Source organism: Vibrio sp. Isolate34 (genome assembly GCF_022397915.1).
Lineage (GTDB): Bacteria > Pseudomonadota > Gammaproteobacteria > Enterobacterales > Vibrionaceae > Vibrio.
Map to the genome: position 1 here is coordinate 173,015 of NZ_JAKEUO010000003.1, position 57,671 is coordinate 230,685.

Below are 57,671 nucleotides of genomic sequence, written 5' to 3' on the forward strand. Positions count from 1 at the left end.
CAGCCAATGCCATTAGCGTTTGGTTAATGATTCCTGAGTTAGGAGAGTACATATTGAAGAAAATCAGCGACGCAGCGACCGTTGATGTGATGAACGGTAGAAAGTACGCCGATGTTAGCCAGTGACGCATACGGTCACCCATTGAAACCAACATATAAGCCACTGGAATTGCAACTAAATGCTGAGCCACACCCGATGTGATTGCTAGCCACAATGTATTCTTTAATGAACGCCATAGCCACGGGTCAGTCAAGGCAATGTGATAGTTCTCAAAACCAACGAACTGCATTGCGTCCATGCCCTGTACTGGGTTCCATTCGTGGAACGACAGGTAAACAGAGAACAACAGCGGGAAGATCCCAAATACAGAAAAAATGATCAGAAACGGCAGAAGAAATCCATACGGTGTAAGCGCTTTCAAATTTAGACGAGAAAAAAAGCTTGGCTCCGAAGGTTCTATCGTTGTGCTCGCTGTATGATTCATAGTAACGACCTCTTAAAAAAGGAAGCGCGTTATCCACGCTTCCTCACTTACTCAAAGTAATAACAAATTAAAGATTACGCGTACGACGCTTGATTAGGCGCTCTGCCTCTTTAAGTGCTGTCTCGATGTCCTTGCCTTCATCAAGCACTTCCATCAATGCGTTCTCTAAGATGATAGAACGTGCAACGTGGTCGCCTTGAGCTGGAGATACTGGTTTGATGTTCTGTGCCACTTCAGCAAATAGTAGACGTGCTTTCTGTCCTCCTAGGAATTCCATCTCTTCTTGGAACAACTCATCGTCATACGTGGTTACGTTCGCAGGGAAAGCAGCAATCGTTTCGAAGTGCTTAAGTTGAACGTCACGGTCTGTCGTCATGTATTCAATCAGCGCCCAAGCTTCATCTGGGTTGTCTGATTGAGTTGGAATCGATAGGAATGAACCACCCCAGCTGCCGTAGATACCATCAGGTAGGTTTTCTACCGCCCACTTACCTTTGGTTTCAGGAGCGATCCAGTTGTTTAGGTGACCAAGTAGCCAAGCGCCAGAAAGTTGAGTTGCAAATGTGCCGTTGCGGAAGCCTTCGTACCATTCGTTAGACCAAGCCAAAATGCGGCCGTCTAAGCCTTTGTCGCGAATCTCTTTTGCTACTTCAAAAGCGTGAACAAAACGCTCAGATGTCACAACTGGGTTGCCATCTTTATCGAAGTAAAGACCTTCGCCTTCAGGAACTGTGGTGAAGATGATCGCTTGTGCAACGTCCGCTGCTGAAGCGATAAGTTGTACGTTTTGCTCTTTCAGTTTTTCACCCGCAGCGATGTATGAATCCCAATCTTTGATTGCGTCTTCTACATTGATGCCGGCTTTTTCAAACACGTCGGTACGGTAGTACATAACACCTGGACCAAGGTCGACAGGAATACCGTACATGTCGCCGTCAGCGCCTTTGCCTTGTGCCCATGCGTAAGGTGCGAATCGTTCTTCGTATTTATCTGCACCGTAGTTTTCAGACAGGTTAACTAGGCCGCCAGAGCCAACGAATGGACCGATTTTCTCTACGTCCACAACAATCACATCACCTGCACCAGAGCCCGTTGCTAGGTTAGTGGTTAATTTCGTGTGGTGGTCACCGTGGTTGTTCATAAGGTAATCAACTTTGATCCCTGTTTCCTTTTCGAAATCAGGCAGTAATACCTTCAGGCTGCTATCGAAATCAGGGAAACCGTCGAAACGAATCTCTTTGTCAGCCGCGTTCACCGCTGTTGTTCCTAATCCTAAAGCAACCGCGCATGAAAGCGCCAAGGTCTTAAATTTCATGTTCTATCCTTAATATTTTTATAGGGTAACGAGTAAATCCGATACCGAGTTTCTAGTGACCAACGTCGGCAGCAATTTAAAGTTCACGTCATGTTTGATTTTTTTTAGCTTTTGTAGAGTGAGCTGCACTGCTTCGATGCTCATCTCTTCAATGGGGAAATTAATGGTGGTCAAACTAGGGGTCAGATAGCGCGCGAAGATGGTGTTATCGAAGCCAACAAGAGAAACGTCTCTCGGAACAGACAATCCCTCTTTATGCAGAACTTCGAACGCGCCAAATGCCATGTGATCGTTTGAAGCGAATACCGCCGTAAAGTGGCATTTTCTGTTGATCAACTTCTTCATGGCGCTGATGCCAGTCTCTTCAGTAAATCCCGCCTCAGAGACTAAGGCTTCATCGTATGGCACACCGGCTTCTTCCAGTGCCTTGCGATACCCCTGCAAACGCCCCCTAGCGTCCGCTTTATCTAAAGGCCCGGTAATACACGCGATATCTGTATGTCCCTTTTGCAAAAGATATTGAGTAGCGAGTAGCCCCCCGACTTCGTTATCAATATCAATGCAACTCATCGCCATTTCTGGGATGAAGCGGTTAATCAAAACCACAGGGGTCCCCTGTTCTTCCAATTCAATTAAATAGTCATCACTGAGCAGTTGAGTATGAAGAATCAAAGCATCGACACGACGCCCCAACAGAAACTCCACAGACTCGCGCTGCCCTTGTTCGGTGTTCGAACCCGCTGTAACCACAGCGTGGTAACCGAAGCGGCGTAGGTTTTCCTCTATGCAATGCAAGATGCCTGAATAGAAAGATCCGCCCAGTTCTGGAACAACAACACCCACACTTCCGGTACGACTGGAAGCCAAAGCCTGAGCGATAGAGTTCGGACGATAACCCAATTCTTTGATCGCTTTTTCAACCTTTAACTTCTTGTCGTGACTCACTCTACTGGTGCCATTGATAACCCTAGACACCGTCGCTTGAGACACACCTGCATGTTCTGATACGTGTTTAATTGTTGCCACTCGAACCTCGATACTTCATTAGCTTGTAACCGCTTACAAAACGATTATTAAGGAATTAAGTCTCAGTAGGCGTGAGTAACATCACACTAAACTTGGAGGTAAAAAGGCCAGTTCTGGAAATCATGAAAGCGCTTACAGATTCACTTCACGCCATGAAACTGTTTCATGGAATTCTTGCTCACCTTATCAAAACGGCGCTCGGTTACTTGCTCCCAGAGAGCTAATAAGCGTGCTCAAGTTCCGTTTATCAAAAAGCACAATTCGGTGATGAACCCGCAGCAGACGGTAATATACGGGGCTAAATTGACCCTATTATTTCAGTGGCTATGCGAAATTGTATGGGAACATTTCAATCAATCCTAAGGTCCGATGAACCTCTTCTCAGCATAAAAGCAGTATAGATATAACACTTTCAATGACGCCCACATTCACAACCGCTTCCTGAAGCCTGGCGATTACAACAATGATGAAATGAGTAGAGTAAGTCGCTTTCAAGCAAAGCTATCTACTTTCACTTGATCTATAAAGACGGGGTAACAGTGTGTTGCAAATAAGAGCTAACTGTAGCTGGGAGAGCAGAGTTTTAAGATGAAACTGAGATCTAGTGGCGAAAAAAAGGGCACAAAATGTGCCCAAGAATGGAGTTAATTGAAACGTGCCCTAATCAATCTGCCTTTAGGGCTAAAATGGACAGTATTTACGTACTATTGAAAAGCATGGATATTCGAAAGCATGGCTCTTTGAAAATATGCCAAATTCAAAGAGCCGCTCTTTCTATATCGGTGATTACCACCAAGCTTCAAACATTGCGCCGAACGACAATGTGTCAACATTCGTTGTCTTCACTGTGTTGCCTTTGGTTTCTACATCACCCACGGTTGTGTAGAAACGAAGCATTGGACGGCTCCAAGGTAAGCCACCTAGAGAAACGTTTTGAGAAAGCGTTACTTTCCATGCGTTCTCTTCACCGTCGTCATCGTAATCAACCATGCCGTAGCCAGCTTCTAACCATGTAGAGTGAACATCATCCCATTGGTATTGTGGACGAACGATACCCGCGTATTCCGTGTTCTCGCGGTCTAGATCTGAGCCTGAATTGTCTTTGTACGACACTAAGTAATCGATGATGAAGTTGTCTGTTGCTGCGTAGCTACCTTCAACACTTGCGTACAAAGTTTGGTAGTCACCTTTTAGGTCATATACTGATGAATCCGCGCCGTCACCATATTTAACAACCAACTTGTTAGAGTCGCCTAGCCCAAGAGTCGCACCCACAAGGTATGCCGTTTCATCACTGACTTTTTGTCCTTGAGTCACGACAGGCTGCATTGAATCTGTCACTGGATCGTATACGTATTCAGTCGTCGTAGACGTATCCGCTTCGCTCGATGCAAAACCGTAGTTCGCGTAAAAATCCAGATTACCAATACCTGCGTCAATACTGTGTAGCTTCGCTGTCACGGCGTATCGGCCATTGTCATTTACGAGGCCGCCTTTCACTTGGCCAACAAAGCCCATATCTAGCTTAGCGCCACCAAAATCTAAGTTGTTAAAGCCCGCGCCTTGACCATCGTGTGTCATCCAAAAGTAATCGTTCAAACCTTGTTGCGGACGTTGATGGAAGTCGCGACCAGCCCACATGTAAAGTTCTGGTTGGCTTTCAAATACATTAGTTACACCTGCGTACATTTTCTTCATGCTCAGGCCGCCGTCGTCAGCCCAAGCATCGGCTTCCCAGTGGTCAGCCATGAATACGATGTCCCAGATAGCGCCGTTGTCAGCTTCGAAAAGCTTCGCTAGCTGAACCTCACCACCATTGGCTTCGTTACCTAAACGACCGACAGAGCGACCTGTTGTACCAATGTCTACATAACGCTCATCACCACTCTTGTAGTGAGCGCCGTAACGAGCATAACCAGAGAAGACGATGCCATCTGGCACCTTAGTTTCTGCAGTTAAAACCGCGGGTTGTTGATCGTTAACATAATCAATGTCAACAACCTTAGACTCTAGCTCTTGGATTCGTTTTTCTAATGCTTCGATATTAGTATCAGCAGCAAAAGAAGAAAGTGAAGCAAGCGAAGCCGCCACTGCGACTGTTATTGGCAAAAGCTTAAATTTTTGCATTGTAATTCCCTATTATTTTTTTGAGTTTTCATCGAACAGGGAAATATTAAGCAATGAAAGCGTTGAAAAGTTAGTCGCTGTTCACACTGATAAATTAGCTTAAAACCCATGAAACTTTTAGAAAGTTCACAGCTAAAATTATCAATTAAATATCAATCACCTACACTAAACACTTCGTAAAATATCAGCTTGAAATCGCTTTCATTTCATCAATAATGGTGGGGTCTATCACGGAAAAGCGTGTGTGAAAATGAAGGAAATATGGTGCAGTTTTGATTGATTTTCATATATATGAAAAGCCTCAAAATCCAAGGTCGATTTTGAGGCTTTTTGCTCTGAGTCAAACACCCAATTATCTAGAATCAAGCATTATCTAAAACGAATCTAGAGATTCAACGCCCGTATTAAATAGCGTAAATGCATAGATATCTGCAGTGAGATCGATCGCTTTACTCAACGGCATTCCTGCACCATGACCCGCATTAACATCAATACGAATCATCACAGGAGCACTACCTTCATGCTTGTCTTGCAGCTCTGCAATGAACTTATAAGAGTGCGCTGGCACCACGCGGTCGTCATGATCAGCGGTTGTAACCAAAGTTGCTGGGTAATCGACACCACGAACCACATTATGAACCGGAGAATAACCAAGCAAGTATTCGAACATATCTTTGTTTTGCGCGGAGGTACCGTAGTCGTACGCCCAGCCCTCGCCAGACGTGAAGGTGTGGTAGCGCAGCATATCTAACACCCCAACAGCAGGCAGAGCCACTTGGAACAGCTCAGGCCTCTGTGTCATACAAGCACCCACCAACAAACCACCGTTAGAACCGCCACGAATCGCTAACTTGTCGCTACTGGTGTAGTTTTCTTCGATTAAGAACTCGGCTGCGGCAATGAAGTCATCAAATACGTTTTGCTTCTGTTGTTGTGTACCCGCTTTGTGCCACGCTTTGCCATACTCGCCACCGCCACGTAAATTAGGCACCGCATATACACCACCGAGTTCCAACCAACTGCCCACTGTGCCTGAGAAAGAAGGTGTTAGGCTGACGTTGAAGCCGCCATAGGCATACAACATGGTGGGGTTATTACCATCCAGCTTTAGTCCCTTCTTATAAGAGATAAGCATCGGAACTTGTGTACCATCTTTCGAGGTATAGAAAACCTGTTTAGACTCAAACTTGTCCGATTCAAACGGAGACTCAGAGCGCTGATAAATTTCTGAGCGGCCAGATTCAACATCAAAAGAAAAAATAGTGGGCGGCGTAACATAGTTGGTGAAGGTGTAATAAAGCTGAGTTTGCTCTTTTTTACCACCTAATCCACTGGCCGTTCCCAGACCGGGTAAATGGATCTCACGAACTCGGTTACCTTGGTAATCCAGCTGCTCAATTTTCGACACCACATCCACCATATAGTGAGCAAACAAATAGCCACCACCAGTGCTGATGTCTAATGGCTGTAGCTTTTCTGAGATGATATCTCGCCACTGCTGAGTGCCAATATCAAAGCTCACAACCTTGCCGTTCGGTGCATCCAGATTGGTGTATAGAATAAAGGTCTCATCTTGGTTATCGATGAGATACGTATCGCTATCCACATGATCAACCAACGTATTCAGCGATTGTTCTGATGAGTTTAAGTCGATATAAAACAGTCTGTTACCCGACGTCGATTCTTTCCCAAGAATAATTAGGTAACGATCGTCTTCGGTGGTGTAGCCTGATACATAGCGGTGCTGCTCGGCGTTGTTCGCACCAAAGATCACCTTGTCGCTCGCTTGCTCTGTGCCTAATTCATGGAAGTACAGCTTATGTTGTTCTGTACGAGCAGAAAGCTCACTGCCATCTGGTTTGTCGTAGCTGGAATAATAGAAGCCGCGATTACCTAACCAAGAGATGCCGGTAAATTTAGCGTCTGTGATTTCGGCTTCAAGCTGCTTTTTAGTTTCGGTATCAATCACAAAGATCTTGCGCCAGTCGCTACCGCCTTCAGAAATGCTGTACGCCACCAAGCTGTAGTCTTTTGAGAACGAAACAGAGCCCAGTGATGTGGTGCCATCTTCCGAGAAGGTATTCGGATCTAGGAAGACTTCAACATGCTGCCCCTCTTTCTGACGATAGAGAATGCTGTGATTCTGTAGGCCATCATTCTTATAGAAATAGGTGTAATCGCCTCTTACGAACGGCTGTGAGCTCTTTTTGTAGTCTTGCGCTTTTGCCAGTCTTTCTCGCAGTTCTGCGCGATACGGGATTTGAGCAAGGTAATCGAACGTGACTTCATTTTGGCTCTCCACCCATTGGGCGGTTTCATCACTTCTGTCGTCTTCTAACCAACGATATGGGTCTTCGATTATCTGACCAAAATAGTCATCGCTGACGATCTGTTTATTGGTGGTTGGATATTGATACTCTTTTAAATAGCTCATCGTGATCCTTATTAAAAATAATGTGAAATCGTCAGGTAACGTGTTCTGATGTGTTCAATCAATAACTTAATCTTGTTCGGTGGCTGGCGCGTAAAGGGGTACACCGCATAGATACCGAGCTTCTTGCCGACTAAATCTGGAAAGATATCCACCAACTGCCCATTTCTAATATCGTGATACACCAGACAACGCGGCACGTACGCAACACCATGACCGCCCAACGCGGCTTTACGCAGTGCTGTCGCGTTATCGGTAGAAAAAGAGCCTGAAACACGCACTATGTATTTGTCCTTATCAGTAAAGCCATCTTTACTGTGCAGAAATTGCCACTCACTAGCGCCCGTTGTTTGATAAGCGTATTGCAGGCAGTTGTGATCCACCAAATCTTTGGGCTGCATCGGCTTACCGTTTTTGGCGATATAAGATGGAGAAGCACACACCACCCATTGCGAATCAAGGATATGACGAGCAATTAAACTGGAATCTTCCAAATAACCGGTTCGAATGACCAAGTCGAGACCATCCTCAACCAAGTCGACAAAGCGATTGTTCAGAGACATATCGACCGTTAAACCTGGGTGCATATTACAAAACTCGGCCACAGCGTCTGCGAGAATCAAATCTCCGGAGATAGTAGGCACTGACATTTTGATATGACCACTGACATTTTCACCAAAGCCTGAAACTGCATCCATAGCCTCTTGAGCTGCCTGCTTCACATTTTTGGCCCCGTGTAACATTGCCTTGCCCGCCTCAGTCAGGGTCAATTTACGCGTGGTTCGATATAATAATTGCACACCAATCTCTTCCTCTAAACGCGCAATTCTTTTACTAACTACCGAATTTGTAAGGTTATTTTGCTCTGCCACCTTACTAAAACTGCCCAGTTCTACCACCTGTGAAAACAGGATCAAATCGTCTGCTCGCATCTGATTATGCCAATTTTGGAATTAATTATTTTCATTATTTCCCTATATCAATAAAAAATAAAGGGGTAAATTCACGCCAAATTAACAAAACAATTACAAAAACAGTCATTCCAATTACAAGAGTCGCCCAACGAAGGTTCCCGTTTAGAGGCCAAAGCGATTCAAATAATGACAAACCATAACGTGATCTTTACTTCAAACATGAACGTTTGAAAACAGTACGAGGAAGTACCCATGAGTGAAACTCTACTAGCCCTATTGGCATTTTCACCAATAGTTGTTGCAGCGATTCTGCTGGTTGGCCTTAACTGGCCTGCAAAAAAAGCGATGCCTGTGGCATTTGCCTTAACCGTTGCTATCGCCCTACTTGCTTGGGACATGTCTGGCACTCGCGTGCTGGCTTCTGTATTCCAAGGCTTCGGCATTACCGTGTCGGTTCTCTGGATTGTGTTCGGCGCCATCTTCTTATTAAACACTTTGAAACACACCGGAGCCATCACCACTATCCGCAACGGATTCACTGATATATCCGCTGACCGTCGTGTTCAGGCAATCATCATTGCTTGGTGTTTCGGTTCATTCATTGAGGGTGCATCTGGCTTCGGCACACCTGCTGCCATCGCTGCACCACTGCTGGTTGCTATCGGCTTCCCTGCGCTTGCTGCGGTACTGATGGGCATGATGATCCAATCTACGCCAGTATCATTCGGCGCGGTTGGTACACCTATCATCGTTGGTGTGAACAAAGGTTTGGACACACACAACATCGGTGAAAGCCTGATTGCTCATGGCTCAACATGGGATGCTTACCTACAACAAATCACGTCAAGCGTTGCGCTGATTCACGCTTCTGTTGGTGTAATGATGCCTGTATTGATGGCAATGATGCTCACTCGCTTCTTCGGTAAGAACAAAAGCTGGACTGAAGGTTTAGATATTCTACCGTTCGCACTTTTCGCAGGTGCTGCTTTCACTATTCCTTACGCACTAACAGGTGTTTTCCTAGGCGCTGAATTCCCATCACTGATTGGTGGTTTGGTTGGCCTTGCGATTGTCGTAACAGCAGCAAAACGCGGCTTCCTCGTACCTAAATCAAAATGGGATTTCGAGAGCGAAGACAAGTGGCCAGCAGAATGGCTAGGTTCTCTGAAAATCGATCTTGATGACACTAAGCAAGGTCACAAGAAAATGAGCATGGCAATGGCATGGGCACCTTACGTACTGCTTGCTGTCACTCTAGTTGCTAGCCGTGTTAGCCCTGAGTTCAAAGGCCTACTTAAGAGCGTGAGCTTATCGTTCAGCAACATCCTGGGCGAGACTGGCGTAAGCACTGCGATTCAACCTCTGTATCTACCTGGCGGTATCTTGGTCTTCGTCGCGCTGGTTGCGGTTCTAATGCAATCTCGCAGCGCAGCACCACTGGCTAAAGCCTTTGGTGAATCAAGTAAGACACTGATTGGCGCTGGCTTTGTGTTGGTGTTCACCATCCCAATGGTACGTATCTTCATTAACTCTGGTGTGAACGGCGCTGATTTGGCAAGCATGCCAGTAACCACAGCGAACTTTGCCGCAGACCTAGTTGGCGGCGCATTCCCAGCATTGAGTGCAACGGTGGGTGCATTAGGTGCCTTCATTGCAGGTTCGAATACAGTTTCAAACATGATGTTCAGCCAATTCCAGTTCGAGGTAGCACAAACTCTGACTATCTCTAGTGCGGTGGTTGTCGCCCTGCAAGCCGTTGGTGCAGCAGCAGGTAACATGATTGCGATTCACAACGTAGTAGCGGCATCGGCAACGGTAGGTTTACTAGGGCGTGAAGGTGCAACGCTACGTAAGACAATCATCCCAACGTTCTACTACTTGGTGATGACAGGCATCATCGGCCTAGTGGTTATCTACGGCTTCAAAATGACAGACGCACTTATGTAAACCATAAGTCGTTACACAAGCACTTGGCGTTAATACTCAATTCCCCGACTGCAACACCGTCTAATAAGACAGTTGATGAGTTTCGGAATGGATACTGAAACACATCAACACCCTCGGGTATTAACGCCATTTTCCCGTTTTATCGTTTATAGCTTCAAAGATTAAGCAAGACCGAACACTTACTTTCAAGAATTAAAGCAGCCCAAACCAAGCTCTCATAGAAGAGTAACATCCCAAGAATTTAGGACTGAAATTATGATCATATCCGCATCGACTGATTACCGCGCCGCAGCAAAATCGAAATTGCCACCGTTTCTTTTCCACTACATTGACGGCGGTTCTTACGGAGAACATACCCTACGCCGCAACACGGCCGATCTTGCAGAGATCGCGCTCAAGCAACGTGTGCTTAATGACATGTCGGACCTAAATTTGGAAACCGAGTTGTTTGGCGAAAAGCTCGCAATGCCAATCGCACTGGCTCCGGTTGGCCTAACAGGCATGTACGCGCGACGTGGTGAAGTACAAGCAGCCAAAGCCGCCGACAACAAAGGCATCCCTTTTACCATGTCGACCGTGTCAGTGTGCCCAATTGAAGAAGTGGCACCTAAGATTGAACGCCCAATGTGGTTTCAGCTGTACGTGTTAAAAGATCGCGGCTTCATGAAGAACGTTCTTGAACGCGCCAAAGCTGCTGGCGTCACAACGCTGGTCTTCACCGTGGATATGCCAGTACCCGGCGCTCGCTACCGTGACATGCACTCCGGAATGAGTGGCCCGAATGCAGCAATGCGTCGTGTATTCCAATCGATGCGTCATCCTAGCTGGGCAGTTGATGTTGGCCTACTCGGCAAACCTCACGATCTTGGCAATATCTCTACTTACCGCGGCTCTCCAACAAAACTGGAAGATTACATCGGTTGGTTGGGTGACAACTTCGACCCGTCGATTTCATGGAAAGATCTAGAGTGGATCCGTGATTTCTGGGACGGCCCTATGGTCATTAAAGGCATTCTTGATGAAGAAGATGCAAAAGACGCCGTGAGATTTGGCGCAGACGGTATCGTAGTTTCAAACCACGGCGGTCGTCAGCTTGATGGTGTTCTATCAAGTGCCAAAGCACTGCCTGCAATTGCAGATGCAGTAAAAGGCGACACCAAGATTCTGGTCGACTCTGGCATTCGTACTGGCTTAGATGTAGTGCGCATGATGGCGATGGGCGCAGATTGCACCTTACTTGGCCGCTCATTCGTCTACGCGTTAGCAGCACAAGGACAAGCAGGTGTTGAAAACCTACTCGACCTTTACGACAAAGAGATGCGCGTTGCGATGACATTGACAGGCGCGAAGACAATCAAAGACTTAACCCGTGAATCTTTGGTGGGGCTAGATTAAGCGGCCACGACTCAGGTTCATGTTCGGATTCATGCTTTGGTCTACTTAGACTGAAGTTCAATCGGTGTCACAGCAATTCCACTGACGTTGTGACACCGTTTAAGCACTGGAAAATAAAATAAAAACAAATCAGTGCCAAATAAGAAGCACAAGGAAGCAAAGATGGAGACAAACATATCCCATGAGCGAGTAGTAGACGCACAAGCTTATCAGCAGCTTGAAGCGATACTGGCTCAAAAAATAGAAACAGAACGCATTGTCACTCAAGAGGCAAAGCGCTTGGCTTACGGCACCGATGCGAGTTTTTATCGCTTGGTGCCGAAAATGGTTCTAAGGCTTAAAAACTTAGACGAAGTGATATTCACCATTCAAAGCTGTCGCGAACTGGGTATTCATTTTACCTTTCGTGCCGCTGGCACCAGCCTTTCAGGGCAAGCCGTTTCAGACTCGGTACTCATCACTCTAACCGACGACTGGCGCGGCCATGAAATCGTCGATAACGGCAATCAAATCATCCTGCAACCCGGTGTAATTGGCGCTGATGCCAATAAATACCTCGCCCCTTTCCAACGTAAAATCGGCCCAGACCCAGCCTCTATCAACACCTGTAAAATCGGTGGTATAGCGGCGAATAACGCCAGCGGCATGTGTTGTGGTACTGCGCAAAACTCTTATCGCACCGTCGAGAGCATGAAAATCGTATTAAGTGATGGTTCCCTGCTTGATACCGCAGATAACGCCAGCGTTGAGGCTTTCAAGCAATCGCACAAAGCGCTGTTTGAAGGCATTATTGATTTACACAGACAGACCAGTTCGAATCAAGAACTCGCAGACAGAATCCGCCATAAGTACCGCCTCAAAAATACCACCGGCTATGCTCTGAATGCCTTGGTCGATTACCACGACCCAATTGAGATCATCAAACACTTGATGATTGGTTCAGAAGGCACGCTAGGCTTCATCGCAGAGATTACCTACAACACGGTTATCGAACACCCGAACAAAGCCTCGGCGCTGTTGGTGTTTGCCGACATCGAACAAGCCAGTAAAGCCGTGACTACGCTATCAAAAACGCCGGTTGCTGCGGTTGAATTGATGGATGGCAGAGCGCTACGTTCAGTGGCCGACAAACCGGGTATGCCTGCATTTATGCCAAGCTTGGATTTAGAAGCCGCGGCGATTTTGGTGGAATCACACGCCAGCTCCCAGCCGGACTTAGATTTACAATGTAAATCAATTTTGGATGCATTGGCTGATTACACGATTGTTGAGTCGGTCCCTTTTACGTCCGATCCAAAGACTGTTGCAACCCTGTGGGGCATCCGAAAAGGCATGTTCCCAGCAGTTGGCGCAGTGCGTGAAGTCGGCACGACGGTTATCATCGAAGACGTGGCTTTCCCTGTTGAAAACCTCGCTAACGGTATTCGAGAGTTGCAAGAGTTGTTCGATAAATACGACTACAACGAAGCGATCATTTTCGGCCATGCACTCGAAGGCAACCTTCACTTTGTGTTTACCCAAGGCTTCGACAGCCAAGAAGAGATCGACCGTTACGGCGGTTTCATGGATGACGTTGCCGAACTAGTTGCGGTGAAATATCAAGGTTCACTGAAAGCGGAACACGGCACGGGCCGAAACATGGCACCTTATGTGGAATTGGAATGGGGCAAAGATGGCTATGCCTTGATGCAACAGATCAAAGCACTGTTCGACCCAGAAAGGCTGCTCAACCCCGGCGTTATCATCAACGACAATCCAAACTCCCACATCACAGACCTGAAGCCGATGCCTGCTGCCGATGATCTAGTCGACCGCTGTATTGAGTGTGGCTTCTGTGAACCTGTTTGCCCTTCTCGCACGCTGACTTTATCACCTCGCCAACGTATTGTTTTATATCGCGAGCTACAACGCCGCCGTGCGGCAGGAGAAGAGATAGAAGCAAGCGAGCTAGAGAAGACGTTTGAATACCAAGGCATTGATACCTGCGCTGCAACAGGCCTATGTGCGGAGCGTTGCCCAGTGGGCATCAACACTGGCGATTTAGTGAAGAAGCTTCGTATCGCCAAATATGAGAAGTTCACACCAATTGCTAAGTGGACAGCGGAGCACTTCTCGACCACCACCAAGCTGACTAAGGCTGGCCTCAAAACTAATCAAGTAGCGAGTAAGGTTCTAGGTGCGAATACAGTCGGCAAGCTAACCAATGGCTTGCGCTCAATGACTAAAGGCGCGACACCGGTTTGGATGCCTGAGATGCCGCAATCCAATAGTCACTCGCTAACCTCATCACCAGTGACGGCAGAATCTTCAAGCAATCATAAGAAGGTGGTCTACCTCCCTTCTTGTGCTAGTCGAACCATGGGACAACAAAGCGATGCGGGCGACCAACGCCCTCTTACTGAAGTGACCATGTCTTTGCTCAACAAAGCGGGATTCGAGGTAATTCTGCCGAAGAAGCTAGACGACCAATGTTGCGGGATGCCTTACGACAGCAAAGGTATGACCGACTTAGCCCAATCTAAAGCGCAACAACTGGAAGAAGTGTTATGGCAAGCCAGTTGTCAGGGTGAATACCCTGTACTAATGGACACCAGCCCTTGTGCCAAGCGCAGTATTGAGCAGTTCACTAAACCATTAGAAGTGCTAGAACCGACAGGGTTTGTGAACCAATACCTGCTAGAGCACCTGACACTTGAGCCGCTGCAAGAAACCGTAATGCTGCATGTCACCTGTAGCTCTCGTCGAATGGGTTTAGAAGGTGCGATGTTAAACCTTGCTAAAGCCTGCACCGAAGAGGTGATTGTTCCAGAGCATATTCAATGTTGTGGTTGGGCAGGTGATAAAGGCTTCACTACACCAGAGCTGAATGAGGCGGCGGTACACCCACTCAAGGAGCAAGTGCCGAGCAACTGCACTCGTGGCTTCAGTAACAGCCGAACTTGTGAGATCGGTTTATCGCACCACAGTGGCATTCCGTATCAATCAATCTTGTACTTGGTGGACGAAGTCGCGCAATAGTCCCATTCATATTGTGAGCGACGTACTCTAGCTTAAAACGAAAAATGGCAGCCCAATCAGGCTGCCATTTGTTTATTCGATTTAAAACGTATTACCGAGCGAGATATTGCTGAGCTAGCGGCTACTGAGCCAAGCGCACCAACTCTTCTGGCGAGTAGTGTTCAGCCTCTGCGCCTTTGGCGATTAAGTCGATCACTTGGAACTCGTTCATGTCACCAAACTCTTTGGTTAAGTAATCACGGAACGCTTTCTCGTTCGGCCATTTGCCTCGCACGATATAGCCATCTTCCTTATCGAAATCTTCCGTCTCAAAGAAAGAAAAGTCGGTCATACCAATATTGTGACAATACAAAACGAGATACATGTTGAATCCTTTACACTTAACTAGGGCCTGTTTAACTTTCGAGCCGATCAAAAAGCGTCTCTAAAAAGCAGGGCTAAGGTTACAACATAAATGCTAAATCGAATACCCAATCGAATCGTCAATTTAGAAACCTCAGCGACCGGCTCTTTTCGTTAGTCATCAAACATCATGTTAATGGCTACACCCAACAAGATCAGCCCAACAATTGGACCCATGACTGCTAATGGCGCGCGCTCAATGTAGGGCAGGTTCTCTGCGATCATCAAACCCCATTCAGGTGTCGGTGGCTTAGCCCCTAACCCGATGAAACTCAGCGATGTCAGGCTCAGAGTGATGACCGGTAGCCTCAACATCGCGTGTCTTAACAACGGTGGCAACACATACGGAAGTAAGTAGAAACGGAAGATTCTAAGCTTACTGGTGCCCCATAGTGGCGCGAGGTGCGTATAAGGTTGCGCCTTGGCTTCTACGATCAAGCTTGAGCAGTGCGCGGCTAGCGGCGCCCACGACACCAATACAATCGCGATTAATGCGCTGTTCGGATTCATCCCCGTTAAACCTGCAACAAGCAAGCCTGCAATGATGTATGGGATACCCTTAGTGATCTCGATAAGGCCTTGGCTAAAGCGGGTGTTGAAACCCATGATGATGCCCGTCACCAAGCTCAAGAACGTTGCCAATATGCCGGCTTGGAAGGTCGCAACCATACCAGAACCAATTCTCGCCAGTAGGTCTCGGCCAATGCCATCTGCGCCCAAAGGTGCTTGCCAGCTCGGCGATGCCAAGCGTGCAAACTGGCTAGTGTATGGGTCACGAAATGCAGCCCATACAACGATAGCAATTAGGAAAGAGAAGATCGCAAAAGCAGTGACACGTTTAGCTCGATTCTGGGTAAAACGAAACGAAGAGTGGCTACTAATGAGCTTGCCGCTTTTCAGGCTGTGGCCAAGAATCAATTGCTGAACAAACAAACTCATGCTGCTCACGGCAATTGAAAATAGCAGCAACACCAATAAGCCGCCTTGCAGCGTTGGTAAGTCTTGCGCCTTGGCTGCACCAAGAATCATGCGCCCGATACCAGGGATCGAAAAGATAAGCTCAACCGCGACTGCGCCACCAGTTAAGCCAATCACGATCATCGCGATTTGCGGGATCAGACTGCTCAGCGCTCTTTTCAGCGCAAAGCGAATAATTTGATTGGAATGAACGTTGGCACTGAGCCAAGTGATCACCCAACGTTCATTGAGAACGCGTTGTAAACTGTCTCTGAGTAGGCGACTAAACAAGCCACTTGCAGGCAGTGCGAGCGCTAAACTCGGTAGCCATATGTCTTGCCAACCTTGCCAACCATACGGTGGTAGCCAACCTAACCAGATAGAGAACACCAATATTAATACCGAGGCCACCACATACTCTGGCAACGATATTAATACGGTGCTTAAACTGCTGTAACTCTGCCCTAGTTTGCCCTTCTTCCAACTGCGTAAGGTAGCCAGTAAGCCTGCACCACACAGTACGAAAGTCATCACAAGTGCGCTAGACATCAAGAACAGAGACGTAGATGCTGTTTTTTGAATGCTTAATGCAACCGAGGAACCATCAATCCATGATTCACCTAGATCACCTGAAAAAGCACTTCCTACCCAGTCGAGCAGGCGCTCAATGGCTGAACGGTCAAGCTGAAGATCAGCGCGTACCGCCGCTAAAGCTTCAGGCGTAAGCAGGTGTTGTTGCCCCGCCCTAGCCCGCAGAATAGATTGGCTTGGATCGATGCCTGCGATGTCAGGCATCAAACCAACAAGAATCACCACCACAATCAGTGAGGCGATTCTTGATAGCCAAGGCGTCAAGATAAATAGAGTTCGACGCAGAGTCTCAGCAGATAACATTTATTTAGTTAGCCTGTGTTGCCGGGTTAACTTGTGTCGTTTGATCAACCAAGCGACGTTCACTTGGGTCACGAACGACATTGCTTACACGCTCACTTTCACCTTGAATCACACGTTCGTGAAGCAGCGGGATAGCCGCGAAATCGTTAAGGATTTTTTGTTCAGCTTCGATGATCGCTTGGTGACGCAGCGCACCTAGCGGTTGTAGGTCAGCGTGATTCAGTGCTTTATCTACCTCTTGAGAACAGAACTGGCCAAGGTTGAATGAACCCTTACAACCAAAGTCGCTCATCATGTAAGCCACTGGGTCACCCGAATCTAGAACCGTTGCACGAGAAAGGATAAACGCGTCGAACTTACCAGATAGCGCATCGTTCTCGATCTGAGCGTATTCACGAATATCCAGCTCAACCTTGAAACCAGCCGCTTCAAGTTGTTGCTTCAGTAGCGCTGCCACTTCTGGAAGCTCTGCACGGTCGGTAAAGGTACCGATAACAATGCTTTCGCCGTTCGCTTTTAGCGTTTTGTCGACTGCCGGACCTTCAGGTCGAATTGGTTCAGCCCAAGCAAGTGCAGGACCTAATAGACCTTGCGCGATATCCGCGTGGTTTTCATAAACAGTATTCACGATCTGCTCACGGTCTACTGCAGCTGCCGCTACCTTACGCAGTTCAATATCGCTAAATACGCCTGACTTGTTGTTCAGGTAAAGCGTATTAGTGCGAGGCATTGCCACTTCGTAAAGTAGGTTCGGATCAATGGTCGCGATTTGTGAAACGGGTACCGCTTCAACGACGTCAGCCGTGCCGGTTCTCAACGCTGCAGCGCGAGCAAAACCATTAGGAACGTATTCTGCAATTACAGATTCTACTTGCGCTTTTTCGCCCCAGTAGCCGTCAAAACGTTTCAGTTTCGCGCTTGTTGTACCGTTAATTTCCGTCAACTCAAACGGGCCAGTGCCTGCGCCAATTGGACTCACACGACCATCTTCTTGATAAGCACTTGCTGCAAGAATCGCTAATTGAGGGCTTGATAAACGGCTTGGTAAAAGAGGGTCATCAAAGCTGGTTTTAATCTCTATACGGTAGTTGTCCATCGCTTTCACTTCTAGCTCTACGCCATCTAAGATGCGCGGCTTAGGTGCTGCTTCAAGCGCTTTTTGCAGAGAGTTCACTACAGAGTTTGCCGTTAATGTCGAACCATCATGGAATTTAACGCCTTGGCGAATCGTGAACTGCCAAGTCAGAGGATCAAGATGTTTCCAATCCGTTGCCAACATAGGTTGTGCTTCTGAGGTTGGGCTCAGGTTAACCAGAGTTTCTGCTGTGCTCCAACGAGATAACTTAAAAGCGTCATCAGAAAGTGGCGATAAACCCGTTCTTGGTGGTTGCATCATCGCAACTCGAATTTCAGATTTTACTGCGGCATCGCTAGACCCTGGTTGAGAGTCAAAACAGCCCGTCAAAGGCAGAGCCAACGCAAGCGCGCAAGCCAGTTTGATTGAATTAAAACGCATAGTTATTTTCTCTTAGCTGTATTTTTTAATAAGTAAGGTTGTGTTAACAAGTAGATTTCGAAAGAGGCTGAGACTCGATCAGCATCTGAGTCGCAGGGTGAGCAGGTTTATTCATCACTTGATCGGTCGGTCCGTGCTCGACCATTTCACCATGGTCGAGTACCAGTATTTCTTCACAAAGGGCTTTTGCGGCACCTAAATCGTGCGTAACCAAAATAAGGCGCATATCGCGCTTCTTTTTTAATGAATTAACCAAGTCCAACAACCTTTGACGATTCACAGGGTCAAGGCTGGCAGTAGGTTCATCGGCCACCAGCACTGCGGGTCTAACGACAAGAGCCCGAGCAATAGCCACACGTTGAGCTTGGCCTGTAGAAAGCTGATTAGGTTTCAGTAAGAGCAGACTGGCAGGCAATCCAACGTCTGAAAGCGACTCTTCAATGATGGCTTCATGATTACCCGAAACATCTAAGTTGCTTAGCGGTTCGGCTAAGATCTGTCGAACGGTATAGTAAGGGTTGAGGCTAGTGTGGGGCTCTTGTGGCACCAATTGAATCAGCCGACACACCGTTGCTTGCGCTTTGCTATCGCGAATTGGGAGCGAATAACCGAACAAGTTTATTTGACCAACGGTTGGCGCTTTAAGGCCAAATAGCAGTTCAATTAACGTTGATTTACCGGCACCAGAACGCCCAACAATAGCTAAGCTTTTGTCTTCAACCTTAAGGTCAATGTTCTGTAGCGCTTTAAACGCCTTCCCCCCCAACCAACTTGGTACGGAATAGTAGTGAACACTCACATTGTCGAACTTAATCTCTGTCGATGTTTGTGTTTCTGAATCAGTCACTGACATTAATGGCGAGGCTTCTGAGTTTAGTGGTAAGGTCGAGCTCATTCGATTAAGTCTCTCAATGAACAGCAGAAAGCGTGAGAGCTCGATTCAAGTGCATGTTTCGGAGCACCATAAGCCACCACACCGCCATCATCGATCACCAACAACTTGTCACACGCCAACGCGCTATGCAGGTCATGGGTGATGAGTAAACCACCAATTTGACGTTGTTTAACATTGTGTCGAATCAGCTTGAGTATCTCTTGCTCTGTCACCGGATCTAACGCACTGGTTGGTTCATCGGCGATGATAATATCGGAGTTACTCAGCAAGCCAATCGCAATACACACACGTTGTCGTTGGCCGCCCGAAATTTGGCTCGGGTACAACCGCAAGATGGTTTCTGGATTAGGAAAACCAAGTTGAATCAGCAACTCGGTAATTTTGATTTTGTCTTTTGATTTAAGCTTGGTGCGAGTTCCCGTCAAGGCAAGGCAGAGTTGGCCTTCTATTGAAACCAGAGGGTTTAACGCTTGAAGCGCATCTTGGAAGATAACTGCGGGGCGCTGTGCTGCAGTTCTTTGCAACATAGGTAAACCACACACCGCTTCACCAGATAGAGAAATATGACCTTCAACTTCAACCGTCTCTGGCAGAAACCCCGCAATAGCGCGAGAAAGCATCGACTTACCAATGCCTGAAGGACCCATGATCGCCAACAGCTCACCTCGATAAACATCGAAGTGGATATCTTGGAAAAGGGTTCTCGAAGAGGTTTTGATCGTTAGGTGGTCAACAGACAAAAGTGGGGCGTTCACGCAGATACTCATATATAGATGTTATAACATAACAACTCTATCATTTAGCCGACATGATGAAAAGCGGACATTGAACTGTATCGCATTTTATTTGCTGTTTGATTGACCAATTTTTATTAGGGCGTGTTGACCTTTCGAGGTAATTTTTACATATACAAAAAAGCGCTCTCTAAACTTATCGTGTAAAAATAGTAAAGCGCTTTCATAAAGTATTATAGGTGGTGATTAGGTTACTTAGTTAATGGCACCCTGAGCGGCATCTTCGACTGGGTAACACTTCTGCTTAACTTGTGCGATGAACGGATACAAGAATGCAATACGTCCAAGATAAAACAAGGTGAACGCCAACCACAGACCATGATTGCCCCAAATATCGATGGTGAATGCCTGTACCGCTAAAAATACCAACAAAGTCGCGATGCTTGAGTCTCTAACCGGACGTGTGGTTCCCGTTCCGGTAAAAATGCCATAAACCGTTAAGCCAAAGCCAGCCACTAGCGGGAACACAATTAACCACGGAGCCATCTCTTGGTACAGCATGACTAGCGCTGGAATATCGGTAAACAAGAAAACAATGCTGTCTTTAAATACCAAGGTCAACAGCGTCAGTGCGGCAATGAAACCTGCCGTCCATTGGAAGTTAAGCCTTAATACACGCTCCAACATTGAAGGGTTTTTCTGACCTACTGCTTTACCAGCAAACACACTCGATGCGTTGGCAATGCCGTCAAACATATAGCTGACTATGAAGGTCACCTGCATCAAGATCGCGTTAGCCGCTAGAACATCCGTACCCAGTTTAGAGCCAGTACGCGCCATCATGTTGAAGAAAACTAAAATACAGATGGTACGAAGTAAGAGATCGGTATTTGAAGAGATGATTGTCGATAGGTCTTTCTTGGTCATCTTCGAGCCTTGCAGGAACTCAGAGACCGAGATATTGCTGGTCTTCATCACCAAGGTCACGCCAATCGCAAAGGTGGTGACTTGTGCAATCAAACTTGCGTAAGCCACACCTGCAACACCCAAATCGAAATAAAGTACAAACACCGCATCCAAGACAATGTTCAACACGTTACCAAACACTTGTGTATAAAGAACTTCTTTGGCTTTCGCTTGCCCCATTAACCAACCAATAATGGTGTAGTTGAGCAACACAAAAGGCGCGCCATAAATCAAAATACTGAAGTAGATATGCGCGTGCTCGGCCACATTGGCTTCAGGCTCAATCACCCACATTGCGCCTTGCCAGATGAGTGGTTGTATCAAGATAAAGATCAAACCCACCAAACCAGACAGCACAAACGGACGCATCAAACTACCCGTCAAATCAGAGCGATTTCCCTTGCCCAGTGCCATCGCACTTTGCCCCGTGGTACTGACACGGAAAAAGCCAAACAACCAATACATGGTGTTCATAATGATGGTGCCGATCGCCACGCCACCAATCAGTTCAGCAATACCAAGTTGGCCGATAACAGCGGTATCCACCGCACCTAGTAGAGGCTGTGTCACCGTTGAGATGATGAAAGGGAAGGCAATTTTCAGATAATCTTTGTGGGTAATGGTCATATATTCTAGCGAGTGATATTAAGAACTATTTGTAATTAGAGCGGGATGCTATCGTTTAATCCGTACGTTGTCATCATTTACTGGGGTAAATTATCAACAAAGTACCTTTATCTTAGCCCACCGGCATAGAATAGTTGGCAGCTATTGGTCGTGCTAATTTGTCTCAACAAAAGAGCAAAGTCTGGTTCAAGAAAACAGCACAACCATCGATTAGTAAAAACTCACGGGAAGGTAGAAGTCGAGCTCGAACACTTCATCGGTGTTGAGAAAGTGATTCTGATGATAGTGCACATAAGCCGGAGTGGAACGCTGCTTGAAGCCAGACGTAGGTAGCCACTTTTCTAATACCATGCTGATCTGTGGGAGCAGTTCTCCATAACGGCCATTGAGTCGAAACACCGCATGTAAACCGCCCGGAATCACCATCTGATTTACCACGCTGCGATACTTAATCGGTTCATTGATAGCGATACACGCCACATAGCGACACTGATCCATCTCAACCCAAGCAGGATTCGAGTGATGCAAGCCAAATTGGCTCGAGAAATCGCGTTGTTCGGAGTTCGCCCACGCTTTCAATATCAACCACGCATTACGAATAGAGCGGTTATAACCCGTATGTCGAACGTAGGCCGCCATGCGTTCAGGCACTTCAACGATCTTGGGTTCAGGTAGCACTCGCTGCGCCACATTCAAATAACCCGCCGCCACTTCGGGATCTTTCAAGTAGGGTTTTTCTGCTACTTGTAAATCGTGTTTACGCCACTCTCCAGGCGACATATTGAAGGTCGCTTTAAATGCTCGACTAAACGAAGACACAGAACTAAAGCCACATTTATGGGCGATCTCAACCACAGACGAACTGGTATCGAACATCAATTGGTTGGCCGCATACTCCATTCGAGTGCGTCGGATATATTGATGCAACGACTCCCCGACCACGCTTTTAAAGGTGCGATGAAAGTGCTGCTCTGAATAGGCCGCTATCTCAGATAACTCTTTGGCAGACAAAGGCTGACTGATGTCTTGGTGAATATGGAACAAGACATCATTGATTCGCGATATGTGTTGACGTGACATCGTTTAAATAGCATAAATGGACATGTTTAAGAGCATAAACGGACACGCTAGTTTTTACAATTGCCGTGTAATATCAAGCGATAGAATAAAAACGATAAACAACGAGACACAACACATGGAAATCGCACAGTCATTACAACAGATTCAATCTTCATACATTCGAGAGATCCTCGCAGCCGCAAGTGATCCAAATGTCATCTCATTGGCCGGTGGTTTACCGGACGAGAAAACATTCCCAATCGATTTAATGAAGCCAACGCTAGAAAACCTAGCGAACATGCCTGAAGTTTTCCAATACGGCTCTACTGCCGGTTACGGCCCGTTGCTTGACCACCTAACACAAAGCTACCAATTGCCAGAAACTCACACAGCAATGATCTGTACTGGTTCTCAGCAAGGTTTGGATTTGATTGCGCGTGCGTATGTTGACCCGGGTGATGTGGTTGTGATGGAAGCGCCAAGCTACTTAGGTGCGATGCAGGTGTTTGGCCTAGTTCAAGCAAACATTGCGCCCGTGTCTCAAACTGAATTTGGCCCGAACCTAGATGAACTGGAAACGTGCTTTGCACAGCAATCACCGAAGATGTTCTATGCCGTGCCTGATTTCCACAACCCAACCGGCGTGTGTTGGGCAACAGAAACTCGTCAAAAAGTGGCTGAGCTGTGTATCAAATACAACGTGGCATTCATTGAAGATGCGCCATACCGTGAGCTACGTTTCACAGGTACAGAACTGCCGTTGGTTTCTTCGTTCTGCCCTGATAACTCTATCGTTCTTCGTTCATTCTCTAAGATTGCATCGCCAGGTTTACGTATTGGCGCAGTAACAGGAAAACGCAGCTACCTTGAACCACTGATCAAAGTGAAGCAAGGCGCTGACTTACACTCAAGTGTACCAATGCAAGCACTGCTTGTTGGTCTTCTAAAACATGAAGACTTTGGCGTACACATGGAAAACATTCGCACCCTGTACAAGTCTCGTTATGAAGTACTGTTCTCAGAATTAGAGAAACAACTGCCTGCAGATTGCGTCTTAAAAGCCGTAGATGGCGGGATGTTCATTTGGGTTGAAATCCCAGAGTGCGACACCTTCGAACTGGCGAAAACCTTGCTATCGAATGGCGTGGCAGTAGTACCAAGCCCAGTATTCTATCCAAAGGCCGATGAAGCCAAAGCCGCACTGCGCTTAAACTTCACCAACGCCAACCCAGAAGAATTGACGGAAGCGGTAAAACGCTTAGCAGAAGTACTTAACCAAGCGTAATCGCTGATTGAGTCAGACAGATTAACACCAAGGCCCTGCTGTATTTTTACAGCAGGGCCTTTTTGTTCCTCAAACTATAAAGTCCACAATAAAACAGGTGATAAATAGCCCTACATTTGGTTGGTTTTTGTCCTACATCGCCTTGGTTATACTGCGGCGGATTTTAATAAGCCATCATGACAAGCTAAGTTGAATTACCCCGCTATGATCAGAATAGGCAACCGCTCTGGATTTACGTTCCAGCTCGCAGAAAGGAAAAACCATGTCTCAATATGTTGTATGTGCTCTGTATAAATTCGTAGCACTTGATGATTACCAAGAAATTCGCCAACCACTCACAGAATTGCTAGAAGCCAACCAAATCCGCGGTACTTTGTTACTTGCGAGTGAAGGCATCAACGGCACTGTTGCTGGTAAGCGCGAATCTATCGACGCCCTTCTTCAATGGTTCAAGCAGGACTCTCGCTTGGCTGATGTCGTTTACAAAGAGTCATTCAACGAGGAACAACCATTCAACCGCACTAAGGTTAAGCTTAAGAAAGAGATCGTAACCATGGGCGTTGAAGGCATCGACCCTCGCCACGTTGTCGGTACGTACGTTAAGCCAAACGAATGGAACGACCTGATCTCAGATCCAGATGTGATCTTGGTGGATACTCGTAACGATTACGAAGTCGATATCGGCACATTCAAAAATGCCGTAAACCCAAACACGGAAACCTTCCGTGAATTCCCTCAGTACGTTGAAGAGAACCTCGACCCTAAGAAACACAAGAAAGTCGCAATGTTCTGTACTGGCGGTATTCGTTGCGAAAAATCAACAGCCTACATGAAAGAGCAAGGCTTTGATGAGGTCTACCACCTTGAAGGCGGCATTCTAAAGTACTTAGAAGAAGTCCCAGAAGAGGAGAGCATGTGGGAAGGCGACTGCTACGTATTTGATGGACGTGTTGCGGTTAACCACCAGCTAGAAAAGAGCGGTTACGATGTGTGTAACGCTTGCCGCCTGCCAATCACTGATGAAGACAAAGCGTCTGAACATTTCGAGAAAGGCGTAAGCTGCCCTAAGTGCATTGATAAGCACAGCGACGAACAGAAAGCGCGTTTCCGCGAGCGTGAAAAGCAAGTTCAACTGTCAAATGCTCGTGGCGAAACCCACGTCGGTGGCGAAGCTGCTCACCTTATCGAGCAACGTAAGAAAGAGAAGCTAGCACACAAAGAGCAACAGCGCTCTGGTAAAAAAGGGAAGTAAGCTTTCTGCTTTAGACCTATGGTTATAAACGGGTAACTTATAGCTATAAACATAAAAAGGGCACAAGTTCGAAGACGATTCTTCGAGTTTGCGCCCTTTTTTGATCGCTTTACTGCTTTGTGTTTTGAACCACATTTCTTTCGATAAATTGCTTCTATACTGTCAGTAATTCGACTAGAGAGGAAGTGCCAATGCTCAATGAAAACCATGCCTTTATCTTAGATTTCCCAGATCTTAAATTAGACATTGTTCAGCTCAACCACGACGACGAAAAATTCAAAGCAGACATGCAGAAATACCACCAACTCGACTACGACATCCGCCAATTAGAAATCTCTGGCAGCCCTATCGATGACGACAGCATGCACAACCTAAAAGTAGAACGCATGGAGCTAAAAGACTCACTACACAAACAGCTCACTCGACATCACGCGCTTAAGCTCGTTTAAACGAGTTCTACAAATATGACTTTTAGAGCCACGCACACCGCGTGGCTTTTTCGTTTAATCCGTCTATCAATCGATTATGGTATTGTTTGCTTATAAAAAGCTCAGAATAAGGAAGTGGAAAGAGTGACAGTCAAGGAAGACAAACTACAATTCCAACTCGTTTCAAACTCAGAATTTGAAGAGCTGTTTGCTTGCGTCAAACAAGGTATTTTCGAACACGTCGACAATGTGTTTGGTTGGGATGACGAGTTCCAACGTAACCGCCTGTTAAACGACTACCAACCTCCTTGGTTTCATTGTATATATCGCGAAAAGGAAAGAATCGGACTCGTCTGCTTTAAACCTTACGACAATGCATACCATATCCACCTTCTGATCATTTACCCTCAATACCAAGGTAAGATGCTCGGTAAAGAAGTCATGTCACTCATCCAAAACAAAGCCCATCAAGAGCAGCGAAACCAAGCCACCCTCTCTAGCTTTAGAAGTAACGCTCGCGCCATCAGCTTTTATCAGGCGCTTAGCTATCAGGTTGTTGATGAGTGTGATGAGGATTTCGTGGGGATGGCAGTCTATCTAGACAACAGCCTACTTCCTTAATTAAAAGCTCTAGCCACTCGCCCTGCACTGCTCAATTCGTAATGACCAATATAGGCTGGAATAAATACAGACTGCCCTTTCGAGAGGGTCACATGCTCGCCTTTCTGACTCATTAGCGTTAAATCATCATCTATTGCCATCAAGATTTCAGCACCGCTTGTGGTGACTTTTTCTTGCTTTGGGCTATGAAAAATATTGAAATTAAAATCACTGACCGGGATATCATAACTATCACATTGACCCAGTTTTGAGGGCGCTAACAACAAACGGTTAAACGGAATTGGAATGAACTCTGTACAAGCTACCAACTCAGCAACATCAATGTGTTTTGGCGTTAAACCGGCTCTTAGCACGTTGTCTGAATTTGCCATGATCTCGAGTCCGGTTCCCTTAACATAAGCATGCGGAGTGTTCGCATTCAAATACATCGCTTCACCTGGCTTCAGTGTGATCAAGTTAAGAAGCAGAACACAAAACAGACCGATATCGTTCGGGTACTGATGGCTAAGCTCAATGATCAATGCAAATTCTGTTTGATCTTGGTGAGCCGCTGCGTAAGTCAGAAGTTGATCTAATGCTTGCTGCTTACGTTGGTTATTTAGCGTTAATAAATCGCGGAAAAACGTCTCTAAACCTAGAGAGTTAAGGTTGTTACCAAACTCTTCAACCAAACCAGCAAGCTCGCTAGAATTCAATTGTCTGAATAGACCTAATATTTCATCGAACTCTCGAAAGCCATTCATCGCTTGATATTCAGTGATCGCGTAAACCAATTCAGGCTTGTGGTTCGAGTCTTTGTAATTACGGTGACCTGCAGTCAGAGGGATCTTTGCTTGCTCTTCTCTCGCAAAGCCTAACTCAGCTTGTCGCTTGTTTGGGTGAACTTGAACAGACAGCGCTTTTTCTGCCGCTAATATCTTAAACAAGAATGGCAGTTCACCAAACGACTGCGCAATATCGCTTGATAGATAAGCGGGTTTATTCTTGTTAATCAGCTCAGATAGAGGCACTAAATGTTGGTCAAGCTTCACCATTGAACAACCTTTCGGATGCACTCCCATCCAAACTTCCGCTTGCGGTTCTTGTGACTCATTTTTGAAGCCAAACAGTTCACGTATCGAAGAGATACTTCCCCATGCATAGTTTTGGATGGTGTTTTCCATTGGAAAAAATGAGTGTTCTGATGAGTGGCTGAGTGACATGGCTTTTTCCGTAGTGAGCCCTTTGAAGACAGTTCAAGAGAGCCGATTCTAATAACGTAAATAATTAGAAAGACTACAGAGAGCGGTTAGAACCCACATGAGATGGGGTCTTAGACGCAATAGGAAAAATTCTTAGAAACGGATGAGACAGATGAAAAACGTGAAAAGAGTCACATTTGAATACGACATATAAAAACGCTGAAGATAAGATAGCTGCACAATAACCAGAAGACCATTAACAGCTATCTTATTGACGCAGAAACCCCTTACAAGCCAGAGCGAGCCTCTGCACTTTTCTGAGGTGATTGAGCTTGTAAGAAAGGCAGTAGAAGTAGCCCGATAACGGCCGCACAGGTCGAGATGGTAATGAAGAACCCACTCCAACCGTAAGTTTCTAGAACGAGCGCTAATGGATAACCAGAAAGTGCCGCCCCCATGTAGGCAAATAAGCCGACAAAACCTGTAGCCGCCCCGGCAGAATCTTTATGCGAACATTCTGCGGCAGCCATACCGATAAGCATTTGAGGACCAAAAACAAAAAAGCCAACGCAAAATAGCCCAGCAGCTTGAAACACAAAGTTGGTTAACGGCATAAGCCATAAAGCGGATACCGAAAGGAAGATGCCGATGGCAAACAGAATGTTCATAGGGCCACGGTTACCACCAAATAGCCTATCCGATCCCCACCCAGCAACAAGTGAACCAACGAAACCGCCAATCTCGAACAGAGACAATGCAGCGTTGGCGTTGATCAGACTGTAATCGTGCTCTTCGGTTAAGTATAAATTGCCCCAATCATTAACCGCGGTTCTTACGATATAGACCAACACATAACTAAAGGCGAGCAACCAAATGTACTTATTACTGAACACGTAAGTTTTCAAGATCTCTCGATAACTTAACCCTTGCCCATGGCTTTCTTGCGCCAACTCTAGATGATCGTTGCGCCACTTCCCTACCGTCGGAAGCCCCATTGTGGTGGGTTTATCACGCAAACGCCAACAAACGATAAGACCAATAAAAACGCCAATCACACCCGGCCAAATAAACCCCGCTCGCCAACTGAATTGAAGAGTTAGGTAGCCCACAAGAATAGGAATTAGTGCCCCACCAACGTTGTGTGCTGTATTCCAGATAGCCCAGCGAAAACCTCTTTCAGAACGAGAATACCAAGTCGTCAATAGCTTGGAACACGATGGCCATCCCCAACCTTGGAACCATGCATTAAGCACCCAAAGAGATATAAACGCAGCCAACGAGCTAGAAAAACCAAACGCGATATTGATCAAACCTGTCGCGATTAGGCCAAGCCCCATGAAATAACGAGGATTTGAACGGTCGGAGATCGTGCCTGATATAAATTTCGATAAACCATAAGAAAGGTAGAAGAGTGTGCCAATTAAACCGATATCGCCTTTGTCCAATCCAAGATCAGTGATCATTGCTGGCGCGGCATAATTAAAGGTTTTACGAGTGAAGTAAAAACCTGCATAGCCAACATACATTCCTATCATGATGTGGAGACGCCAATAACGATAATTCTGATTGACCTCATCATCGCTTAGAGTATGACTTTTTGACGTTGTTGAGCGCAGAAATCCAAACATATTCGTTCTCACACTTTAGGTAATATAACGCTGATATCGGAACCCGAAGATGATCCATTAGCGTTGATTGTCATCTTGCCGCCGAGCGCCTGAATGCGCTCTTGCATACCACGAACACCCATTCCTTTAAGAAGATCCTGCGCTGTAAAACCAACACCATTGTCTGTAATTCGAAGATAAGCTTGATCGTCTAAAATCAGTTCTATTCTAATTTCACTTGCTTCAGCATATTTGTGGGCATTGTTTAAAGACTCTTGGCACAGTCGGAAGAGAGTAACCTTGAGCGTGTCACTCAAACATGAGTAATCACCTTGCCAATTTAACTGAATATCAACACCGTGATCCGAGAACTCCATTTCACGTATGAGCTGTTCAACGGAGTCCTTCAGGTCAAGGTCGTCCAACATTTTTGGTCTTAGCTTCGTTAGCAAACGCTTGGTGGTGTCATAAACATTCAACGACAATGATTCAATCGTACCAGCACAGCGAACGCTCATTTCAGCCGCATCGACACGTTTAATAATGCTTGCTTGAGTCCGAATTGCCGTGATGTTCTGGCCTATCTCATCATGTAATTCACGGGCAATATCACGGCGAACCGATTCTTCAGCGGTGACTAACTGACGAGAAAGGTTTTGATTCCTAGAGAGCTCACTTCGTAATTTCGCGTTGAGATCTTTTTGTTTTTGAACCGCTAAACCAAGCAAGATACCTGTGATGGTCTGAGCGGAAAGAGACAAGAGTAAATCAGTAATTTCGAGTTTGGATGTGCCACTGTGGGCTGCAATCAACGCGACGCTATTTAGCAGGGTAGCGAGCAAGGCGCCTTGCCATCCATAACGAACGGCGAGCAAGATAATAGGGATAGCCATACAGAACGGGGCGAAGCGCCTTAGTTCATCTGGCAAGCTGGTTTGTATCAAAATACTGGCGACCAACAAGACGCTGTATAAAGCGATGTGACGGATTTTGAACTCAATGACATTGTTGATTAAGTAAGAGCTCAGTGGCGCCCACTTGTTTTGGAATAGGTAGTTCCAGACTAGATAACACATCGGCACCAACATCAAACCACCTGTGATACTCACCAACCACACCATGTAAACGGCTGGGACATGAGAACCCACCACGGCTACATTAATCAGTGAGGTGACCATGATTAAGCTCGCCATCACTAATAGGTGACGGTTTTGGTCACCGTAATAATACCGTTTGGCAAATAGAGTGGCTGGAATGCTTAATCCGCTGGCGATTAAAATGGTTAACCATTGAGGTTCATCCAGTAATAGAGCCAAGGCGATCGCGAGCCCCCACTCTGCAACATAAATGGCAGGCCAATAGTGAGTACGAGTGTGCAGCGTCATACCCAATCTTAACGAGAATGGGAACAGCAGAATGGCCAACTCTGGATCGTTAATAAAATAGAAGGCAATAACCCATAAGCAAAACCATGCACAGCCAGCCATGAAGACGCCACATATGGAAGTGGCCAGATAGGAGCGCATTAGTATTGTTCTTGCGTGAACAGTTTCGCTAACTCAACGTTGTTTTTAACATTGAGTTTATCCATCGCATTAGCGCGGTGCACATGTACCGTTTTATGGCTGACACCCAACTCTACGGCGATAGATTTTACATCGAGCCCTGTTGCCAATAGCTGACAGACTTCGCTTTCTCTTCGGGTGAGCTGATTTAAAGAGGCTTTGTTCTTTATTGGTGTCGCGAGCTTGATAGCGATATCGGGTGTGAGATAACAGCCACCATTTGCACTCGTGTGTACGGCTTGGATTAACTCATCAGGACTGCAGCGCTTGCTGAGGTAACCTTTGGCGCCTAACTCTAATGACTTTTCAACCATCGCAGGAGAATCATGAACGCTCAACATGATGCTAGCAATGCCTGACGGTATCTCTTCTAACAAACTCAGGCCACTTTCACCCTGCATTGAAATATCCAAGATAACCACATCAGGATGACAACTTGGTAATCCGAGACGAGCTTCTGCCGCAGAGTTAAATTCACCTACTACCGTAATATCAGCTTCAAGGCTGAGTAATTGAGCAAACCCAGATCGAACAATAACGTGGTCATCAACAAGTGCAACATTAATCATGATAGTAACCAAAATTAAGAGTAAGAAAGAAAAATAGCCCCAATAGGAGCTATATAGAATTAAGTTTATTGATAGAGATGATACTGAATCGAATTAACGATTGGTATGATCTCACGTGCTTTAAACCAATAAATCACGTGAGACTATCTACCCAAAACTATGCTTTCGAGAACAAGTACCCAGACAAGCTACGCGTTTTGAGACGCTAAGTGCATTTTCTTCGCGTGACGAATCTTCTTCTCTTCGGCAACTGCAACGAATAATAGCAATACGATACAAATAGCCGCTGAGGTATCGAGTGCAGCGAACGTTCCTTTCCAACCTGTTAAGCCGAAAATAGGTGTTCCGTCCGCAATCATACCTAAGCCAAGTTTTGCAAAGCTATCACCGATTAGGTAAGCAAACGTGCCTTTCACACCATCCGCAACGCTGATTGCTTTCTTAGGCACGAAACCTACCGCAGCAACACCAATCAGTAACTGAGGACCGAACACTAGGAAGCCCAGCACAAACAGTGATGCTAAGTACATGAACTCACTCGTTGCGTGCTGGTAGAACTCTAGTGAAACGATAATCAGACCAAGCGACACACAAGCAACCAGTGCACGACGTCCGTTCGCAAGATCAGATAGATAACCCCACATTAGCGTGCCGACCAGAGCGCCAACCTCAAACAGCGTGAAGCCTGAAATCGCGGTTTCTTTTGATAGACCTAGCTCTTGATACGCATAAACGGTAGACCATTGATCGATACCGATACGAACAATGTATAAGAAGATATTCGCGAAACAGAGTAGCCAGATCACTTTGTTTTTAAGGATGTATTCAACAAAGATCTCTTTCTTGGTCATTTGATTTTCTTCAGCGGCCGTGTCTTCTTCGCTGACTTCTTCATCAAACAATTCTTCAACCGTACCTAGACCGTATGCTTCTGGAGAGTCATTACCAAAACGCATACCAATAAAGCCAACCACAATCGCGATAATTGATGGAAATACGAACATACCAATCACGTTGCCATCAAATAGGTAGTTAGCACCAAACAAAGCAACACCAGCAGCGCCTGCACCACCCACGTTGTGTGACATATTCCAAAGGCCTAAATAAGAACCTCGCTTGTTACGAGGGGTCCATTTAGTGATGGTTGAGTAACTTGAAGGTCCACCCGTACTTTGAAAGAAACCACTCAACGCATAGAAAGCCACCATCAAGAATAAACTCGCGCTGCCGCCGCCCATACTGAAGCTAAAGCCCAACATGGCAATACCTGAAAGAACAAGCATGAATGGCAGGAACTGTTTGGTGTTTTTACCATCGGCATAATAGGAAACAACCGTCTTACCGATACCGTAAGTAATTGAGAAACCCAAACCGATAAGACCAAGATCCGTCATTGATAACCCATAAGTAGAAATCATGTCGTTTTGTGCGACATTGAAGTTCTTACGGATCAAATACATGGTTAGATAACCGATGAACACCACTAGGTAAGATTGTAGGAAGGGCTTGAACCACATTTTTCTTCTGGTTTCCACCGGAAGATCCAGTGTCGGTTTTCTAACCTGATCTAGGAACTTTAGCATTGTAAACTCTCTTATTATTGATGAGGTTTGCACGGCATATTACAGACCATGCACTCTTTGCAATTTGATAATTGAAATAATAAGGAGTCTAAAAAGCGACCACATGAGAGAGGGTCTTAGAATAACTAGGAAAAATTCTTAGTTCAGAATAAGGCATTATGAAAACGTGAAGATCATCACTTTGTTTAAAATGTGTTATCTATTGATATCGCGATAACAAAAGGCATTCATCTCAAGGCTGACGAGACTTTAAACAAACAGAAACAAGTGGATTACTTCACTTAAAAAAAAACGCCAGTATCAGTTCATCACCATCAAGCTCCATGGTATGACCGAGACTGGTTCAACGTTCATTCTTATTAAAATAGATTCAATAGGCTTGTTACGTTTCGCCGAATCGTACTATAAACGCTTACCGCTGCCGTCTTCCCACATCACTTCACACTCTTCTTTGATGGCTGCTTTTAGCAACTCTACAAGTGGAAATGCGCGGCTACCGATATTCACTGGCGCTTCAACAACTTCATCTTCGTTATCGTCGTCCGCATCGTTTGGGTCTACTGGTTGCTTCTGTTCGACCTCAAGCGCAACACGTAAATTACTCAAAGCTTGAGGTACCTCTGAAGCATCAATGGCACCAGGGATAGCGCCACTATGTCCAAGCATTTTGATGAACTGAAGACCGACCTCGCCAAACATGGTGACGCTAGAATGAGCCTTACAACTAAACGTAATTAACATAATGAGTCTCTATAAAAATAAGTTATCTGCAAACTATGTTGAGGAAATCATTGAAAAGCAAGTACATAATAATCAAGGAACTGCTAATAACCTGTCTTTCAAATACTTCACTCTAAAAGCAACTTGCACAGTCAGTGATATACATCACTATTGATAATGGCTTAATTACCTTTTCATATGAAACCTTGATAGTAATCACACTAAATAGACACCTAAGCCTCTGCGTAGCTTGTTATTTAATCTACTATTAGCACCATTATCAAAAACTTTGGCACAAATCACATGAACAGGCTAGTTGGCAGACACCTAGAAGAAATGGCAGACATACGATCCACTCGAAAGCAGAAAATTGTCTACTCCTTTTCACTGACAGCGGCCGCGCTATTCATTTTCTATATGTGGGCTTATTTCCAAGGCCAGCATTACACCCTGTCGGTTTTCGAGTTGTGTTTTGCGCTTATCGCTATCTCGAATGCCTTTTACATCAGAAAGGTTATCAACCCTGATTACTCGGAACTGATTCTGAGTGGTGTACTGCTCGTTCAGGGGGTAATTCTATTCTTGTACAGCCACGCATTACCCGACCGAATTCTTTGGCTCTACCCTATTCTGGCGGCGGTGATTTTTATCAATGACTTCCGAATTGGCATCATCTTTAGCACCTCGTTTTGCCTGTTTATCAGCACGCTGATTACAGCACTTCCTAACAACTTCTCTCTGCCTTTTAATAGCACTCATCGCTTTGTTCTCAGCTTATTTACCATGAGTTTGGTGTGTCATACCTCGGCTTATTACTACACAAAAGCAGTGAGCTATATTCAGCGTTTGTACAAAGAAGGCATTGAAGATTTAGCCTACAGAGACCAACTGACAGGGTTAGCAAACCGTTGGAGCTTTGAACGCTGGGCTGTAGAAAAGCTTGCGACAGTCGATAGTAAGCGATCGCTCACCGCATTGGTCTTTTTAGACATCGATGACTTTAAAGCCATTAACGATAGTTATGGGCACGATGTGGGCGACAGCGTATTGCAACACTTTGCCAATCGCCTGAGCAACAACATTCGAACCCGAGATCGAAAGAGTCACGAATACGATTATTCAATTGCGCGCTTTGCCGGGGATGAGTTCGTTCTGATGCTCTACGATATTCCAACTCGAAAAGACCTCGACGGTATTCTCGATAGAATATGTGGGTTATTTGAGAGCGGTTGCCAGACAAACGAAAGAATAAAAGAACTGACGCTCAGCGTTGGCGTGTCTTTGTACCCACAAGATGCAACAGAATTGCATGAGTTAACAAGATGTGCCGACAAAGCCATGTACGTAGCCAAGCATTCTGGAAAGAACCGATATGCTTATTATCACGACAACCCAGTGTCTACATTGATAGAAGAGTTACCGACGAACCTAGCTTACTCAGAATCGAATTCTTCTGAACTTGAAGATTGTCTTGAAACGAAAGTTGAAGGGAATAATGTTACGTTACTAAAAAATCACCAGCGTTAGCCTGCCATATACATAGCCCATAGGCTAACTAAACCAATAACAATAATCCAAACCACTTGTCGAATACGGCTTCGGTTTTCCCACTTAGATTTTACGGCGGTTTTAAAAGCGGCATGCTTAGCTGAGAGCATAAAAGCTGCCTCTGCCTCACGCTTTTTTACACGTCGCTTAACGGCGTGATTCGCTACTTCAGTAAAACGCTGTCCCTGCTCCGTCGTAAAGTCATTATCAAAGTCTATTCGACCTTGCCTTTCGCTATGTCTTTGCTGTACTGCCATAGCGGCCTCCTTGGCGATCTAGTCTATATTGAGTATAGACTTAATTTCATATTGTTACCTGTTCAAGATTTTCGAATAAGTCACTCAACGTTGTGCCATCTTCTTTTCAAGTCAAATTCCATAGACTAGAGCTATTAAAGTTTATGAGGGTTTCAATATGTCGAATGTAAGAGCAGTAGAGCATGTAATCTCAGCGCATGCCACCTCAGATGGCGATGGCGTCAAAATCCAGAGAGTCGCTGGTTTCAATAACGCGCGTTTCTCTCCATTTTTGATGATTGATGAACTCAAATCGGATGAAAGCAAGGACTATGTTGGTGGCTTTCCTCCCCATCCTCACCGTGGAATAGAGACGCTCACTTACATGCTCCAAGGCCACTTCCAGCACAAAGACCACATGGGAAATGTCGGAGAGCTTCGCAGCGGCGGCGCACAATGGATGGCCGCAGGTCGTGGTGTCATTCACAGTGAAATGCCAATGATGGAAGAAGGTGCGCTGCACGGCTTTCAGATTTGGATAAACCAACCATCTACCCACAAAATGCAGCCTGCGCAGTACCATGACTTCCAAAGTGAAAGTATTGCAGAGCATCAAAGTGAACAAGGCGGTTTATTACGAGTGATTGCCGGTGGATTTGAGTTACATAACCAAGCTGAGTCAGAAACTTCGCGAGCACAAGGTCCACTACAAAAGACAGGTGTGCCATTAAGTGTTGCAGATTGGCGATCTCGTTCAGGCCAAGAAGTTTCCTTAGGCACTGAGGCTAGTCACAATGCCATGGTTTATGTATACCGAGGCAGCATTCAGATCGATGGTAAAGTCATCAACCAAGGTCAACTTGCGTTACTGACCAAAGCTGAACTACTTTCTTTGAGTAGCATAGAAGATTCAGGTGTGTTGATTTTTGCTGGCCAACCGATTGATGAGCCTGTTGTGCATTATGGTCCGTTCGTCATGAACTCGATGGAAGAGATTGAACAGACTATTCAGGACTACAACAACGGCGTTTTTGATACTTACTAATGCTCGTGCTTTGAGCTTTGGTGAGCTTTGGTGAGCTTTGAAAAGAGTACTGAAGAGGCTTAACAACGAACAACGAATTTTGGTCGTCCATTTGATGACTGTAAAAACAAGTGACACTATCCACTGCCGGTTACTATCACTTATTTAACCACGCTCCTAGAGCGTGGTTTTTTCTTATTGAACAGAAGCTAATTTCAGGCTTCTATAGATACTCACACAAGTAAGCTGTTGCTTCTTTTACTTGCAGGTCGAAAGAAGAATCGCCTGCAACGTCAAAAGACTCACCAGATTGGTATGTTGTCCAATCGTCATCGCCAACACGCTTTACAATCAGAGCGCCTTTAACCACTGTCATCTTTTCAGGAGCTGCCGTACCGAATGTGTATTCGCCTGCCGCCATCACACCAACACTCACATCAGAACCAGACTGGTTAAACGCTAACGACTTAACGCCACCTTCAAAGTATGTGTTTTCTTTAATCATTGTACTTCCTTGTTATCTTCAAATTGCAGTTATTGGGCTCAACGAATAAGCCTATGCGTAAATTTAGGTGATAATTGTTTTAACCAATTCACGGCTTTCCCACAAGAAATAAATACGCATAGCTTAAGCATTTCGACAATTGAGATGCATTGATTGAACAAATAGCAACAGAAAAACTGAAAATTATCCAAAGCAACCCATTTATCTAGAACATACGATCCTGCTTCTAACTCTTATAACAATCTTTGCAAACTAAGATTTTAATTTATAGACTTAGAATGGTACAGGCTAAGAAATGAAGAGATAATGGCAAAAAAGCCCACTAAAAGCAGAGATCTATTTGCCAACTTGTTACTTTACGGCTTCCTATTAGCTGGCTTTATAATTGCCCTCACCGCAGGCTATTTTGCTTATCAAGCCCACCAGCAATCTGTCAGCCCAAGCAATGTCTATGGCACATGGATAGAGATTGCGGCGCCACCTTACAACACCGATATCCTCACACTTTCAGAGAAAGGTGTGATGATGAATCATCGCCTTATCACTACCTCATTCGATTTTGACGGTAAGATTGTCACGATCAATACAGGATCTGGAACCACCGTTTACACCGTCAGTGGTACTTACGATTCGCCTCGCTTGAAGCGACTAGAGCCAAGCGTACCATCTCAGCAATTTATTAAAGAAGGCTATGAGGATACCGCAACAGGTGATACTCATAGCATCATGCAACAACGACGGGCTTCACTAGCTGAGCAATTCAAAAGATAAACCTCGCTTCTCCTTACCCCGAGCAGCATTCGCCTTCAAATTTACTCGTCGACCTCGCTCGCTCAACAGACTTCACTTTGTGACTCTGCTTCAATCCACAGTATTTTCTTATAGTTTGTCGCACCTTTTTATAACTTCATGTCGTGAATTTTCACTTGTGAGATTTTCCTACTGAATGATATTTTATTTTATAAAACATGGACTCAGCCTCTCATTCGTTAAGCAACAGAATTGTAACAAGATACAATTTTTTAGTTGTCCATCGAAAACGGATTTATTTTCAGTTATGAAATTAAAACTCTCTCGAATACTGACGAGGAAGCTCCTTCAAAACTGACTGGAGCCGCTTATGGGGCCATTTGGTTCTCGTAACCTTCAAGGAATGAGAGAAATAGTATGATTCGTATAAATACCTGTGCTGCAAGCATTGCTCTAGCGCTATCTGGTACAGCGTTAGCTGCTCCGACAGCACCTAGCATCGACATGTACGGTTCCAACAACCTACAATTTTCAAAAATCGAACTCGCGATGGAAACCACCTCTGGCTACAACCAGATGGTTAAATATCACGATAAAGCAAAAGTCGACGTTAAGTTCAACCAATGGAGCGGAACGTCAGGAAACACGTACAACATCTACTTTGATGGCGTTAAAGTCGCCACAGGCCCAATCACAGGCAGCCAAACCACGGCTTCATTCGAATACGGCCAAGGCGGCTTATTCGATATGGAAATTGAAGCGTGTGACGAAACAGGTTGTAGCAAAAGCGCACCCGCTAAAATCACGATTGCCGATACCGATGGCGCGCACTTAGCACCGCTTGCGATGAATGTGGATCCAAACAACAAGTCATACAACACAGATCCAAACACGGTAGTCGGTACTTACTTTGTTGAATGGGGTATTTATGGTCGTGACTACACGGTAGATAACCTACCCGCTGACAACTTGACCCATATCCTTTACGGCTTCATCCCAATTTGTGGTCCTAATGAATCAGTAAAATCGGTAGGTGGAAACAGTTACAACGCCCTAATGACAGCTTGTCAGGGTGTTAATGATTACGAAGTGGTGATTCATGACCCATGGGCCGCTTTCCAGAAGAGTTTCCCTCAAGCGGGCCACGAATACAGCTCACCGATCAAGGGTAACTACGCAATGATGATGGCGCTAAAACAGCGTAATCCTGATTTGAAGATCATCCCATCGATTGGTGGCTGGACGCTGTCTGACCCATTCTTCGATTTCACCACCAAAGCAAACCGTGACACCTTTGTCGCATCAGTTAAGAAATTCCTTAACACATGGAAATTCTACGACGGTGTGGATATCGACTGGGAATTCCCTGGTGGCGGCGGTGCGGCGCCAGATCTTGGTGATCCTGTGAACGATGGCCCTGCTTACATTGCACTGATGGCTGAACTGCGTGTGATGCTAGATGAGCTAGAAGCTGAAAATGGTCGTACTTACGAACTCACATCAGCGATCGGTGTTGGTCACGATAAGATTGAAGACGTGGACTACGGCGATGCTATCCAATACATGGATTACATCTTCGCAATGACTTACGACTTCTACGGCGGTTGGAATAACGTGTTGGGTCACCAAACAGCATTGAACTGCGGTAACTTCATGCGCCCTGGTCAATGTGATGGCACAGGGCTTGATGAAAATGGCGAACCATACACAGGCCCTGCTTACACCACAGACAACGGCATCCAACTGCTTCTTGAGCAAGGTGTTCCAGCCAACAAGCTTGTTGTTGGTACAGCAATGTACGGTCGTGGTTGGGAAGGCGTATTACCATCATCACTTTCAGATCCAAGCGACCCAATGACAGGCGTGGGTAATGGCAAACTGACTGGCAGCTCTGCACAAGGTGTATGGGAAGATGGCGTTATCGATTACAAAGGTATTAAAGCGAACATGCTTGGTGCGAACAACCAAGGTATCAATGGCTTCGAATACGGCTACGACGAAATGGCAGAGGCGCCTTACGTTTGGAACCGCACTTCAGGTCAGCTGATCACATTTGATGATGACCGCTCGGTAAAAGCAAAAGGCGCGTACGTTCGTAGCCTTGGTCTTGCAGGTCTATTCTCTTGGGAAATTGATGCAGATAACGGCGATATTCTGAATGCAATGCATGAAGGTCTAGCAGGTGGCACCACCGACCCTGTAAATCGTAAACCAACTGCAGCAGCAGGTGCCGACCAATCCGTTGAAGGCCCAGCTTCTGTCTCTCTAAATGGCAGCGCTTCAAAAGACAGCGACGGCACAATTTCTAGCTACGCTTGGTCACAAGTGAGTGGAACTGCCGTAACACTGGCTAATGCCAATGCAGCTATTGCAAGCTTCGATGTTGTTGAAGTCGCACAACAAGAAACTCTATCATTCAGCCTAACCGTAACAGACAACGAAGGCGCAACGTCAACAGACACGGTTGTTGTAACGGTAAACCCTAAAGACACAGGCCCAGTCAACACAGCACCAGTTGCAGTGGTTACGGCTCCGGCTGAAGTCAATGCGGGTGATGTTGTTGTGGTTGATGCGTCAGCGTCTAGCGATGCGGATCAAGACACATTAAGCTTCACATGGGATGTACCAGCAGGTATCAACGCAACAGTACAAGGCGCTTCGGTAAGCTTTGTCGCGGCGGAATACACGCAAGATACGGTATTGAACTTCTCTGTGACAGTGAGTGATGGTACCGATACATCAGTCGCGGCTACTTCAGTGAAAGTCTTCAAGAAAACCACAGGCGGTGGCACGTGTACTAACGCTTGGGATTCAAGTGCGGTCTACACTGGTGGCGACCAAGTGACTCAAGGCGGTAAGGTTTGGGAAGCGAAATGGTGGACAACAGGTGAAGATCCAACAACGACAGGCCAATGGGGCGTGTGGAAAGAGATCGGCCCAGCAAGCTGTGCTAGCTAAGGACAAGATTAGTTAAAGCAACTAAACAACTAAACAACTAAACAACTAAGTAACTAAGTAACTAAGTAACTAAGCAAAGGCCAACTAGAGAATATCTGGTTGGCCTTTTTAGTGTTTATTTTCTTAACCTGTGTTCTGCTTGTTTGAGTAGTTAAACTTAACCAATTAAGTTATCAAAGCTCTCAAATACTTGTGGGCACTTCATCACTCGACCGTGACCTTGGCCTTGAGTGGCAATCAAGGTAACGCGGTCCATTTCAGTCGCCGCACGCTGAGACACATCAAACTTAGTAAACTTGTCTTTCTCATCATGAACGATGATCGTTTGAGACTCACGAAGCGCTAGCTTGCCATAAGGGTCAACAGACTGAATTGGGTAGTTAAATTGCTCTTCCACTTCACCGACGACCGCCTCAAAAAGCTTCATCGAGTAACCAGAACGCGCCACGCTGCCAAATAGGTTTTCGAGGTAATCAAGTACTGGAGCGATCAGCAACAGTGGTTTGTTTTCCAGCTTAACATGCTTACATTCCAACGCAGAAGCCGTACCCATGCTGTGACCAACCAAGCCTGCCACTTCGCCAACCGAATCTAGAATCGCTTCCAAGCCATTCACAAACGCAGGGATATGACCATGAACACCATCACTGCCACCATGAGCTGGATGATCGTAAGCCAGAGCCGTAAAGCCTTTCGCTGCGATATGTTCCATCAGAGGGAAGAACTGACTCGCGGTGCCAGACCAACCATGAGTCAGCACCCATACTGGGCCAGTACCCAGAGAGTAAGTTTTTAGCACGCCATCACGGCCTTTGATTTCACTCTTGATCAGCCCTTTCGGATCGGCGTTTTTTTGTTCGGTACGCATTGGGGTAAGTAATAACTTACGCGCTGTTTTCTTTGCATGGCTCGGTGCGAGAATGTAATGCAGGTTGGTTGTTGCACCAATCAAGCTGCGCTTGAAGCTGAATTTGTTCGATGTATTAAAATAGATTTTGTCACTCATGACCGTTCCTTGTATCGCCATCTTGATTGGCGGATCGAGCTCGGCCAAAAAATCGAACGACCGTGCTATTTATTGGTAGAAAAAATGGGGCAAAGCTGTTTAAAGCTGCTTGCCGCCACTTCTCTTAAAATTGTTAGACCTTACATCAGCAAAGCTCACATGCTTTGCTAACTTTATATTTTACGAGCTAAGTGTTTTACGAGCTAAGTGGTTTGCGAACTGGGTGGTTTACGAACTAAGTGGCTTACTCGTTAAACCGCTTTCCAGCTGGCGATTAAGCGCTCTACACCGCTCCAAAAATGCGTGTGGCTCGCTTGCTGCCCTCGTAACGAGTAAAACAAGTTCGCACTCAGGTAGAGACCGTATAACTCGAAGGTTGCCTGTTTCGGATCTAAGTCGGCTCTGAACTGCTTGCTCTCAACCGCTTTTGCTACCTGAATCGTCAAGTAATCAATCCAAACCGAAATGGTTTTCTGCAGCGCTTTTTGAATCACAGACGTTTCACTGCCTGCATCTTTCCAAGCATCAATAAACATGCAGCTGCCTTGGAACGAATGGTTCCAACCCAGCCAATTATCGAGCAACTGCTTCAATTTCGCTTCAATATCACCATCACCGAGCTCTCGCGCAGGAATGATGACTCTTTCAGTGAATATGGCGTTGGAATATTCGAGTACAGAGAGCTGCAGGTTCTCTTTAGAGTTAAAGTGCGCAAACAAGCCACTCTTAGACATGCCACACTGCTTGGCTAACTCGCCAATCGTCAAACTCTCAAGCCCGTTTTCACTCGCAAGCGCGAACGCATGGCTCAAAATATACTCTTTAGTTATCTTTCCCTTGCTCATTATTCACCAATAATAAATCTGATACGTTATTTTTAGCACGTTCGTTCTTTTTTTCAAGATTTTTTACCTAACCCTTGCTATTCATTTTGTCTTATCAAAGAACTATGGAAAAATGCGACAGTATTCAAAGGAAATTGAAATCGACTAACAAAGGAAAAAGAATGAACACACTTTGGGAACAGTTTGCGTTTTCGGCGTCAGTAACAGGCCCTATCTGTTTAATGCTGTTTCTTGGTGTGATGCTCAAGCGAATTGGCTTAATCAATGACAACTTCATTGATGTCGCATCCAAGGTGGTGTTTCAAGTCACTCTACCCGCGATGCTATTTCTCAGCATTGTTCAGTCTAACCACGATTTTGCCGCAAGTGGAAAGCTCGTCATTTTTGGCTTGTTAGCCAACCTTGCCTTCTTCGTGTTCACCACTATCAGCACTAAAATGGCTTTTAAAAAACCTCAAGATCAAGGTGTGATAGTGCAAGGTGGCTTTCGTGCCAACACCGCTATTATCGGACTTGCTTATGTTGCCAATATATACGGCAACGATGGTGTCGCACTCGCTGCTCTTTATGTCGCCTCCTTGACGGTACTCTATAATATTCAGGCTGTTATCGCGCTCACTCCAAAGGGCCAAGAATCGGGTGACAAAGCCATTCAAGTCATCGTTAAAACACTCACCAAAAACCCTTTGATTATCTCGATCGCCTTAGGTGTATTGTTCTACTTACTATCGATTCCAGTGCCGAAAATGGTGACTGATGCAGGGCAATATTTCGCTAACATGACCTTACCGTTAGCCCTTTTGTGCACGGGAGGGTCACTTGATATTCGCTCGCTGAAAAAAGATAAGAGCCCAACTTGGTTCTCTACCGGATACAAACTGGTTTTGGCTCCGCTACTGATCACGCTAGCTGCCCTGTTCTTCGGTTTTAGAGGGTTAGATCTTGGTCTTATCTTCTTGATGAGCGCCGCACCAACAGCTGCGGCGAGCTATGTTATGGCACGTGCGATGGGCGGGAATTCAACATTGGCAGCCAACATTATCGCGCTCACCACCGTCGTTTCACTTATCACTTGTACGCTTGGCATTTTCGTACTTACTGCAATGGGTTTAATATAGCTGCGACAAGCTTCAAAGAATCAATATAAGCCTTAAAACAAAGCTCGCAACCCTTGATTTAGCGCTAACTGATTCAATAAAAAGGCTGTTAGATTCTACGAAAATTTTCTTAGAGATCTGATATGTCTTCCGTTCAACATACGCCTTCACAACGCATTGCCAGTATTGAGTTGGGTCGAGTGATTGCTATCTTGGCGATCATTGGCTTACATGGCCAAATGGCACTTACTTATTGGCAAATCAATGAAGTGCCTTGGATTGGTTATGTGCTTAACCAAACCGCTCGCTTTGCTGTGCCTCTTTTCTTCCTTATCTCAGGGTATCTGATTCAACCTAAGCTCACTGCATCACCTTGGACAACCGTGGTCAACTACTCTAAACCACTCCTCAAGGTTTGGGTGGTTTGGAGCATCATTTGCCTAGTCATGCCATTCAACCTTGCAAAGGTGGAAGAGTTCGGTTACTTAGGCGAACGCCAAGACTATTGGGGCTTTTTAATGAACACCCCGCTCAACTCTTTCTTGGAGGGTGGATTGGTTCATTTATGGTTTATTCCCGCTCTCGTATGTGCCGTTTTGATCATCGCTCTAATGGTCGAAATGAAACTCGACAAACTGCTATTACCAACGGCGATTGTACTTTACGTCTATGGTGTTTTGGCGGGCAGCTACGCGAGCTTGACCGATCTGAGCGCGCCTTTCTTTACTCGTAACGGCCCGTTCTTTAGCACGTTAATGGTGACCTTAGGCTTCCTCATTCGTCAGAATCAATGGAAGGTGTCATCAACTAAAGCGTTGGGATTACTCGCGTTAGGCATGTTGATTCACTTTACTGAGGCGGCATGGCTCACCACATTCGACGTCGGATTCAACATGAATGATTTCTTGTTTGGTACGGCACTATGGGGAATGGGCGTGTTTATGTGGCTTTTGGCTAATCCAAACATCGGCGACTACGCGTGGGTTCACGCGATCTCGAATCGAATGCTAGGCATCTACGTTTGCCATTTACTGATCATTATCGTGCTGTTCAATGTCTGCGGAGTATTCGAGATTACTGAGTTAACAAAAGACGTGACCGTATTCCTTGGCACTGTATTGTTGAGCTTCGGGTTAGTTGTTGGAATCGAAAAAACACCATTAAGACGTGTGCTACTGCGCTAGGGCGTGCCTAAAACTATCAGCTAAATCAGTGTTAAAAAGCCACTAAAAATAAAGGCAAGATAACTTAATATCTTGCCTTTATTTCATCATTGGAGCTGAGATTATCTCACTCGAAAGGTGTTATAAGAACGCCATCGCGCCTTTACCTACCCCTTCATAAGCCACGATTTGTAATGACTGGTTTTCTGCCAAGCTTGGAGCCACTTGATCCGCGATATAGCCTGCCAGCAATTCCACCGTGGTATCGGTTGGTAAGATTTCCGTTTCGCTCTTAGCAATCGCTAGCTCAAATTCACCTTGTGGCGCCGTGTAGCTGAATCCATAGTGACTTTCATCATTAGCACTTTGCGCGTGTTCACTCAGGTTCAGTGATGAAACCGAAACTTGGTCTTCTTTAGATCCTAGGTAGATGTCTTCCCAACGCTGAGCAAATGCCTGCTCGCGCTGTTCGTCACGTTGACCATCAACCATAATTTCGACTGGAGAACGGTGACCATGCGCGATGCGCTGACAGTTGCCATCGTGCTTTTTCAAGCCATGAGTATAGTGGTAGAACGCGCCATTAATGTTTTCATGGCGAAGGGTAATCTCTAACCCTGTGACGTTACTTGGAAGGTTGTCGCGAAGAATATCATAAACGTGCGCGGTTACACTCTCGATGGTGATCGCTTCAGCATCAATCAGGCAGTAGGCTTCATCAGGGCAGTGCAAGTGTAGGCTCTTGTCACCACGCAGCACATCTACCTTAGAGTAACCAGCTTTGCTTGCTTGATGCACGATTGCAGCGTTTTTCATTGGCAGCAGTAAGCGGTGGTCAACATGTTGATCAACCAGCTGTTTGATCTGCTTTTTGACTCGGCTAAAGTCCAACACCATGCTCATTTCGTTCAGTTCACCAGACATGGTGACATCTAAAATCCAACTATCTCCTACGACCCCTCTGTGTTCACAGATGTATGAAGAATCGATAACGGTAAGGTCTCTTACAAATAGGTTCAAGTGGAACTCCTTAGTGCTTTAATGAGATACGGGAGGCTGAATAATGTTCAGCAGGCACTTCGTCTCATTGATGTCTGATAAAATAGGACGGGCAGGATGTTACAACGAGCTTATAAAGTCCACCTTTTTACACCGTCATTCGAGAAATGAACAAACTACGCTCAATTTCCGCTAAAACATAGGCTAGTCTCATGCCAATAGCCATATTGCAGGTAGGGTTGCCAACGCTTCACGACACATTTTGCTTTAGCCATAAACGTGGCGACATTCCCGCGACATGCTGAAAAGCACGCGAGAATCCAGAATAGCTGTTGTACCCCACTTCGTCCGCCACCCAATTGATGGGCTTGTTCTGCAACAGCTACGCTCTAAGTTCTAGCATTCAACGTATATCCATTGCCCATTAATAAAAACGGAAGCGACCGAACGCTTCCGTTTTCATTGTGGAGGTCCCAAAATAGTCAACGCCCAAGCTATTGGCAACACGTACAAAACCTATTTATATTCTATACTCCTAACAGATAAGCTTTTCTTTTCATGGAAGAATAATGATATTACCTAGGATTTTGGTACTCGGACTCTACGCGTTATCAACGAGCATTTATGCTGCCCCGTGGCAGTTCGTAAAAAGTGAAGACGGCATCGTCATTCATAAAAGGCCACACAGTGAAGGCTTGGTAGAAATACGCGCCCAAATGCAAACGCCCACTACTTACTCTGGTTTCTTACTGCTATTGGAAGACAGTCAAAACGTGCCGAACTGGATAGATAATGTGTCGGAAAGTCGTGTGTTGATGCAAATCTCTGATGCGGAAAACATCGTCTATACCCAATTTAAAGCGCCATGGCCAGCCCGAGATAGAGACATGGTGACCTACTCGAAATACCGTGTTGAGGATGGTCAGTTTGTTTTAGAGATTAAGGATGCCTCCAACTATTTAGCGAAAGAGTCGGGATACATTCGAATCTACGATGTGGATGCGCTTTGGACGCTGCAACCGCTCACTAATGGCAACAGTTACATCACCTATACCGCTTATGCGAATGCGGGCGGCATCTTGCCAAATTGGTTAATGAATAAGTTATCGATAGGCAGTGCGCTGAACACCTTTAAAGGGTTAAAAGAGCAGCTACCCAAGTACCAAGGCCAACAGCACCCGAGCCTGCCAAGCGAGTCTCGCTAGCGATAAAGATGCCGATACCAATAATGGAAAGAGAAAACCACTAAGGTTTGTAGTTAAGGTCTTCTTGCTAGGTCTCGAGCTAAAATAAGTGCCAAGCCAAACACCTGCAGAAACAAGGCGATGTTCTTGTAGAACGCCATTTTCTCATCGAGCCTCTGGATTAACTCAACCAATGTCAGGTTATCCAAATAGTAATCATCGATTCGAGTGCGCTGCGATTCTTGGGCGCTGTTTATCAATTTCATCAGCTTAGGTAAGTTATCCAAAGAGATCGTCGGCACCTCATCACTCACCCAGCGTCTGAGTTGCCCACGCAGAGCTTCATCGAGCACAGTGGCAGGTTGAGGCGCTTCTGCTGACAGTTTATCAAGGTGAATCAGAATCGCTTCACGCTTACGCTCTAGGGTTTCAATCGTATTCCAAGCCAATTGTATCGAATACACATTGCCGTATTTGCGATCGTTGTATTCCGCTTTCTCAGCTTCAATTTCATCGAGCACCAAGCTCGACATGACAATCGCCATGACGTTGAGTATGAGACCTGCAAGGACAATCGCCCAAGCAGGAGGAAGGCGCAATGCCATAATGCTCCCTAGAACATTTTATCAAAAGGTAGGTAAACTAAGTTTAGGACAATCAAAGAGATCATGCAGATAAGCGTTAACACCATGCCCACTTTTCGACCTTTGAAGTTCTTCGCCAAAATGCCTTTTGCATGAATCACTCGCCCTAGAATAAACGCCACACCCAGTACATGAATAAGCCATACATCGGCACCATTCATCTCTAACAATCCCATCAAGATAACCGTGATTGGGATGTAATCCATTGCGTTACTTTGTGCCGAGCGTGCTATCTGCAACGACTCAACACCGCCATCGGCATGAGCAACAAGATTGATTCGCCTCTGCTTAATAACTTCAATCGCTAACCAAATCATTACGACCGTCAGCAAAGCTGCGTAAAGTGCTGTTACCATCATATTTTCCTATTACTTGGAGTTTGTTGGGTGTGTTTCACCTGCCGATTGACTGGAGAGGTCAACATCGAAGGATATTCACGCCCGAACACTTGTAAGAGATCTCTCACATCAAACGTAAGAGATCACAATCAAGCTTCGCAGAAAAATCCTAAAATACAAACCCAAGCCCTTGTTTTGTATGAATCCACGCATATTTCTTTTGGTTAGCGAGGATATTTATTTACCCAAGTGAATTGCGACCAAAGCCCTTAGAGGGTTTAATACACATGTCGACAGGGAGTTGGCAGGAACAGGAAAAAGCCTAACGGATTAGGTATCTTCAGGATGAAGATTTGATGACTTAGGATGAGTTATCAGCAAGGAAGTAATGCTCTAGGATAGAGTCACTTGTCAGGATGATGAGTTAGTAAGGACACCGCTAGGACGGCGATGAATTGGATAGGTTAATGGATTTAGCCAAGTCAAGGAACGATGCAGGGAGCATGCGTTACCTTATTGAAAAATAAGTAACAACGTCAGTAGCAGGATGGCTACGAAAAAGAACAGAACCCGTTTGGTGAAAACCAAACGGGTTTTCCTTTTTCTAAAGCTTATAAAGATTCAGAAGTCAGACTACAGGATGATGTTCATCAAGAACATCGCGCCAAATGCGTTCAATACCGAAATCGCGATCATCACTGGGATGTAACGACCTTCAGTTCCGATTGGTCCCATAATACGGCCCATGTATTGCACCTGAGAACCCATCAGGTAGATAGCTGGTGCCAAAATAGCAATGTGGTTGCCGTTTAAGATGCCTTGGTCAAACAGCGTGATAACCACACCTACAGCACCACCCATCGACATCCACGCACCAATCAATACTGCAGCAGCTTCACCTGGTAAACCAAACACCGCCATGATTGGAGCAAATACGCTGCCCATCAGATCCAATGCACCCGTAATCTGCAATGCCTTGATAATCACAAACGCCATCAGAACATTTGGCACGGTCGAGGTGGTCGCAATAACCCAACCTTTCTTAGCACCTTCAACGAAAATATCAGTCACCATAGGTTTCTTTGCTTTAACTTCGCTCATTATGCTACTTCCTCTTCCAGTTTTTGTTCTTTGTCTGATTTTGGTTTGTCTTCTTTGCCTTCAGTCATGTTGAGGTAAATGCGGAACAGGTTTGCACCGACAAACTTGAAGATGAACATCACCGCCACAGCAAGACCGATTGACGAGGTTACCGCCAAAGAGCCATCCATCGCAGTTAGAGTGAACAACACGGCACCCGACGAGAAGAAGTTAACGATCGCGGCACCTGCCGTGAACTGGAACATAGTAAAGACATCGGTTTCACGCTTAGTTAGATGCCCTTCATCTTTTAGCTGACGCGTCATCGCTGCGCCCGCATCGGTACTTTGCAGAGAAGCGATCAATGCCAAGCCTGAGTTACCCGGAATACCCATCAGAGGGCGAAGTAAAGGAGTAAGCAGTTTGCGAGCCGCATCCAGCGCACCATAGTGCTCAAGTACGTTGATCATACCCAGTGCAAACATCACGGTCGGAATAAGTGTCAAAGCAAAAATGAAACCGTCGCGAGCACCACTACCGCCTTTACCACGCAGAGAGGTGGTCGCCGCTTGGATGCCATCGGCCGTTTCACTCACATCGTAAGCGACCTTACCGAATGAACCGTTGAGCGTTGTAAAATCGAACACGCCATACCATTCATTCGACTGCATTAAGCCAGAGAAGAACACAATCGCAAAGGCGAGTGCGATGTAACTGCCGATCGTGACTTTACGATCGGTTTTGGTTGGATTAGTCATAAGGACCTCTATACATCTCGCTTATGTGGAACAGAACACATATAGATAGTGCAAACTAATGAGCAAAAGGTTAATGACCAAAATCAAATAGCATATAAATTCATTAAAAACACCAATTGAAATATATAAAACTGTGATTTAAATTTAAACCCAGACTCAAAAACCAAAAAAAATCAATAACTCAATATAAAAAACCAATATAAACCACACCAATAACCTAGCTGTACATAAATAACGAAGCCCTATCGATAGATTAGCTAAGGCAACCTTTTAACCATAATCTATTGAATTATTAAGATATCTATCACACCCCACATGGTTATTTAGGTCTACGCTTTTACCCGTGTTAATGACTTATTAACTTCGGAGCGTAATCCATGTTAGGTATCCAGCTTTCTGCTGTTCTCTCTTTGTTTTTCTTTTCTACAGTAGCGAGCGCTGCCACATCGCAGTTAGGAGAACCTCTCAAGCTCACCAGCTCCTTTGCTGGCTACCTATCACTGACCATTTTCGTCATCGCCTACATAGTCGTGATGATGGAAGAATATCTTAAGCTCCGAAAGTCCAAGCCTGTGTTACTCGCAGCAGGTCTCATCTGGATCATCATTGGTTTCACCTATCAAGAACACAACCTTGTTGAAGTGGCTAAACAAGCACTCGAACACAACCTACTCGAATACGCCGAATTACTGCTTTTCCTATTGGTCGCGATGACGTACATCAGCGCTATGGAAGAGAGAAGACTGTTTGACGCGCTTCAAGCTTGGATGGTCGGCAAAGGCTTTAACTTCCGTTCACTGTTCTGGTTAACCGGTATTTTGGCGTTCTTTATCTCCCCTATTGCAGACAACCTCACCACCGCTCTTTTGATGTGCGCCGTGGTTCTCAAGGTCGCGGGATCCAACCCTAAATTCGTCAACCTTGCCTGTGTGAATATCGTGATTGCCGCCAACGCTGGCGGGGCATTCAGCCCGTTCGGCGACATCACAACGCTCATGGTGTGGCAGGCCGGTTACGTGAGCTTTACTGAGTTTCTTCCGTTGTTCATTCCTTCTGTGATGAACTATTTGGTACCAGCCTTAATCATGTCGTATTTTGTTCCCACAACACAGCCCGACACCGTGCATCAACATGTCGTACTCAAGCGTGGCGCAAGACGTATCGTGTTCTTCTTTATTATGACGATTGCGACCGCGGTTGCTTTCCACGCTGTACTCCATTTCCCTCCAGTCATGGGCATGATGATGGGCCTCGCCTATCTACAATTCTTTGGCTATTTCTTGCGTAAAACTCTGCCGAATTCTCTAGCGAAGAAGAAAGCGGTGGCGATTGCCAATAACGATGAAGGTGCCCTGAAACGACTTGGGTCTGTGGTGCCATTTGATGTGTTTCGCAGAGTCTCACATGCCGAGTGGGACACATTGCTGTTCTTCTACGGAGTAGTAATGTGTGTTGGTGGATTGAGCTTGCTTGGGTATTTAGAGCTGGCCTCTGGCGTGATGTACAGTCAATGGGATCCAATTTGGGCCAACATCATGGTTGGGATCTTATCCGCAATTGTCGATAACATTCCGGTGATGTTTGCAGTCCTATCCATGGAACCACAAATGTCGATTGGTAACTGGTTATTGATTACCTTAACGGCAGGTGTCGGCGGCAGCTTATTATCGATTGGTAGTGCGGCTGGCGTGGCATTAATGGGCGCGGCGCATGGTAAATACACCTTCTTCGGTCACTTGAAGTGGATGCCAGTGATCATGATTGGTTACGCGGTCAGTATCGCCGCTCACCTGTGGTTGAATGGTGCTCTTTTCTAATTAGATGAACCTTTGGTCGGCTTCTCAACTCGTGTCCAGACATTGCTCAATTGCTTCGCTGGACACGTATTGCAAGTAAGCACTTCTCCTTGATACTGAATTCGCATCACCAAATCTGAATCCGTTCTGCTGCTTCCTGAGTTCAGCTCAATGATGATCAAGTCATCGTCAACACTATAACTGCGTGTAACTGTGTTATCCGTGGTTTGATAGGTCACTTGTCCCGATTCAAAAAGCAGATAACTTTCATTATCCGCGTTCTCGTACATGCCTTTAAACAAGAGAAGCTGTGGGACTTCGAAGGGTCGACTGGTATCGGTTAAACAACCCGTCAGCAATAGCACGCTACTGCAGCCGATGATCAAAGAGTGATGGCTATTCATTTGGGCATCCTTGCCTAGAGAACATGGTTAAAAGGATATGCAACCAAACAGGTATTTTCCACAAAGTGACGATTTTATTGCAAAGTCACGCTTACAGAACTCCTTGTATTCACTAGCCATTGATACTCAACGTCACCAGTCATTCCCATTGAATAACGGTTTAATCTTCTGCGCTTCCCTCAATAACCAACAAGCGCTGTTTGCGCTCTACACCGCCCGCATACCCTGTCAGTTTGCCATTTTTACCAATAACGCGGTGACACGGCACAATCACTGACACCGGATTTTTACCATTGGCTAAACCCACCGCACGCACCGCTTTCGGGTTACCGATCGCTTCAGCCAATTGAGCGTAGCTCCATGTTTCTCCATAAGGGATGGTAATGAGAGCTTGCCAAACCGACTGTTGAAACGGCGTTCCCTTGGCGGCGATCGGTACATCAAACTGAACGGCCTCACCAGAAAAATAACGATTAAGTTGCTCAGTGACCAACTCAAAGATAGGAAAGTTATCGTCTTGATCGCCCAACTGATCTGGCTTTGTGGTATGGATTTCAAACCAAGCGCCAAGCAAACCTTGCTCATTAGCTTGCAAAGTAATGATGCCTAATGGGCTCTCATAATAAGTAAAACGATTAGCCATGGTATCTCCTAGCTTAATATTCCGATTAAGATTGATTCCAACAATGGAATGTGGCGTAACTGCCCCACGGCGACACGCTTTGTGCATTAATAGCAGGACGATGCTCGATGAATTTCTTCACCACCAAATCACCGACTAGCAAATGATTAGGTTCGCTCAAGCCCCGAAGCAGCGCGTATTGAATCGTCCATAGTCCAATGCCTTTTAGATCAATCCATTTAGAAGGATGCTCAGCTTCGTTGTCGACCATGTATTCAGCAAAACGCTTTAGGGTTTCCTTGCGACTTCCCGGCATTCTTAAAAAGCTCACATCCGCCTCAGCGATCTGTTTTGGTGTCGGAAAGTAAGTTTTCTTATCTGTATCAGAAAGCTCTCTAACCAATAAATTTAGCTGACCAATCGCCGCAGTGACCGACACTTGCTGCCCGAGAATAGCCCTTACTCCGGCCTCCCAAGCACTCCACACCCCAGGGATACGAATGCCGCTTTTAGCGACCAAATTAGGGTCGATAGTTGTGAAGAAGGCCTCGACCTTGGCAATGTCGACATCCAGGTCAAACATGCGTCGGATATTCGCAATCAAGCTTCTTAGTTGATTGATATCCTCCAACTCAAACTCAATATCCAAGCGGTTATCTTTAACTAAAGTAGCCTTGAACCAGCCCTTCGAACCGTTCACATTCACCGTGCGCTGGTAATAGTGCTCACCGACCTCTTCTATGCCTTCAATCATTCTTCGTCGGTAGAAAGCCAACAGGTGTTGCCAATCTAACGAGCCATGAAAACCGAGCTGAATGTGATTACTCAAGTTGTTGTTTGGCTTAGAACGTCGGATTTGACTTGGTGAAAGCTTCAGCTCTTTTAGAAAGGCATCATTAAAGCGGCGCGTGCTATTAAAACCACTCGCAAAGCCGACATCGGTAATACTCATGCTACTGGTGTGCAGCAACTGCTTAGCAAACATCAATTGGCTATAAAGGCTATATTGCTTAGGTGACACCCCGATGTAATTGTCGAATAAGGTTCGCAAGTAGCGGTCGGAAATGCCTAAACGGGTCGCAAGATCGACGATTGAACCCGTATTCAGTGCGCCGTTGTCAATCAACTGCAATGCGCGCAAGAAAGTGGTTTCAACGCCCTTCCATGCCGGAGAGAAAGGCGCGCTGTCTGGTCGACAACGCAAACAAGGACGATAACCAGCCTTTAGTGCCTGAGCTTGATGAGAAAAATACTCAACGTTCTCTTCTTTTGGTGGACTCGCAGGGCAAATAGGACGACAGAAGATCCCGGTCGTTTTCACCGCCGTAAAAAACATCCCATCAAAGCGAGCATCTCGCGCATATCGAGCTAAATGGCACTGCTCACTCGTTAAGGTACTGTTGTTATGGATATTTTTCGACATGATGTGTTCTTCCCATTTGCCATGATTTTGGCTCCGATAATTAAAAGTTTACCGTGAACGACCAGAGTCGCTAGCCACTTTCGGAAGCGAAGGTTATATAAATCACAAAAAAGGGTTTTAATTTTATTCAATTCGACTAAATTTAACCTAGAGAAGGCATTCTTCTCACAACGTCAACGATAGGTACTTAGCACGCCAAAGATGCAGAGACCTATCGAATATAAAAAGGAAAAGGCTATGGTTCTTCACACGTGTCGTATTGTTTTATCAAACCAGCAGGTTCTCACCAGTCAATCAGTCGAACAGTCTCTAAGCTTTCTTGAAGGCAAAGCGGATAACGGGATTTCTAAGATTGAGATTGACGCAACGGATGGCCACACAATCCATTCGTACATGTCACACTCTCTCGAAGAGTCTATTGAGAATCTAATGAACCTATAAGTGTTTACACTATAGAGCCTTTAAATAGGGCTAGGGATACCAGGCTTAAACGATTTTATTGGAATGAGAAACGATCTCTAATTCAGAAAAGAAGTACATCTCTGGTTTAAAACAAAAATGGCACCTAACTAGTTAGGTGCCATTTTTTTATCTCGTCAACAAAGCATATTGCTGGCTGCGCGTGCTATTACTCTGGCGTCTGCTCAGCCGCTTGTTGCAACGTATAAGCGGTCGATGGGTCAATCTCATTAACCAATTTCTCAACCTGCATGATCGCATCCACCGAGGTACTGCTTTTGCGGTAGCTTAGGTAAATTGGGCGATACCAGTCTTCCACCCCTTTCACCTTATGTAGCTGGCCCGAATCGATAAAAGGTTCGACTAGAGAGACTGGCAAATACGCACTGCCACCTTTCTCTAAAATGAAATCGAGGGCAATACGCGCGGTTGAAGTACGTAGGTATGGCGCGGGTACTTTAGGGTGACGCTCTGCGTGTTCAGAACCAAAGCGCGTGCCCCAATCAACATAAACGTATTTATGTTGGAACACCGATTCCAGATCATCTTGCTGGGTTGATACCAACACCAACACCAGGTCTGCGACTTTTTTACAGTTCAGCTCTTCCGCTTTGATCTGATCGAAAGCGAAAGCCATATCTAAGGTTCGCTCTAGCAAATTACGGTTCAGCTGCTCACGCCCCATCACCTCGGCCATAAAGCCGTAACCACCAAAAGAATCAGTTACAACACTCAAACAATTTTGCAGATACGCATCCCAAATATTCGGTGTACCACCCAGTGTTAACTGCAAAGCTTTACCACTCTCCAACGACAACTCAAATTTAGCTTGTTGTAAGTTAGATACCATCACTTCAGCATAACCAATCAAACGCTCACCGGAAGAGGTGAGCTTGATGTTATTGCGATCACGAATGAAGAGCTGAGTATCAAAATAGCCTTCTAGCTGTTTGATACGCGCACTCACCGCCGCCTGTGTCAGATACAAATTTTCTGCTGCACGCCCAAAGTGGCGCACTCTTGCAACCTCCAGAAAGGTTTTAAATACTTTCACATCCATCAAATACATCTCTGTAATAAATCTGCTAACTAGCCGATCTAGGATTGTTTATCGTAAAGGCAAAAATATTTTGTTTTCTATTTTAGCCTTTTAACAATATGTTCACGTTAGCGATAAACACTAATTTCTATCTAACCACATTACTGAGGCTGATATGTCTGAGACCGAATTCCGACACGGAAAAAAACGTTTTTATGACACCATTAAATTCCCACGAGGGTTCGCTAAGTCGGGTGATTTTACTCTGTCAGAAGAGGAAATCCTAACCTTGTTTGGTGACACTATGCTTGCACTTGAGACTGGTGAATTAACACCAACCAATGCAGAAGAAAAGCACTTCATCAAAGTGTTGTCTCACCCTCATAAGGCAAAGTCCAAGTTAGAGCGTGTTTGGTTGAAGTACATTCAACTGGCTCGTGGACGCCGTCGCTTTCATACCCTAAACGGCTGCAAACGCGGCGAAGTGCCTAGGGAAGAATACGAAAGTGAGTTAGTGTTAGAAGATTAGTAAAATAGCTCAAAGTGATACCTCTTCACTTTGGGCTTTTTTGCCTTCACGGTTTACACTTCAAGCTCGCTTTTTCTTCGTAATAGCTAAGTTTAGCTAACCTGTTCGGTTTTACCAATATTTATAGATAATTCATAGCGATAGCGTGAATCAACATCTATCCCTAGCCATTAAGGTGGGTATCTAACCCAGCTAAATTCTTCTAACCTCGCTTAACAACTTCCTTTTATCACGATAGTGGCACATTGCCATCATTATTTTTCACGCCACAACTATACTCTCAAAGCACGTGAGCACGTTGTAGCTCTTTAATGCGCCAAAGCTTATAAATCTGCAGAAACACACAGACCCTTTCAGGCACTGAATCAAATCAACATTCCTGTATATGACAAGCGTATTAAGCTTGTTTAACACCACCAAATATCCATACAATTATTGTGCAATTTTGAGAGTTCTAGTCACAGATACGACGAAAAAAGCAAAAACTTGACCTAAAACAATAGCGGAACTCGATAACTTATTTTATAATGCGAATTAATGTTTCAGAACACTATAAAATTTAATTTCTAGGGGCAAAATCAATGAGACTTATTCCATTAAGCAACAAAGCTAAAGTAGGTAAATGGGCTGCTCGTCACATCGCAGATTCTATCAACAAGTTCGCTCCAACTGCTGAGCGTCCATTTGTACTAGGTCTTCCTACTGGTAGCACACCTCTAACTACTTACGCTGAGCTAATTGAACTTTACAAAGCTGGCGAAGTTAGCTTCAAGCACGTTGTAACATTCAACATGGATGAGTACGTTGGTATCGAACCAAACCACCCAGAGTCTTACCGCACATTCATGCACGAGAACTTCTTCAACCACGTTGATATCCAAGCAGAAAACATCAACCTGCTAGACGGTCAAGCTGAAGACATCGATGCTCACTGTGCAGCATACGAAGAGAAAATCCGTTCTTACGGCAAAATCAACCTATTCATGGGCGGCGTAGGCATCGACGGTCACATCGCATTCAACGAACCAGGTTCTTCTCTATCTTCACGCACTCGTATCAAAACGTTGACTGAAGACACTCGTATCGCGAACTCTCGTTTCTTCGATGGCGACATCAACCAAGTTCCTAAATACGCACTAACTATCGGTGTTGCTACTCTTCTAGACGCTGAAGAAGTAATGATCCTTTCTCTAGGCCACAACAAAGCGCAAGCGCTTCAAATGGCTATCGAAGGTTCTGTAAACCATATGTGGACTGTTACAGCTCTACAGATGCACCGTAAAGCTATCATCGTTGCTGATGAGCCAGCTCAACAAGAGCTTAAAGTTAAGACTCTACGCTACTTCCAAGAGCTAGAAGCTGAAAACATCCAAGACCTATAATCTAAGGTTTTGTTGAATCAAAAAAGCCACTGTATGTGGCTTTTTTTGTGCCTGAAATTCACGGTCCGTAAACCGAGCAACCAAAAGACTATGATTAAGGAATAGAGTTTATAGGTGGAGGGAGTGATAACTAAGAAGGTCGGATAAAAAACTAAGATAAATACTGAAGCGAATACAAAAAAGCGACTCCTCTAGCAAGAGAAATCGCAATAACTGTAAATTCTAGTATGGGTAAAACAGGTTGTAGCGAGCCGAATTGTAAAGAAAACGCTGAATAACGAAAACTAAGAACTCAAAGCGTTATCGCGGCATAAGGTGTTGATGATGTCCGTGATAGCCAAAACGATCGTCGACTTCACTTTCT

General features: G+C 45.5%; 51 protein-coding genes and 1 pseudogene (2 of these 52 running past the window's edge). 18 read left to right on the forward strand and 34 right to left on the reverse strand.

Annotated elements, in window-relative coordinates; genetic code table 11:
• From L1D22_RS05325 to L1D22_RS05350, 6 genes are all read right to left on the reverse strand, one after another.
• Window positions 1–484, reverse strand: the 5' end (the start) of a protein-coding gene (locus L1D22_RS05325; RefSeq protein ID WP_239828960.1) for a sugar ABC transporter permease. The gene continues 503 nt to the left of window position 1, outside the view; the window shows 484 of its 987 coding nt (coding positions 1–484); its start codon is at window positions 482–484; its stop codon lies beyond the left edge, outside the window.
• 67 nt (window positions 485–551) lie between these two features.
• On the reverse strand, window positions 552–1,799 hold the full coding sequence (locus L1D22_RS05330) for an extracellular solute-binding protein (RefSeq protein ID WP_017631102.1): 1,248 nt from the start codon (window positions 1,797–1,799) through the stop codon (window positions 552–554).
• 18 nt (window positions 1,800–1,817) lie between these two features.
• Entirely contained in the window at window positions 1,818–2,825 is a 1,008-nt protein-coding gene (locus L1D22_RS05335; RefSeq protein WP_017068575.1) for a LacI family DNA-binding transcriptional regulator, read from the reverse strand.
• 786 nt (window positions 2,826–3,611) lie between these two features.
• Entirely contained in the window at window positions 3,612–4,952 is a 1,341-nt protein-coding gene (locus L1D22_RS05340) for a carbohydrate porin (RefSeq protein ID WP_239828961.1), read from the reverse strand.
• 373 nt (window positions 4,953–5,325) lie between these two features.
• The gene (locus L1D22_RS05345; RefSeq protein ID WP_239828962.1) at window positions 5,326–7,386 is read right to left on the reverse strand and encodes a prolyl oligopeptidase family serine peptidase; all 2,061 of its coding nucleotides are present in this window, start codon (window positions 7,384–7,386) and stop codon (window positions 5,326–5,328) included.
• Between the two features lie 11 nt (window positions 7,387–7,397).
• Window positions 7,398–8,315, reverse strand: coding sequence for a LysR family transcriptional regulator (locus tag L1D22_RS05350; RefSeq protein ID WP_239828963.1), 918 nt, complete (start codon window positions 8,313–8,315; stop codon window positions 7,398–7,400).
• Between the two features lie 234 nt (window positions 8,316–8,549).
• Here L1D22_RS05350 and L1D22_RS05355 point away from each other — a divergent pair, with 234 nt between their 5' ends.
• From L1D22_RS05355 to L1D22_RS05365, 3 genes are all read left to right on the forward strand, one after another.
• The gene (locus L1D22_RS05355; RefSeq protein ID WP_048611946.1) at window positions 8,550–10,244 is read left to right on the forward strand and encodes an L-lactate permease; all 1,695 of its coding nucleotides are present in this window, start codon (window positions 8,550–8,552) and stop codon (window positions 10,242–10,244) included.
• Between the two features lie 255 nt (window positions 10,245–10,499).
• On the forward strand, window positions 10,500–11,639 hold the full coding sequence (gene lldD / locus L1D22_RS05360) for an FMN-dependent L-lactate dehydrogenase LldD (protein ID WP_050620158.1): 1,140 nt from the start codon (window positions 10,500–10,502) through the stop codon (window positions 11,637–11,639).
• Between the two features lie 162 nt (window positions 11,640–11,801).
• Window positions 11,802–14,657, forward strand: coding sequence for an FAD-binding and (Fe-S)-binding domain-containing protein (locus tag L1D22_RS05365; RefSeq protein ID WP_239828964.1), 2,856 nt, complete (start codon window positions 11,802–11,804; stop codon window positions 14,655–14,657).
• 121 nt (window positions 14,658–14,778) lie between these two features.
• Here L1D22_RS05365 and L1D22_RS05370 read toward each other — a convergent pair whose 3' ends face one another.
• From L1D22_RS05370 to L1D22_RS05400, 7 genes are all read right to left on the reverse strand, one after another.
• A complete protein-coding gene (locus tag L1D22_RS05370; protein WP_017061558.1) occupies window positions 14,779–15,021 on the reverse strand; it encodes a hypothetical protein in 243 nt (80 codons plus the stop codon).
• A 152-nt stretch (window positions 15,022–15,173) separates the two neighbouring features.
• Window positions 15,174–16,910, reverse strand: a complete 1,737-nt coding sequence (locus L1D22_RS05375; protein WP_239828965.1) for an ABC transporter permease subunit — start codon at window positions 16,908–16,910, stop codon at window positions 15,174–15,176.
• A gap of 4 nt (window positions 16,911–16,914) precedes the next feature.
• Window positions 16,915–18,426, reverse strand: coding sequence for an ABC transporter substrate-binding protein (locus L1D22_RS05380; RefSeq protein ID WP_048613308.1), 1,512 nt, complete (start codon window positions 18,424–18,426; stop codon window positions 16,915–16,917).
• 43 nt (window positions 18,427–18,469) lie between these two features.
• Window positions 18,470–19,321: an ATP-binding cassette domain-containing protein gene (locus L1D22_RS05385; protein ID WP_239828966.1), complete on the reverse strand. Its 852-nt coding sequence runs from the start codon at window positions 19,319–19,321 to the stop codon at window positions 18,470–18,472.
• On the reverse strand, window positions 19,318–20,076 hold the full coding sequence (locus L1D22_RS05390; RefSeq protein WP_057622762.1) for a dipeptide/oligopeptide/nickel ABC transporter ATP-binding protein: 759 nt from the start codon (window positions 20,074–20,076) through the stop codon (window positions 19,318–19,320). The genes L1D22_RS05385 and L1D22_RS05390 overlap by 4 nt, the downstream gene beginning before the upstream one ends.
• A 234-nt stretch (window positions 20,077–20,310) precedes the next feature.
• Window positions 20,311–21,648 (reverse strand): MATE family efflux transporter, encoded by a 1,338-nt coding sequence (locus tag L1D22_RS05395; RefSeq protein ID WP_239828967.1) that lies wholly within the window; start codon window positions 21,646–21,648, stop codon window positions 20,311–20,313.
• 210 nt (window positions 21,649–21,858) lie between these two features.
• Window positions 21,859–22,728 (reverse strand): GyrI-like domain-containing protein, encoded by an 870-nt coding sequence (locus L1D22_RS05400; protein ID WP_239828968.1) that lies wholly within the window; start codon window positions 22,726–22,728, stop codon window positions 21,859–21,861.
• Window positions 22,729–22,843: 115 nt separating this feature from the next.
• Between L1D22_RS05400 and L1D22_RS05405 the strand changes: the two genes are divergently transcribed.
• From L1D22_RS05405 to L1D22_RS05420, 4 genes are all read left to right on the forward strand, one after another.
• Window positions 22,844–23,992 carry a PLP-dependent aminotransferase family protein gene (locus L1D22_RS05405; RefSeq protein WP_239828969.1) on the forward strand — a complete coding sequence of 383 codons (1,149 nt, stop codon included), beginning with the start codon at window positions 22,844–22,846 and terminating at the stop codon, window positions 23,990–23,992.
• Window positions 23,993–24,254: 262 nt separating this feature from the next.
• A complete protein-coding gene (locus tag L1D22_RS05410) occupies window positions 24,255–25,244 on the forward strand; it encodes a rhodanese-related sulfurtransferase (protein WP_239828970.1) in 990 nt (329 codons plus the stop codon).
• A gap of 191 nt (window positions 25,245–25,435) precedes the next feature.
• Window positions 25,436–25,693, forward strand: coding sequence for a YdcH family protein (locus tag L1D22_RS05415; RefSeq protein ID WP_102277184.1), 258 nt, complete (start codon window positions 25,436–25,438; stop codon window positions 25,691–25,693).
• Window positions 25,694–25,816: 123 nt separating this feature from the next.
• Entirely contained in the window at window positions 25,817–26,293 is a 477-nt protein-coding gene (locus tag L1D22_RS05420) for a GNAT family N-acetyltransferase (RefSeq protein ID WP_239828971.1), read from the forward strand.
• On the opposite strand, the gene manA is transcribed toward L1D22_RS05420, so the two are convergent.
• The 6 genes from manA to L1D22_RS05450 form a co-directional block, all read right to left on the reverse strand.
• A complete protein-coding gene (gene manA / locus L1D22_RS05425; protein WP_239828972.1) occupies window positions 26,290–27,495 on the reverse strand; it encodes a mannose-6-phosphate isomerase, class I in 1,206 nt (401 codons plus the stop codon). The genes L1D22_RS05420 and manA overlap by 4 nt on opposite strands.
• A 266-nt stretch (window positions 27,496–27,761) precedes the next feature.
• Window positions 27,762–29,102, reverse strand: a complete 1,341-nt coding sequence (locus L1D22_RS05430) for an MFS transporter (RefSeq protein WP_239828973.1) — start codon at window positions 29,100–29,102, stop codon at window positions 27,762–27,764.
• Window positions 29,103–29,110: 8 nt separating this feature from the next.
• Window positions 29,111–30,607: a signal transduction histidine-protein kinase/phosphatase UhpB gene (gene uhpB, locus L1D22_RS05435; protein WP_275665005.1), complete on the reverse strand. Its 1,497-nt coding sequence runs from the start codon at window positions 30,605–30,607 to the stop codon at window positions 29,111–29,113.
• Entirely contained in the window at window positions 30,607–31,215 is a 609-nt protein-coding gene (uhpA, locus tag L1D22_RS05440; protein ID WP_239828975.1) for a transcriptional regulator UhpA, read from the reverse strand. The genes uhpB and uhpA overlap by 1 nt, the downstream gene beginning before the upstream one ends.
• Before the next feature lie 188 nt (window positions 31,216–31,403).
• Window positions 31,404–32,798 (reverse strand): hexose-6-phosphate:phosphate antiporter, encoded by a 1,395-nt coding sequence (gene uhpT / locus L1D22_RS05445; protein WP_052879412.1) that lies wholly within the window; start codon window positions 32,796–32,798, stop codon window positions 31,404–31,406.
• Between the two features lie 402 nt (window positions 32,799–33,200).
• Window positions 33,201–33,539 (reverse strand): DUF1840 domain-containing protein, encoded by a 339-nt coding sequence (locus tag L1D22_RS05450; RefSeq protein ID WP_239828976.1) that lies wholly within the window; start codon window positions 33,537–33,539, stop codon window positions 33,201–33,203.
• A 315-nt stretch (window positions 33,540–33,854) separates the two neighbouring features.
• Between L1D22_RS05450 and L1D22_RS05455 the strand changes: the two genes are divergently transcribed.
• Window positions 33,855–35,045: a GGDEF domain-containing protein gene (locus L1D22_RS05455; protein WP_239829034.1), complete on the forward strand. Its 1,191-nt coding sequence runs from the start codon at window positions 33,855–33,857 to the stop codon at window positions 35,043–35,045.
• Here the strand turns inward: L1D22_RS05455 and L1D22_RS05460 are convergent.
• Entirely contained in the window at window positions 35,042–35,323 is a 282-nt protein-coding gene (locus L1D22_RS05460; RefSeq protein ID WP_239828977.1) for a hypothetical protein, read from the reverse strand. The two genes, L1D22_RS05455 and L1D22_RS05460, sit on opposite strands and share 4 nt — an antisense overlap.
• A gap of 157 nt (window positions 35,324–35,480) precedes the next feature.
• Between L1D22_RS05460 and L1D22_RS05465 the strand changes: the two genes are divergently transcribed.
• Complete coding sequence (locus L1D22_RS05465; RefSeq protein WP_239828978.1) at window positions 35,481–36,347, forward strand: pirin family protein; 867 nt, start codon at window positions 35,481–35,483, stop codon at window positions 36,345–36,347.
• A gap of 202 nt (window positions 36,348–36,549) precedes the next feature.
• Here L1D22_RS05465 and L1D22_RS05470 read toward each other — a convergent pair whose 3' ends face one another.
• Entirely contained in the window at window positions 36,550–36,831 is a 282-nt protein-coding gene (locus L1D22_RS05470; RefSeq protein ID WP_239828979.1) for a pyrimidine/purine nucleoside phosphorylase, read from the reverse strand.
• Window positions 36,832–37,137: 306 nt separating this feature from the next.
• On the opposite strand from L1D22_RS05470, the gene L1D22_RS05475 reads away from it, so the two are divergent.
• Together L1D22_RS05475 and L1D22_RS05480 are read left to right on the forward strand one after the other, a co-directional pair.
• Window positions 37,138–37,602, forward strand: coding sequence for a DUF2850 domain-containing protein (locus L1D22_RS05475; RefSeq protein WP_239828980.1), 465 nt, complete (start codon window positions 37,138–37,140; stop codon window positions 37,600–37,602).
• Between the two features lie 396 nt (window positions 37,603–37,998).
• Window positions 37,999–40,539: a glycosyl hydrolase family 18 protein gene (locus L1D22_RS05480; protein ID WP_239828981.1), complete on the forward strand. Its 2,541-nt coding sequence runs from the start codon at window positions 37,999–38,001 to the stop codon at window positions 40,537–40,539.
• Between the two features lie 157 nt (window positions 40,540–40,696).
• Here L1D22_RS05480 and L1D22_RS05485 read toward each other — a convergent pair whose 3' ends face one another.
• Window positions 40,697–41,545: an alpha/beta hydrolase gene (locus L1D22_RS05485; RefSeq protein ID WP_239828982.1), complete on the reverse strand. Its 849-nt coding sequence runs from the start codon at window positions 41,543–41,545 to the stop codon at window positions 40,697–40,699.
• A 251-nt stretch (window positions 41,546–41,796) separates the two neighbouring features.
• Entirely contained in the window at window positions 41,797–42,390 is a 594-nt protein-coding gene (locus L1D22_RS05490) for a TetR/AcrR family transcriptional regulator (protein ID WP_008216752.1), read from the reverse strand.
• 161 nt (window positions 42,391–42,551) lie between these two features.
• Here L1D22_RS05490 and L1D22_RS05495 point away from each other — a divergent pair, with 161 nt between their 5' ends.
• Both L1D22_RS05495 and L1D22_RS05500 read left to right on the forward strand, forming a co-directional pair.
• The gene (locus L1D22_RS05495; RefSeq protein ID WP_239828983.1) at window positions 42,552–43,508 is read left to right on the forward strand and encodes an AEC family transporter; all 957 of its coding nucleotides are present in this window, start codon (window positions 42,552–42,554) and stop codon (window positions 43,506–43,508) included.
• Between the two features lie 122 nt (window positions 43,509–43,630).
• Window positions 43,631–44,671, forward strand: a complete 1,041-nt coding sequence (locus L1D22_RS05500) for an acyltransferase family protein (RefSeq protein ID WP_239828984.1) — start codon at window positions 43,631–43,633, stop codon at window positions 44,669–44,671.
• 120 nt (window positions 44,672–44,791) lie between these two features.
• Here L1D22_RS05500 and L1D22_RS05505 read toward each other — a convergent pair whose 3' ends face one another.
• A complete protein-coding gene (locus L1D22_RS05505) occupies window positions 44,792–45,670 on the reverse strand; it encodes a 6-carboxytetrahydropterin synthase (protein ID WP_239828985.1) in 879 nt (292 codons plus the stop codon).
• 229 nt (window positions 45,671–45,899) lie between these two features.
• Window positions 45,900–46,031 (reverse strand): annotated as a pseudogene (locus L1D22_RS05510) (AraC family transcriptional regulator); the annotation flags it as partial.
• A 187-nt stretch (window positions 46,032–46,218) separates the two neighbouring features.
• On the opposite strand from L1D22_RS05510, the gene L1D22_RS05515 reads away from it, so the two are divergent.
• Window positions 46,219–46,854 (forward strand): START domain-containing protein, encoded by a 636-nt coding sequence (locus tag L1D22_RS05515; protein ID WP_239828986.1) that lies wholly within the window; start codon window positions 46,219–46,221, stop codon window positions 46,852–46,854.
• A 53-nt stretch (window positions 46,855–46,907) separates the two neighbouring features.
• On the opposite strand, the gene L1D22_RS05520 is transcribed toward L1D22_RS05515, so the two are convergent.
• From L1D22_RS05520 to L1D22_RS05535, 4 genes are all read right to left on the reverse strand, one after another.
• The gene (locus L1D22_RS05520) at window positions 46,908–47,438 is read right to left on the reverse strand and encodes a DNA mismatch repair protein (protein WP_239828987.1); all 531 of its coding nucleotides are present in this window, start codon (window positions 47,436–47,438) and stop codon (window positions 46,908–46,910) included.
• Window positions 47,439–47,446: 8 nt separating this feature from the next.
• The gene (locus L1D22_RS05525; protein WP_176679000.1) at window positions 47,447–47,833 is read right to left on the reverse strand and encodes an MAPEG family protein; all 387 of its coding nucleotides are present in this window, start codon (window positions 47,831–47,833) and stop codon (window positions 47,447–47,449) included.
• A gap of 615 nt (window positions 47,834–48,448) precedes the next feature.
• A complete protein-coding gene (locus tag L1D22_RS05530; protein ID WP_004737023.1) occupies window positions 48,449–48,916 on the reverse strand; it encodes a YjiG family protein in 468 nt (155 codons plus the stop codon).
• The gene (locus tag L1D22_RS05535; RefSeq protein WP_239828988.1) at window positions 48,916–49,653 is read right to left on the reverse strand and encodes a nucleoside recognition domain-containing protein; all 738 of its coding nucleotides are present in this window, start codon (window positions 49,651–49,653) and stop codon (window positions 48,916–48,918) included. Before L1D22_RS05535 ends, L1D22_RS05530 begins: the two co-directional genes overlap by 1 nt.
• 377 nt (window positions 49,654–50,030) lie before the next feature.
• Here L1D22_RS05535 and nhaD point away from each other — a divergent pair, with 377 nt between their 5' ends.
• The gene (gene nhaD / locus L1D22_RS05540) at window positions 50,031–51,470 is read left to right on the forward strand and encodes a sodium:proton antiporter NhaD (protein ID WP_239828989.1); all 1,440 of its coding nucleotides are present in this window, start codon (window positions 50,031–50,033) and stop codon (window positions 51,468–51,470) included.
• Here nhaD and L1D22_RS05545 read toward each other — a convergent pair.
• From L1D22_RS05545 to L1D22_RS05555, 3 genes are all read right to left on the reverse strand, one after another.
• Window positions 51,467–51,853, reverse strand: coding sequence for a hypothetical protein (locus tag L1D22_RS05545; protein ID WP_239828990.1), 387 nt, complete (start codon window positions 51,851–51,853; stop codon window positions 51,467–51,469). The two genes, nhaD and L1D22_RS05545, sit on opposite strands and share 4 nt — an antisense overlap.
• Window positions 51,854–52,013: 160 nt before the next feature.
• On the reverse strand, window positions 52,014–52,496 hold the full coding sequence (locus L1D22_RS05550; protein ID WP_239828991.1) for a methylated-DNA--[protein]-cysteine S-methyltransferase: 483 nt from the start codon (window positions 52,494–52,496) through the stop codon (window positions 52,014–52,016).
• 25 nt (window positions 52,497–52,521) lie between these two features.
• Window positions 52,522–53,898, reverse strand: coding sequence for an AlkA N-terminal domain-containing protein (locus tag L1D22_RS05555; protein WP_239828992.1), 1,377 nt, complete (start codon window positions 53,896–53,898; stop codon window positions 52,522–52,524).
• Window positions 53,899–54,135: 237 nt separating this feature from the next.
• Here L1D22_RS05555 and L1D22_RS05560 point away from each other — a divergent pair, with 237 nt between their 5' ends.
• Window positions 54,136–54,339 carry a hypothetical protein gene (locus L1D22_RS05560; RefSeq protein WP_017630337.1) on the forward strand — a complete coding sequence of 68 codons (204 nt, stop codon included), beginning with the start codon at window positions 54,136–54,138 and terminating at the stop codon, window positions 54,337–54,339.
• A gap of 187 nt (window positions 54,340–54,526) precedes the next feature.
• Here L1D22_RS05560 and L1D22_RS05565 read toward each other — a convergent pair whose 3' ends face one another.
• The gene (locus tag L1D22_RS05565; protein ID WP_239828993.1) at window positions 54,527–55,417 is read right to left on the reverse strand and encodes a LysR family transcriptional regulator; all 891 of its coding nucleotides are present in this window, start codon (window positions 55,415–55,417) and stop codon (window positions 54,527–54,529) included.
• A gap of 154 nt (window positions 55,418–55,571) precedes the next feature.
• Here L1D22_RS05565 and L1D22_RS05570 point away from each other — a divergent pair, with 154 nt between their 5' ends.
• Entirely contained in the window at window positions 55,572–55,925 is a 354-nt protein-coding gene (locus tag L1D22_RS05570; protein WP_010432477.1) for a DUF413 domain-containing protein, read from the forward strand.
• Window positions 55,926–56,506: 581 nt separating this feature from the next.
• Complete coding sequence (gene nagB / locus L1D22_RS05575) at window positions 56,507–57,307, forward strand: glucosamine-6-phosphate deaminase (protein WP_132969293.1); 801 nt, start codon at window positions 56,507–56,509, stop codon at window positions 57,305–57,307.
• Window positions 57,308–57,591: 284 nt separating this feature from the next.
• Here nagB and L1D22_RS05580 read toward each other — a convergent pair whose 3' ends face one another.
• A protein-coding gene (locus tag L1D22_RS05580; RefSeq protein ID WP_206598100.1) for an MltR family transcriptional regulator crosses the window boundary here: on the reverse strand, window positions 57,592–57,671 show its 3' end. It continues 457 nt past the right edge of the window; only the last 80 of its 537 coding nucleotides appear in the window; its start codon lies beyond the right edge, outside the window; its stop codon occupies window positions 57,592–57,594.

Excerpts from the sequence above, each read along its gene's own strand:
- L1D22_RS05460 (WP_239828977.1), bottom strand. The coding sequence starts at position 35,323 with ATGGCAGTACAGCAAAGACATAGCGAAAGGCAAGGTCGAATAGACTTT.
- uhpT (WP_052879412.1), bottom strand. The coding sequence starts at position 32,798 with ATGCTAAAGTTCCTAGATCAGGTTAGAAAACCGACACTGGATCTTCCG.
- L1D22_RS05415 (WP_102277184.1), top strand. The coding sequence starts at position 25,436 with ATGCTCAATGAAAACCATGCCTTTATCTTAGATTTCCCAGATCTTAAA.
- L1D22_RS05340 (WP_239828961.1), bottom strand. The coding sequence starts at position 4,952 with ATGCAAAAATTTAAGCTTTTGCCAATAACAGTCGCAGTGGCGGCTTCG.
- uhpB (WP_275665005.1), bottom strand. The coding sequence starts at position 30,607 with ATGCGCTCCTATCTGGCCACTTCCATATGTGGCGTCTTCATGGCTGGC.
- L1D22_RS05515 (WP_239828986.1), top strand. The coding sequence starts at position 46,219 with ATGATATTACCTAGGATTTTGGTACTCGGACTCTACGCGTTATCAACG.
- L1D22_RS05535 (WP_239828988.1), bottom strand. The coding sequence starts at position 49,653 with ATGACTAATCCAACCAAAACCGATCGTAAAGTCACGATCGGCAGTTAC.
- L1D22_RS05345 (WP_239828962.1), bottom strand. The coding sequence starts at position 7,386 with ATGAGCTATTTAAAAGAGTATCAATATCCAACCACCAATAAACAGATC.
- L1D22_RS05560 (WP_017630337.1), top strand. The coding sequence starts at position 54,136 with ATGGTTCTTCACACGTGTCGTATTGTTTTATCAAACCAGCAGGTTCTC.
- L1D22_RS05495 (WP_239828983.1), top strand. The coding sequence starts at position 42,552 with ATGAACACACTTTGGGAACAGTTTGCGTTTTCGGCGTCAGTAACAGGC.
- nagB (WP_132969293.1), top strand. The coding sequence starts at position 56,507 with ATGAGACTTATTCCATTAAGCAACAAAGCTAAAGTAGGTAAATGGGCT.
- L1D22_RS05385 (WP_239828966.1), bottom strand. The coding sequence starts at position 19,321 with ATGAGCTCGACCTTACCACTAAACTCAGAAGCCTCGCCATTAATGTCA.
- L1D22_RS05380 (WP_048613308.1), bottom strand. The coding sequence starts at position 18,426 with ATGCGTTTTAATTCAATCAAACTGGCTTGCGCGCTTGCGTTGGCTCTG.
- uhpA (WP_239828975.1), bottom strand. The coding sequence starts at position 31,215 with ATGATTAATGTTGCACTTGTTGATGACCACGTTATTGTTCGATCTGGG.
- L1D22_RS05490 (WP_008216752.1), bottom strand. The coding sequence starts at position 42,390 with ATGAGCAAGGGAAAGATAACTAAAGAGTATATTTTGAGCCATGCGTTC.
- L1D22_RS05355 (WP_048611946.1), top strand. The coding sequence starts at position 8,550 with ATGAGTGAAACTCTACTAGCCCTATTGGCATTTTCACCAATAGTTGTT.
- L1D22_RS05350 (WP_239828963.1), bottom strand. The coding sequence starts at position 8,315 with ATGCGAGCAGACGATTTGATCCTGTTTTCACAGGTGGTAGAACTGGGC.
- L1D22_RS05465 (WP_239828978.1), top strand. The coding sequence starts at position 35,481 with ATGTCGAATGTAAGAGCAGTAGAGCATGTAATCTCAGCGCATGCCACC.
- nhaD (WP_239828989.1), top strand. The coding sequence starts at position 50,031 with ATGTTAGGTATCCAGCTTTCTGCTGTTCTCTCTTTGTTTTTCTTTTCT.
- L1D22_RS05395 (WP_239828967.1), bottom strand. The coding sequence starts at position 21,648 with ATGACCATTACCCACAAAGATTATCTGAAAATTGCCTTCCCTTTCATC.
- L1D22_RS05455 (WP_239829034.1), top strand. The coding sequence starts at position 33,855 with ATGGCAGACATACGATCCACTCGAAAGCAGAAAATTGTCTACTCCTTT.
- manA (WP_239828972.1), bottom strand. The coding sequence starts at position 27,495 with ATGTCACTCAGCCACTCATCAGAACACTCATTTTTTCCAATGGAAAAC.
- L1D22_RS05570 (WP_010432477.1), top strand. The coding sequence starts at position 55,572 with ATGTCTGAGACCGAATTCCGACACGGAAAAAAACGTTTTTATGACACC.
- L1D22_RS05470 (WP_239828979.1), bottom strand. The coding sequence starts at position 36,831 with ATGATTAAAGAAAACACATACTTTGAAGGTGGCGTTAAGTCGTTAGCG.
- L1D22_RS05375 (WP_239828965.1), bottom strand. The coding sequence starts at position 16,910 with ATGTTATCTGCTGAGACTCTGCGTCGAACTCTATTTATCTTGACGCCT.
- L1D22_RS05365 (WP_239828964.1), top strand. The coding sequence starts at position 11,802 with ATGGAGACAAACATATCCCATGAGCGAGTAGTAGACGCACAAGCTTAT.
- L1D22_RS05555 (WP_239828992.1), bottom strand. The coding sequence starts at position 53,898 with ATGTCGAAAAATATCCATAACAACAGTACCTTAACGAGTGAGCAGTGC.
- L1D22_RS05400 (WP_239828968.1), bottom strand. The coding sequence starts at position 22,728 with ATGTCACGTCAACACATATCGCGAATCAATGATGTCTTGTTCCATATT.
- L1D22_RS05475 (WP_239828980.1), top strand. The coding sequence starts at position 37,138 with ATGGCAAAAAAGCCCACTAAAAGCAGAGATCTATTTGCCAACTTGTTA.
- lldD (WP_050620158.1), top strand. The coding sequence starts at position 10,500 with ATGATCATATCCGCATCGACTGATTACCGCGCCGCAGCAAAATCGAAA.
- L1D22_RS05545 (WP_239828990.1), bottom strand. The coding sequence starts at position 51,853 with ATGAATAGCCATCACTCTTTGATCATCGGCTGCAGTAGCGTGCTATTG.
- L1D22_RS05410 (WP_239828970.1), top strand. The coding sequence starts at position 24,255 with ATGTCTCAATATGTTGTATGTGCTCTGTATAAATTCGTAGCACTTGAT.
- L1D22_RS05500 (WP_239828984.1), top strand. The coding sequence starts at position 43,631 with ATGTCTTCCGTTCAACATACGCCTTCACAACGCATTGCCAGTATTGAG.
- L1D22_RS05430 (WP_239828973.1), bottom strand. The coding sequence starts at position 29,102 with ATGTTTGGATTTCTGCGCTCAACAACGTCAAAAAGTCATACTCTAAGC.
- L1D22_RS05330 (WP_017631102.1), bottom strand. The coding sequence starts at position 1,799 with ATGAAATTTAAGACCTTGGCGCTTTCATGCGCGGTTGCTTTAGGATTA.
- L1D22_RS05530 (WP_004737023.1), bottom strand. The coding sequence starts at position 48,916 with ATGAGCGAAGTTAAAGCAAAGAAACCTATGGTGACTGATATTTTCGTT.
- L1D22_RS05370 (WP_017061558.1), bottom strand. The coding sequence starts at position 15,021 with ATGTATCTCGTTTTGTATTGTCACAATATTGGTATGACCGACTTTTCT.
- L1D22_RS05550 (WP_239828991.1), bottom strand. The coding sequence starts at position 52,496 with ATGGCTAATCGTTTTACTTATTATGAGAGCCCATTAGGCATCATTACT.
- L1D22_RS05525 (WP_176679000.1), bottom strand. The coding sequence starts at position 47,833 with ATGGTAACAGCACTTTACGCAGCTTTGCTGACGGTCGTAATGATTTGG.
- L1D22_RS05520 (WP_239828987.1), bottom strand. The coding sequence starts at position 47,438 with ATGGCATTGCGCCTTCCTCCTGCTTGGGCGATTGTCCTTGCAGGTCTC.
- L1D22_RS05565 (WP_239828993.1), bottom strand. The coding sequence starts at position 55,417 with ATGGATGTGAAAGTATTTAAAACCTTTCTGGAGGTTGCAAGAGTGCGC.
- L1D22_RS05485 (WP_239828982.1), bottom strand. The coding sequence starts at position 41,545 with ATGAGTGACAAAATCTATTTTAATACATCGAACAAATTCAGCTTCAAG.
- L1D22_RS05450 (WP_239828976.1), bottom strand. The coding sequence starts at position 33,539 with ATGTTAATTACGTTTAGTTGTAAGGCTCATTCTAGCGTCACCATGTTT.
- L1D22_RS05480 (WP_239828981.1), top strand. The coding sequence starts at position 37,999 with ATGATTCGTATAAATACCTGTGCTGCAAGCATTGCTCTAGCGCTATCT.
- L1D22_RS05405 (WP_239828969.1), top strand. The coding sequence starts at position 22,844 with ATGGAAATCGCACAGTCATTACAACAGATTCAATCTTCATACATTCGA.